Here is a 55,029-nt window from a genome sequence, read left to right as displayed (position 1 = left end):
AGTCCGCCGAGATCACCGCCCCGCCGTCCGCCGCCCCGCCGTCCGCCGCCACGGGGACGAGCGAGGCGAACGAGTTCGCCGCCCTGCTCAAGCAGAGCTTCAAGCCGCGCACCGAGCGCGCGGCGACCGAGGTCGAGAACGCGGTCGGCACCCTCGTGCGCGAGGCGCTCGCCGACGCGACCCTGATCCAGGACGACGTCCTCGACACGATCGAGGAGATGATCGCCCGGATCGACCGCAAGCTGACCGCCCAGGTCAACGAGATCATCCACGCGCCGGAATTCCAGCAGATCGAGAGCGCGTGGCGCGGCCTGAACTACCTCGTGATGAACTCCGAGACGGACACCACCCTGAAGATCCGGGTGATGAACATCTCGAAGCAGGAGCTGCACAAGAACCTGCGGCTGTTCCCGGGCGCGCGCTGGGACCAGAGCCCGTTCTTCAAGAAGGTCTACGAGGCGGAGTTCGGGCAGCTCGGCGGCGAGCCGTTCGGCTGCCTGATCGCCGACTACTACTTCAGCCACCTGTCCCAGGACGTGCAGTTGCTGCGCGAGATCGGCAAGACCGCCAACGCGGCGCACGCGCCGTTCTTCGCCGCGGCCGACCCGACGCTGCTCGGCATGGACGCGTTCACCGAACTGGCCAACCCGCGCGACCTCGCCAAGATCTTCGACACGCCCGACTACGTGCAGTGGAAGGGCCTGCGCGAGTCGCCGGACGCCCGCTACGTCGGTCTGTGCATGCCCCGGGTGCTGGCGCGCGTCCCCTACGGCGCCAAGACGGAGCCCGTCGAGGACTTCGCCTTCGAGGAGGAGACGGACGGCCACAAGGGCGGGAAGTACGCCTGGATGAACGCGGCCTACGCGATGGCGGTCAACATCAACCGCGCCTACAAGGAGTGCGGCTGGACGGTGCGCATCCGGGGCGTCGAGTCCGGCGGCGAGGTGATCAACCTCCCGAGCCACGCGTTCCCGACCGACGACGGCGGGATCGATCTCAAGTGCCCGACCGAGATCGCGATCAGCGACCGGCGCGAGGCGGAGCTGGCCAAGTCCGGCCTGATCCCGCTGATCCACCGGAAGAACACGGACAAGGCCGCCTTCATCGGCGCGCAGTCCGTCTACAAGCCGCGGCAGTTCTACGGGCCGGACGGCGTCGCGGCGACCGCCTCCGACAACCTGTCGTCCCGCCTGCCGTACATGTTCGCGGTGTCGCGGTTCGCCCACTACCTGAAATGCATGGTGCGCGACAAGATCGGCACCACCAAGGAGAAGGATCAGCTCACGCGCTGGTTGCAGGAGTGGATCAACGAATACGTCGACGGCGACCCGATCAACTCCAGTGAGCAGACCAAGGCGCGCAAGCCCCTGGCCGCCGCGCGCGTCGATATCTTCGAGAACGAGGAGAACCCGGGCTACTACTCGGCCAAGTTCTACCTCCGGCCCCACTATCAGCTCGAAGGCATGGATATCGGCATGAGCTTGGTCTCACGCCTGCCGGCGCCCAAGCAGTAGAGGTCGAAGCACTTCGGACGCGTATTCCACTGCGCGCGGGGCTCCGCCGCGTATCGGGGCCGCATCCTCGCGGATGCCCCGAGGCCGGGCGCGCGCCACCGATCAGGCGGTCCAAGCGAAGGGGGCATCATCATGGCGGTCGACATCTTCCTGAAGCTCGAAGGCATCAAGGGCGAGGCGCAGGATCACAAGTACAAGGACGAGATCGACGTCCTGGCCTGGTCCTGGGGCGCCTCCCAGTCCGGGACGACGCATGGCGGATCCGGCTCGGGCTCCGGCAAGGTCAGCGTCCAGGACCTCAGCATCACGAAGTACATCGACAAGTCGAGCGCGACGCTGTTCCAGCACTGCTGCAACGGCAAGCACATCTCCAAGGGCACGCTCATCGTCCGCAAGGCGGGCGAGAAGCCGCTGGAGTACCTGACGATCGATCTCCAGGACATCATCGTCACGCACGTCTCGCTCGGCGGGTCCGGCAGCGAGGACCGGCTGACGGAGAACGTGACGCTGAACTTCGGCACCTTCCACGTGAAGTACGCCATGCAGACCGAGAAGGGCTCGAAGGGCGCCGAAGTCGAGCACAAGTGGCACATCGCCAAGAACGCCGCCGGCTGACGGCGCGTCCGGGACCGGCAACGCCCGGCGGCGCCGCCGCCGGCCCGCGCCCGCCGGGCCGGCATCCACGTCGGCGGCGCGCGCTCGAGGAGCGAGGCATGGCTTCGAGGACCGACGCGAAGCGCGTCCGCATCCCGCTCATGGAAGCGTTCCGCGCGGCCCATCGCGCCCGGGACGCGCGCGCGCGCCTCGACGTGCGCGACGCGGACGGCGAGCGCGTCGTGGCCGGGCGCCGGGCGACGGCGCGCGCGGCGATGAGCGCGAGCGAGCTTCAGCGCAGCGTGGCCGGCGACGTCGAGCGGCTGATGAACACGATCCACTTCGCCGCCGACACTGACCTCGCGGGCCTGCCGCACGCGCGGCGCTCGGTCCTGAACCACGGCTTCGTCAATATCGGGCGGATGACGATCGACGAGATCGGCGTCGGCGCGATCGCGGCCGAGATCAAGGCCGCCCTGCAAACCTTCGAGCCGCGCCTGTTCCCGCCCTCGATCGCGGTCCACCGCGACGCCAGCGTCGACGCGGCGGAACTCAAGCTGCGCTTCGTCGTCCGCGCCGAGATCGAGGCCGACCCGCTCAACGTCCCCGTCGAGTTCGTGGCCGACCTCGAACGCGACACCGGCCGGATCCGGATCGGCCAGCCGTGACCGCCGGGAATCACACCATCGGTCACACCACCCGGGATCTGCCCCGGTGAACCGGGAATTCCTCGACCTCTACAACCGCGAGCTGGGCTACCTGCGCGAGCACGCGCGCGAGTTCGCCGACGAGTTTCCCGGCATCGCCGAGCGCCTCGGCGGGCTGATCGAGGGCCAGACCGACCCGATGATCGCCGGCCTGCTGGAGGGAGCCGCCTTCCTCGCGGCCCGCGTGCAGCTCAAGCTCAAGCACGAGTTCCCCGAGTTCACCCAGAACCTGCTCGAACAGCTCGTCCCGAACTACCTCGCGCCGACCCCGTCGGCCCTGCTCGCCCGCGTCGCGCCGGCCTTCGGCGACGCGGCCCTGAGGGACGGCCCGCGCATCGCGGCCGGCAGCCGGCTCGACGCGACCTACCGGGAGCGCGACCGGCAGATCGCCTGCCGCTTCACCACCACGCAGGACCTGCGGCTGTGGCCCTTCGAGATCGCCGCCGCGGAGTACTTCTCCCACGCCGCCCCGCTCTGCGCGCTGGGGGTGGACGAGCGCGACGTGGTCACGGGGATGCGCCTGAGCCTGACCCACCGCAAGGCCGCGGACCGGGCGGCCGAGCCGACCGAGGCCGCGGCTGCGCAGGATCCGGAGACGTGGTTCTCGGGTTGCGCCCTCGACGCGCTCCCGGTCCATCTCGTCGGGCCGGAAGCGGACGCGGTGGCGATCTACGAGCAGGTGTTCGCCGACTGCATCGGGCTCTACCTGCGCTACCTCGACGCCTACGGCGATCCGGTGGTGGTGCCGCTCGGGCGCGGGTGCATCGAGCCCGTCGGGTTCGGGCCGAACGAGGCGCTGATCCCCAAGGACGAGCGCCTGTTCGACGGGTTCGACCTCCTGCGCGAGTACTTCATGTTCCCGCGCAAGTTCCTCGGCTTCCGGCTGACCGGGCTCGCCGCATGGCTGCCGCAGGTCCGCACGCGCAACCTCGACATCCTGTTCACCTTCGACGCGGCGAGCCCGCAACTGGGCGCCGCCGTGCGGCCGGACGCCTTCGCGCTCTACGCGGTGCCGGCGGTGAACCTGTTCGAGATGCGGCTCGACCGGGTGCCCGTGGAGGCGAGCCGCCACGAGTACCACCTCGTGGCCGACCGGACCCACCACCTCGACTTCGAGCCCCACCGCGTCCGGCAGGTCTACGCCCACCGCTCCGGCGTGGACGGCAAGGTCCCGGTCCGCCCGCTCTACGCCCCCTCCGGCGACGCCCACGACGCCGGGCTTTACTACACCGTGCGGCGCATGCCCCGCCGCCGCACCAGCCGGGAGCGGCGCTACGGCACGGCGTCCGACTACACCGGCACCGACCTGTTCCTGTCGCTGATCGAGCCCGCGGGCGCGGCCGACGGCGCCATCGCCGAGCTGAGCGTGCGGGCGCTGTGCTCGAACCGCCACCTGCCGGAGCTGCTCCCGGTCGGCGAATCGGGGGCCGACTTCCGGTTCGCCGACGACGTCGCCCTCGACGTGACCTGCCTCGTCGGCCCGACGCGCCCGCGCGAGCCGGTCGTCGCCCACCTGCGCAGCCGCTCGGGCACCCTGTACACCGGCGCCATCTCCTGGCGCCTGATCAACGTGCTGAGCCTCAACCCGCTCGGCCTCGTCGCCCGCGGCGCCGGGCGCGGGGCGGAGGCGCTGCGCGAGGTGCTGATGCTGTTCGCCGACCTGTCCGACAGCGCCGCCGAGCGGCGCATCCGCGGGGTGCGCAGCATCGACAGCAGGCCGGTCGTGCGGCGCTTGCGCCAGCGCATCGGCACCGGCACCGCCCGGGGCACCGAGGTGACGGTCACCCTCGACGACAAGGCCTTCGAGGGGACCGGCATCTTCCTCCTCGGGGCGATCCTGGAGCGCTTCTTCGCCGAGTACGCCTCGCTCAACCACTTCACCCAGACCGTGATCCGCACGGTCGAGCGCGGCGAGATCGTGCGCTGGCCGCCGCGCGTCGGCGGGCGGAGGCTGCTGTGACCGACCTCGACGCCCTCCAGCGCGAACCCTGGGCGCACGACCTGCTGGCGACGCTGCGCTGGATCGAGCGGAGCCATCCCGACCGGCCGCGGATCGGCGACAGCGCCGCCCGCCGCGAGGACGCGGTGACCCTCGGCCAGGATCCGTTCCTCGAATTTCCGGCCTCCACCGTCGAGGCGGCGCAGGTCGACGAGGCCGGGCGGCTGCGCCTCGTCGCGCGGTTCCTCGGCCTGCTCGGGCCGCAGGGGCCGCTGCCGCTCGCCACCACCGACGAGGCCTACGGCTGGCTGCTGGAGCGCGACGAGGCGCTGCCGCGCTTCCTCGACATCGTCAACAACCGCTTCCTGCAACTGTTCTACCGGGCCTGGGCCGAGGCGCGGCCGATCGCCCAGCACGAGCACCCGGCGCGCGACCGCTTCGAGACCTATGTCGGCGCCGCGGCCGGCCTCGGATCGCCGGTGTTCCGCGATCTCGACGCGGTGCCCGATTCCGGCAAGATCGCCTTCGCCGGCCTGCTGGCCCCGGCCGCGCGCGCGGGCTCGCGCCTGCGCAACGCCGTGGCGGGCCTGCTCGGCGTCGCGGTCGAGGTCGAGGAGTTCGTCGGCACCTTCCTCGAACTCGATCCGGACGACCGCTCGCATCTCGGGCGGAGCCATGCCGGGCTCGGGCAGGGCGTGCTGCTCGGCCGGAGCGTGTTCTCGGTCGAGGATCGGATCCGGCTGCGCATCTACGCCGCCGACCTCGACGCGTATCTGCGGCTGCTGCCCGGCGGCGCGGACTGCCTGCCGCTGGCCGACCTCGTGTTCTTCTACCTGGGCGACGAGTTCGACTGGGAGGTCGAGCTGGCGCTGCCGGTCCCCTGCCTCGCGCCGGTCTGCCTCGGGCGCAGCGGCCGGCTCGGCTACACGGCCTGGATCGACCGCGGCGGCGATTCCGCGAGCGACGCCTACCGGCGCGACGCGCGCTTCCAGCCGGCGGAGCGGGTGCGGCGGACCGATTATCGAGAGGGGCGCGCGGCGTGAGCGAGATCAGCCTCGAGACCGTCACCGGCAAGCTCAACCGCGTCGGCTACGACGCCTTCATCCAGGCGCTCCGCCAAGCGCGGGGCGCCGGGAACCGCAACGTCGAGCTCGCCCACTGGCTCGCCTGCCTGCACGCGCAGCAATCCGGCGATCTCGCCCTGACCGCCGACCGGTACAAGCTCGACCGGGGGCGCCTGTCGGCCGACCTCGCGGGGGCGGTCGAGGCCCTGAAGCGCGGCGAGACCGAGATGCCCGGCATCTCGAACACGATCGTCGACCTGCTCGACCGCGGCTGGCACTACGCGACGCTCCTGTTCGGCGAGACGCAGATCCGCTCCGGCCACCTGCTCGTCGGCGCGCTCAAGTCGAACGGCCTGCGGCGCGCCCTGCTCGCCCTGTCGCCCGAGTTCGGCCGGATCCCGGTCGACACGCTGATGGGCGAGTACCGGACGGTCTGGGCCAAGTCCGACGAGGAGAACCTGCGGCCGATGGACGGCGCCGGGCCGATCGCCGCCGGCAGCCCGGGCGCGGCCGAGGCGCGGGGCCGCACCGCCCTCGACCGGTTCTCGCAGGATCTCACGGCCAGGGCCGAGGCCGGCGAGATAGACCCGGTGCGCGGCCGCGACGACGAGATCCGCCAGCTCGTCGACGTGCTGATGCGGCGGCGGCAGAACAACCCGATCCTCACCGGCGAGGCCGGCGTCGGCAAGACCGCCGTGGTCGAGGGCTTCGCGCAGGCGCTCGCGGACGGTGCCGTGCCGCCGGCGCTGAAGGGCGTGCGCCTGCACGCGCTGGACGTCGGGCTGATGCAGGCCGGCGCGTCGATGAAGGGCGAGTTCGAGCAGCGCCTGCGCTCGGTCATCGACGAGGTGCAGTCCTCGCCGGTGCCGATCATCCTGTTCATCGACGAGGCCCACACGCTGATCGGCGCGGGCGGCCCCGCCGGCACCGGGGACGCGGCCAACCTCCTCAAGCCGGCGCTGGCCCGCGGCACGCTCAAGACCATCGCGGCCACCACCTGGGCCGAGTACCGCCAGTATTTCGAGAAGGATCCGGCGCTCACCCGCCGCTTCCAGCCGATCCAGGTCGGCGAGCCCGGCGTGGTGCAGGCCTGCGACATGCTGCGCGGCCTGCTCGCGCCGATGGAGCGGCACCACGGGGTGCGCATCGCCAACGCGGCGGTCGTGGCGGCAGTGAACCTGTCGCACCGCTACATCCCGGCCCGCCAGCTCCCCGACAAGGCCGTGAGCCTGCTCGACACCGCCTGCGCGCGCGTCGCGATCAGTCAGACCGCCGTGCCCGCCGCGATCCAGGACGCGCGCGCGACGATCCGGGCCCGGGAGAGCGCGCGGGAGAGCCTGCGCGCCGACGCCGATCTCGGCTCCGACGAGTCCCGGCAGATCGCGGAGATCGACGCCGAGCTCGCGGACCTCCGGGACGGGCTCGGGCGTCTCGAAGCGGCGTGGCAGGCCGAGACGGCGCTCGTCGGGGAGATCCGGGCGCTGCGCGCCGAGGCCGCGGACGGGGGCCGCCGGGACGTGCAAGGCGTCGATGTCGGGCCGGGCGTCGAGGCCGGGCCGGGCGTCGAGGCTGAGACGACCGCGTCCGGCGACGAGCCCCCCGTGCCGGACGGGCCGGCGGACCCGGACGCGCGCGGCGCCGCGCTGCGGGAGAAGGCCGCGGCGCTCGCGGCGATCGAGCCCGCCGCGCGCATGATCTACGCCCATGTCGACGCGCAGGCGGTGGCCTCCGTCGTCTCGGACTGGACCGGCATCCCGGTCGGGCGGATGGTCCGGGACGAGATCGAGACGGTGATGCGCCTGCCCGAGATCCTGAACCGGCGCGTGGTCGGCCAGGCGCACGGGCTGTCAATGATCGCCAAGCGGATCGAGACCAACAAGGCCAAGCTCGACAACCCGAACAAGCCGATCGGCGTGTTCATGCTCTGCGGCCCCTCGGGCGTCGGCAAGACCGAGACGGCGCTGGCGCTGGCCGAAGCCCTCTACGGGGGCGAGCAGAACATGATCACCATCAACATGAGCGAGTTCCAGGAGGCGCACACCGTCTCGACGCTGAAGGGCGCGCCGCCGGGCTACGTCGGCTACGGCGAGGGCGGCCGCCTGACCGAGGCGGTCCGGAGGCGGCCCTACAGCGTCATCCTGCTCGACGAGGTCGAGAAGGCGCACCCGGACGTCCACGAGATCTTCTTCCAGGTGTTCGACAAGGGCGTCATGGAGGACGGCACCGGCCGCCGGATCGACTTCAAGAACACGCTCATCATCCTGACGTCGAATGTCGGCACCGAGCTGATCATGCAACGCGCCGCCGATCCCGGCTACCGCTCGGACGCCGAGGCGCTGGCGCAGGCCCTGCGGCCGGCCCTGCTCAAGGTCTTCCCGCCCGCGCTGCTCGGGCGCATCGTCACGATCCCCTACCTCCCGCTCTCGCCCGAGATGCTCGGGGGGATCGCGCGGCTCCAGCTCGACCGGATCGGCCGGCGCGTGCGCGAGAACCACGACGCCGCCTTCGCCTACGACGACGCGGTGGTCGCGCACATCGTCTCCCGCTGCGACGACCCGGATTCGGGCGGCCGGATGATCGACAACATCGTCACGAACACGCTCCTGCCGGAGCTGTCCCGCGAACTCCTGAACAGGATGCTGTCCGGCGAGACCGTGGAGACGGTGCGCGTCACGCACCGGGGCGACCGGTTCTCCTACGCCTTCGGGGAGGGCGCGGGGGCTGCGGAGGGCGCGGCGGGGCCGTGACGGGCGGCGGCCCGGGGATCGGTGTGCGGCAGTCTCGGAACGAGGGTCGGCCATGGCGAATTTTCAGAAGCACGGGAAGAACGTCCACGGCACGACGCTCCAGGTGCCGGCGGGTCAGCCCTACGAACTCGGGCTGTGGGGGCCCCTCGACGTCCGCAACAACGTCGAGCTCGACGTCTCGATCTCGCCCGCCAACCCGTCGGTGGGCATCGTGCGGGGCAGCATGCTGTCCGGCCAGCCCGTCCGGGTGTGGCGGTTCACGGGGCTCCCGGCCGGCCGCATCCTCGTCGAGGCGAAGGACCGCTCCGGCTCGACCTGGACCAGCGTCACCCTCTCCGTCGGCGCGGGGGCGGACGCGGGCGCGTCGAGCAGCGGGACGCCGGGCCGGCTCTACACGGACAATCCCAACGAGGTCGGCACCCAGCGCACCACGCCGACGGCGGCCCAGGTGATCGACATGATCCTGTCGTCGTGGCCGGACCTCAACCAGACCGGCGCCCGCAGCCTCGCCTCTCAGTTCATGACCGAGACGGGACGGGGCAAGTACTGCTTCAACTGGAACCTCGGCAACATCAAGGGCGGCGCCAAGGAGCCGCACATGTACCTGAAGAACGTGTGGGAATGCTACAATTCCTCGGCCGTCGACGGGGCGGTCTCGGCGGCGGGCGGGCTGGCGCGGGCGGTCGAGAACGAGTCCGAGGAGGCGCGCGCCCACGGCTGGCGCTGCAAGCAGGCGATCGTCGTCTTCAGCCCGCCGCACGCCCAGTGCCGCTTCCGCGCCTACAAGAACCTCGAGGACGGCGCCCAGCGCTGGGTCGGGCATCACAAGAAGATCGCCGCCGGGCACGCGGGCTACCTCGACGCCCTGAACGCGGGCGACATCGACAGCGTCGCCCACTTCCTCAAGATCGCGAAATACTACACCGCCAAGGAAGACACCTACGCCCACAACATGAAGGCCGAGAAGGCCCGGATCGACCAGCAGCTCGGCGCGGTGGCGCAGTGAGCCGCGTCCGGGCCGCGTCGGCTCCGGCCCTCGGCATCCTCGCGGCCCTGCTCGCCGTCAGCGGGAGCGGGCCCGGCGATGCCCGAGCCCGGGAGCGGCCGGCCGATCGCGTCGTGCTGCACCTCGGGGCGCCGCCGCAGCACCTGCGCTTCGTCGACGGCGCGCTGCACTTCTGCGAAGGCGGGCAGCCCCGGATCGCCGCGGGCGGCCACGTCCGGAGCGGCGGCGCGGCGGCCGCCTGCGCGGCGCCCGACGCGCCGAACGCCGCCTGCTCCGGCATCGCGCCGGAGGTGGCGGTGCGCTCGCCCCCGGGCGAGGCCGACGACGTCGTCGACTGGGACGCGTGGTCGCTGCCGGTGACGGGCCGCGTCCACGACTGCGCGGCGGCGGGCCGGGTCGCGCTCATCGCCACGGGCAGCCGCGTCGTGCTGGCGGATCTCGACAGGCAGGCCGCGACGGTCCTCGCGCGGCGGGGCGCGGACCGCGTCGCGATCACCGCCGACGCGCTCGCCTGGGCGCGCGGGCGCACGCTCGTGCTGATGTCGGGCTACCGATGAGCGTCGGGCTCCCGATGAGCGTGCCGGGGCCCCGGATCGTCTATGGTCGCGCCGCGCCCGGTCGCTGCGCCGGGGGAGGGAGGTCCCGTTGAACAAGAACCGTTTCGAGCGCGTCGACGAGCCGGTCGACGACGCCATGACGCTCTCGCTCAAGCGCGAGGGCGAGAAGTGCTACGGCGTGCTGAGTTGCCCGGCCTCGGCCGCGCCCGGCCACCTGCCCCGGGACTTCCGCTCCGACGAGATGCCGCTCGAACCGGCGATCCGCTCGGCGGTCCGGCTCGCCAACGAGTGGAAGGTGGCGCTGGTGGTCCAGGACCCGGACGACCTCTGGCAGCCGGACTGGGGCACGCTGTACCGGGAGGACGACGCGGATCCGAGCGACCCATGAGCGCCGCCGCCGGCTTCGACCAGGGCCGCCTCGCGGCCCTCGCGCAGGCCGTGTGGCGGCGTGGCGGCCTCGACACGCTCGTCAAGGTCGCCCCGTTCGGGACCGTGCCGGATCCGGCCCGGCCGATCGGGTACTGCACGACGCTCAAGTACGTCGTCGGCCGCACGCCCGCGCAGATGGAGGGGATCGTCGGCCTCGCCGACGACAGCAAGCTCCGCGCCGGCGCGGAGATCTTCACGGTCGCGCCCCTGCCGGCGCCCGGGGAATTCGACCTGCGGGGCTACACGCAGTGCCCCGGCGGGGTCCCCACCGACGCGCCGGGCTACGTCGCCCATCCGATCTACCCGCCGGGCCTGGGGGCGCCGCAATGGGATCTCGCGCGCGTCCCGCAGTCGCAACTGGTCTGGCTCGCCAGCGTCCCGCGCGGCCAGACCTTCCGCTACGAGGCCCGGCGGCTTCCGCCGATCCCGTGATACCCCGTCGAGGATCCCCATGCCCACCGGCCCCGCGGCCCGCATCACCGATCCGGTCGCCCACCCGCTCCCCCCGGTCCTGCAACCGGGGCCCGGCAGCCCCAACGTGCTGATCGGCAACCTGCCCGCGTGGCGCGGCGTGTCCGCCGCCGCCGCCGCCGCGATCCAGGCGGCGAAGGCGGTCTCCGACGCCGCGATCCAAGTGGCCGAGGCGGCGACGCTGGCGGCGGCCGGCACGCCCGGCGCCCCGGCCGCCCTCGCCGCCGAGGAGACCGTCAAGTCCACCGCGGCCACGTCAATGGGCTCGATGATCTCCGGCGGGGCCGGCGGCGCCGACATCCACCTCTGCGCCACCCCCCTGCCGATCCCGCCGCACGGCCCCGGCGTCGTCGTCAACGGGTCCCAGACGGTGCTGATCAACAACCTCGCCGCCTGCCGCGCGAGCGACACGATCGTGGAGGCGGTCGGACCGCCCAACGTCATCGTCATGGGCCTGCCGACGGTGATGATCGGCGGCTGAGGCCCCCGGAGCACAGCAGCACGCACGCTCATCACCGGCCGGATCGCGTCGGTCAGTCGGCGGCTTCCTCGTCGGCCGTCGCGGCGGGCCGCGGCGCGTCCGGGGCGGGACCGCCGTCGTAGAGCCTGTGCCCGGCGGCGAGGAAGCGGGCCGGATCGACGGCGCCGCCGGACAGGCGGGTCTCGTAGTGCAGGTGCGGGCCCGTCGAGCGCCCGGTCGAGCCGACGAGGCCGACGACCGAGCCGGCCTCGACCACCTGGGCGACGCTCACCTGGATCATGGACAGGTGCGCGTAGCGCGTGACGAGGTGGCGGCCGTGGTCGATCTCGACGAGGTTGCCGTAGCCGCCGCTCGGCCCGGCGCTCGTCACGCGGCCGCTCGCGGCGGTGCGCACCGGCGTCCCGACCGGGGAGCGGAAATCCATCCCCGCATGCAGGCGCTGGCCGCCGGTGAAGGGGTCCTTGCGCAGGCCGAAATTGCTGGTGGCGTGGCCCTCGCCGGCGATCGGGGGCCGCAGCGGCACCCACTCGGCCAGCGCCCGCCAGCGCCGCGCCTCCGCCAGCGCGGCCTCGGTCGCGGCGACGGAGCGCGCGAAGGTCCCGGCCGGGCCGGGGGGCACCGGCGGCGGCGCGGGTGCCGGGGGCGGAGCCAGGGCGAGGTTCAGGTCGGCGAAGACCGCGCGCACCTGCGCCCCGGCCGCGCGGGCGAGGCTCGCGAGCCGGGCGACGAAGCGGTCCTGGTCGCCCTCCGCGCGCCCGAGGGAGCCCTCGATGCGCGCGAACTGCTCGCGCACCGGCAGGGCCGCCACGGCCGTGCCCGCGTCGAGCGCACCGTTGCGGCCGGGAATGCGGCGCGGCCCGTCGGGTTGCGGCGGATCCTCCTGCGGGCCGGCCGGCGCGGCCGCGCCCCGGTCGGTGGTCGCGCGATCGGTGGTCGTGCGCTCGGTCGTGATCCGGTCGGTCAAGGTGCGGTCGCTCATGGCGGAGAGCGCGGCCGCGCGGTTCTCCAGCTCGACCTGACGGGCGACGATATCGGCGAGCCGCTCCGCGAGCCCGTCCTGCTCCAGCATCTGGTGGCTCGCCACCCCCACGAGGCGCCGGGTCAGCGCGCGCACCTTGTCGTCCGCGAGCGCCTGCCGCACCGCCGCCTCCTCGCGCAGCCGGGCGATCTCACCCCGGCCGACGATGGCGTAGGCGCTGGCCGCCGCCGCCCAGGCCAGACAGATCCCGAACAGGATCCAGCGCGGGCCGCTCCTGCGCCGCGGGGCCGGGCCCGCAGGTTTCGGCATCCCCGCGCGTCTGCGCCGGCTGAGCGTCACAGGCGTCCCTCGACGTGATCGGAAACACGCGCCCCGAGGCCGAAGACCCGGCGCGGGTGGTCCGTCGCCGCCGGGATCAGGCCTGAAGCTTGAGATGATAGCGGTACATGTCGCCGCGGAACAGTCCTTCGACGTACTCGATCATCACGCCGCTCTGCGTAAAGCTGTGTCGTTTGATCAGCAGGCAGGGGATCGGCGCATCGAACGAGAAGACGCGGCACTCCTCGACCGTCGGCAGCGTCGCCTCCACGGTCTGCTGGCAGGACACGAGCCGCGCGTCGCAGTTCTCGGCCAGGAAGGCGTAGACCGAGCCGGACAGGTCGCCCGTCTCCAGGGCCGGCGCCGCCTTGAGATTGTACCACGCGACCTCGCGCGACATCGCAACCTCGTCGCCGTAGCGCACGCGGGTGAGCTTCAGGAACGGCGCGGTGGAGGGCAGGCCGAAGATCGAGGAGATCGAGCGATCCTGCACCGTGGCGCGCTCGACGATGCGCGTCGACGGCACCTTCCCGAGCTCGCGCATCTCCTCGGTGAAGCCCTTCAGGCGGTCCATGCCGGGCCGCACCTCCTCGGGCTGCGGGCGCACCAGGAAGCCGCGCCGCCCCTGGGAGGCCACGAGGTCGCGCTGCCTCAGGGCGGCGTAGGCGCGCTGGATCGTGACGCGGCTGACCTGGAGGCTCTCGGCGAGCTGGCGCTCGGCCGGCAGGATTGCGCCTGCCGGTAGCATGCCGCTGACGATCAACTCGTGGAGTTGTTCAACCAGTTGCTGATAGAGTGGCATTGCGGTGTCGTCGCGCAGCCGCAGCAGCGACGGCAGCGATGGACGCTCAAGATGAGAGGCATGAGCGGCTGCCGGATCGGTCCCGCTGAGCACGCGAAGAGATGGCCGGCCGGCCGCGGTTGTATCAGCCACTCTCTGAAACCAGGATTAGATCTGTGCGGATCTTTGTCGTCGGTAGTTTCGTCGTTGCTTGCTCGGTCGTTGTAGCACGGTTGCCGCGCGCAGGTGAATCACTTGATGCCGCAGCCTTTCTCTCGGAACCGGGGGGCAAGGGATTCAATCTGGCGGTCGCGGCCCACCGCCTCGGGGCGCAGGTGGACGGCCTGTTCGCGATCGGCGACGACCCGTTCGCGGCGGTGGCCGAGAAGGCGTTCCGCGACGCTGGACTGTCCACAGGTATGTTGGTCCGCCGGCCGGGCTCGACCGGCGCGGGCGTCGGCTTCATCGACGGCGCGGGCGAGAACTGCATCGCGGTCAGCCTCGGGGCCAACCGGCTTCTGGACGCGTCCGATGTCGACCGGGTCCGGTCGACGGTGGCCAATGCCGACCTCGTGATGGCGACCTTCGAATCGCCCGACGCGCCGATCCGCGCCGCCTTCGCGCGGGCGCGCGCCCGCGGCGCGCGGACCCTGCTGAACCCCTCGCCGTGCCGGCCGATCGATCCCGCGCTTCTCGCCGAGACCTCGATCCTCGTGATCAACCGCGTCGAGGCCGACGATCTCGGCCTCGACGGTGCCGCGCTCGCCGGGTCCGAGGGTGCCGACGCACCCGCGATGGCCGCGCTGATGCGGGACGGTCCCTCCACCGTGGTCGTGACCCTGGGCGAGGACGGCGCCGTGGCGTTCCGGAGAGACCAGCCGCCGTGCCGGCAGCGGGCGTTCCCCGTGGCGGTGCGCGACACGATCGGCGCGGGCGACGCCTTCGCCGCCGGGCTCGCGGTGTCCCTCATGGAGGACCGGCCGATCCAGGACGCCCTGCGGCGGGCCGCCGGGTGCGGGGCGCTGACGGCCCTGCGCGTCGGCGCCTTCGACGCGTTCCCCTCGGCGGACGCGCTCGACCGCTTCCTCGGGTCCGCGGCACCGGACGCGCGCGCCGGAGCGTGACGACGCGCGTCCGCCTACGCGCGCGGCCCGCCGGCGCAGGCGGCCTCAGCCGGCACGATCGATGCGGCCAGGGTCCGGCGCGCCGCCTCGACGCAGTCGCGCAGGATCGACACCGCATCCTCGGCGGCCACCATCGTGGCGAGTTCGGCGCCCGCGGGCGACGGCAGCGTCCGCAACCCGCGATCGAAGGCACGCTCGAACTGCCGCAGCGTCTCGTCGGCCCGGGACCCCGACAGTTCGCCCATCCGCACCAGCGTCGTCCGCAGCGCGACCCGCAGGAACGCCTCCGTCGTCCGACGCTTGAATGCCGCCCGCTCCTCACCGGTCATGGCCCGCCGCTCCTTCAACCATTGGTTGTATTAAGCGGCGCACAGGGTTAACGGACGGTAACCGCGACCGAGGGTCTTGACGGCGAAGTATCGCCGGCGGGGCCAGGGCCCGCTGGGCGCCGGCCCCGGACTCAGGGCGCCCGCCAGGGTGCCGCCTCCCCCGGGGACCGCTCCAGATGCTCCAGCGCGGCCATGACGATCGCCACGGCGGCGTGCGGCCCGACGATCCACGGGCCCTCGTACCCGTCCCGCTCCAGCCTGACCGCGTGGTCCTGTGCCCGGCAGCGCAACGTGAACCCGTATCCGGGCAGCAGGCTCCCGAGCAGCGCCACGGCCGCATCGTATGAGCGGATGAACGGGCGGACCGTCACGCTGCACGCGGTGACGTAGTAGCGCACCCTGTACTCCGGCAGAGCGCAGGCGGCGGTATTCGCGCGCCCCTGCGCGTCCGCGTAGATCGGCGGGCTGTTGCCGTCGTCGTCCAGGGCCAGCCTGTCGACGCACAAGCCCCATCGCCGCCCGGAACGCTCCGCGATCGTGTGATACAGGGCGTCGACGAGTTCGGCGTCGGCCTCCCGCTCCCGCCAGCGGTAGGCGTAGGGATTGGCCAGCCGCTCGCGCAGGGCGCGCAGCCGCGCGACATCGAGCGTCCGGGGATCCGGCGGCACTTGGTCGAACCGCTTCCCGCGGAAATCGCCGATCAGCGCGTCGATCGCGTCCTCGTCGTGGTCCGATCCCACAGCCACGTCCCCCATCCCCGACTTGGGCCCCGAGCCGGTGCCTCGAGTCCGGCACCGCCGCGACCCGTGTTGCGGAACGGTCACGGTCGCGCGCGCCTGTCGATCCGGTGTATTCGTTCCTTAAGCCCTGCATCCTAACTTAACGATCGGCCGCTCGGTCGCGGCCCGGACACCGTCAGCCCCATGCGTAGTCACTCGCGACGGTCCTTCGCCGTCGAGGTCAAGTCTGGCGGGCGCCGCCACACGACGATCATCCCCACCCGCATCGTCCCGCCCGCCGCGCCGCCGGTCCGCCCCCTCCCGTCCCCGCCCGCCGGCCCGGCCCCCGCCGCCGCCGAGAAGCGCAGGATCCTCCCGAGCCTGAAGCAGCCGGAGCCCGCCGCGGTCGAGCCCGCTGCGGTCGAGCCCGAAATCGCCGTGGAACGGCCGCCGCTGCGGCGGCGCGGACGGCCGCGCAAGATCCTCCCGGCCCCGGCCGAGCCGGCTAGACCGATCACCCCCGCGCCGATCACCCCCGCGCCGATCGCCCCCGTCGTAGACACCGTCCCGCCGCCGGTTCCCGCGGCCGCCGAGTCCGCCGCGGAGTCCGCCCCCAAGCGCGCCGCGAAGCCGGTCCCGAAATCCACCCTGAAGTCCGCTGCCAAGCCCGCCGGCCTCGCCCCCGGCGAGCGGTGGAAGCGGCGCCTCGGACGCTGGAGCCGGTAGGCCCGGCCGCCGCCCCGGGCCTTACGAAAAAGCCCGCCGCGGCGAACCGGGCGGGCTCAGTCGAGTTTGGGGCCCGCGGGAACCCATTCCCGCCGGCTCCGCGAGCGTAGCAGGCCGGAGCGCCGGATTCCCTGATCCATGTGAGCGCTCGAAGTGAGCGCTCGAACCGGGTGCTCGAACCGGGCGCCCGCTCCGCCGGTGCGGCGTCCACGAGCGCAGGCCTCGGCCCGCGGCCGCGCCGCCCTAGATCGGCGGCATGCAGCGCAGAATCAAGAACTGGATCATCGTCGGCACCGTGGCCGCCCTCGGGGCGGGCATCCTGATGATCGGCCTCACGTGGTCCTACGTCACCCCCGTCGTCGCCCCGGCGGAGACGGCCGCCCCGACCTCGCGGTGACGGTCGTGAGCGGAGATCGGGCCTCGGAAGGAACGCGATGATCGATCTGAACACGGCCACGGCCGAGGAGCTGGACGCGGTGCCGGCGCTCAAGGGCCACGGGCCCGAGATCGTCCGCTACCGGGAGGAGCGCGGGCGCTTCACCGACCTGCGGCAGCTCGACGAGGTGCCGGGGCTGTCCGGCAAGACGGACGGGGTCGCGGAGTCGGTGCGGGTCGCCTCCGACTGAGCACCCGCCCGCGCCCTCAGGCGGGCAGGCTCAGCGCGGCGCACAGCCCGCCCAGCTCGGAGCGCCCGAGCCGCAGGGATCCGCCGTAGAGTTCCGCCAGCTCCAGGGTGATCGGCAGGCCGAAGCCGTGGCCCGGCACGCCCTCGTCGAGGCGCCGGCCGCGGGCCATCACCGCCGCGGCGGCCTCCGGGTCGAGGCCCGGCCCGTCGTCCTCGACCCGCACCCGCACGCCGTCCTCCGCCCGCTCGACGGAGACCCGGACCGCGCCCCGGCACCAGCGGCAGGCGTTGTCGAGGAGGTTGCCGAGCATCTCGTCGAGATCCTGCGCCTCGCAGGCCGCCGCCAGATCGGCCGGCACGGCGAGGTCGATCCGCACGCCCCGGTCGGCGTGGAGCTTGGCCAGCGCGTCGCGCAGGTCGGCGAGGCGGGGCTCCAGCGGTGTGCGGGCCTGGGCGGAACCCGCGAGCGCCGCGGCGCGGGCCCGGCGCAGGTGGTGGCGCACCCGCCGGTCCATGGCGCCGACCGCGGCGCGCAGGTCGCCGCCGGGATCGCGGCCCGGCTCGGACAGCACCATGGCGAGGGTGGCGAGCGGCGTCTTGAGCGCGTGGGCGAGGTTGGCGACGTGGCCGCGCGCGCGCTCCAGGTTGCGCGCGTTCTGGTCGAGCAGCGCGTTGAGTTCGGCCACGACGGGGGCGATCTCGGCGGGCTGCTCGGCGGGCACCCGCGCCCGGCGGCCCGCGCGCACCGCGGCGAGGTCGGCCCCGAGGCGCTTCAGCGGCCCGAGGCCGAGGCGCACCTGCACGAGCACGCCGCCGACGAGGCACAGGCCGAGGATCCCGAGCGCCAGGGCGAGGCTCGTCAGCGCCTCGCGCAGCGGGCCGCGCAGGGCCGCCCGCGGCGCGGCGGCGAGGATGGTGGTCGGCGGATCGCCCGGCAGGTCGAGGACGCGCAGGATCAGCGGCTCGCCGCGGGGTCCACGCCCCTCCGCCGGGCGGGGCCGGCCGGGCTCGTCGTCGGGCGGGTCCGGGGCGACGATCCCGCCGCCGTCGAGGGAGGCGGAGCGGGCGAGCACCGTCCCGCGCCGCACCTCCCAGGCCCAGCCCGAGCCCGGCCGGTCGAAGGGCGGGGCGTCGAGGGCGCCGGGCAGGGCGCCGGCCTCCACCCCGGCGCGCAGGGCGGTGATCTGCGCGTCGAGCCGCCCGTCGATCTGCCCGCGCACGAAGCGGTGCAGGATCAGGCCGATGGCGAGCCCGGCCACCACGAGCGCGACCGTCACGAGGCCGAGGGCGGCGACGAGCAGCCGGGTGCGCAGGGAGCCGGCGTGCATCAGCCCGGCCCCGCCCCGAGCCGGTAGCCGTGGCCGCGCACGCTCTCGATCCGGGCCGGCGCGATCTTCCGGCGCAGCCGGGTGATGATCACCTCCACCGAGTTCGAATCGACCTCGGCGTCGCCCTCGTAGACCCGCTCGATCAGGTGCGGCCGCGGCACCACCGCGTCGCGGTTGAGCATGAGGCAGGACAGCACCCGCCATTCCAGGCCCGTCAGCTTCAGCGGCAGCCCGTCGCGCTCGAACGCGCCGAGCCCGGGGTCGAAGCTCAGGGGCCCGCACAGGATGCGGCTCGCGCCCCCGCCCTGCGCCCGGCGGACCAGGGCGCGCAGGCGGATCACCAGCTCCTCCACCCGGAACGGCTTGACGAGGTAGTCGTCCGCCCCCGCCTTGAACGCGGCGACCTTGTCGCTCCAGCCGTCGCGGGCGGTGAGCACCAGCACCGGCAGCGTGCGCCCGGCCGCGCGCCACGCGGCGAGCACCGAGATCCCGTCGCCGCGCGGGAGCCCGAGGTCGAGCACGCAGGCGTCGTAGCCCTCGGTCTCGCCGAGGTGGCGGGCATCCTCGCCGGTGCCGGCCTGATCGACGGCGCAGTTCTCGGCGCGCAGGGCCCTGGCGACCGCGCCGGCCAGGGCCGCGTCGTCCTCGACCAGAAGAATCTTCACCGCGCGTCTCCCCCACCCCGCACCGCGGGCGCGCCCGTCGTCCGGCGGCGAAGCCCGGTCCGGTTGCGAAAGCGCGCGGCGCGCCAGGGACTTGGCGCCGTGCCCGCTCGCGTCCCGGCTCTAAGCAGGTTCGCGTCGGCACGCCAACGCTTCACCCGCTTAGATCCTTGGGGGATCGCAGGTTTTCGACGCCGAACCGGCGACCACTTCGGCGAAACCTGCTTAGGCCCGGAGGCTTAACCGGGACTGAACCGGGCGGTTCAGGCCCGATTGGCGGGGCTGCCGTAGGACGGCGCCACGGGCCGAACGGGCCCCGAAGCGAAGGCAGACGAGACATGAGCGACGACACGATCATCGACGGGACCGCGCGCGAGATCCCGCAGGCCGCCCCGTCCCGCCCCCGGCGGGTGCCGCGGCGGACCTGGGCGGTGGGGCTGGTCGCGGTCCCCCTGGCGCTGGGTGCGGCGGGCCTCTCGCTGGCGCAGGGCGAGGTGCGGCCGACGCCGGTCGCGCCGGTGGCGATCCAGGCGCTCGCCCCCTCGGGCGCCACGGCGGTGAAGGGCGAGGTCGCCGAGATCTTCGGCAACAAGTTCGTGGTCCAGGACGGCACCGGCCGGGCGCTGGTCGAGACCGGCCGCGACGGCGAGGGCGGCGGGCTGGTCGTCAAGGGCGAGACCGTGACGGTCCAGGGGCGCTTCGAGAAGGGCTTCCTGCACGCCCGGATCCTCACCCGCGGCGACGGGCGGCAGGTCCTGCTCGGGTCTGCGGGCGGTCCGCCGGCCGGCAGCCTCGACTGGGCCAAGGACAAGGTCGGGCTGGGGCCCAAGGTCGACGTGCCGGCCCTGACCGCGGCGGTGGAGGCGGCGGGCTACGGCGACGTGCGCGTGACGGGGCGGGGCCCGCGCCACCTCGAGGTCGCGGCCCGCAAGGACGGCCAGGAGCGCCAGCTCCACGTCGGGTTCGACGGGCGCATCCGCGAGAAACCGACGCTGTGACCGGAGCCCGGGGCGCCGGCCGAAGGGTCACAGGCCGAAAAGTGGCAGGCCGAAGAGCGGCAGGCCGAAGGGTCGCAGGCCGGCGCCCCGGATCCGCGAGAACGATCGCCGCCGCGGCGCGGTTGACCTCGGGGCGGCTCGCACGGGCCGGCCCGGAGGGACAACAGCCATGACGATCAGGACACTCGGCCTCGCCGCCGCCTTCACGCTCGCGGTCACCGGAGCGGCGTTCGCCCAGACCACCGGCGGCGGGAGCGCGGAGCGCAACATGAACAACCCCGGCAGCGTGAAGAGCAACGCGGAGAAGGCCATGGAGCGGCCGGGCGCGGCGGGGACCGGCATGGCGCCCGGGACCAGCGGCGGGCCGCCGGTCAGCACGCCCGGCGCGGCCGCCGGCAGCGGCATGGGCAACGGCGCCACCGGCAGCGGCGCGGCGCCGAGCGGCAGCCGGTAGCGGAGGGCGCGCCGGGACCGAGCGCCCCGGCGCATCTTGTCGCGGCCACGGGCGCCGCGGAAACTTGACCGCGTGCCCGGCGGCTTGGCCGGGCATGTGGTTTCTCTACGGTCTCACCATCCTGGCTGGCATCTCCAACGCGATCCAGCCCGGGCAGAACGCGACCCTGTCGAAGGCGCTGGGCCTGCCCGTCACCGCCGCCCTGATCATCCTGCTCGTCAGCACGGCGGCGCTGCTCGTCGGCGGGGTCGCGGTCGGCAAGCTGGAGCTGCCGAGCGGGCCGCAGCTCGCCGCCGTGCCGTGGTGGGCGTGGCTCGGCGGCCTGTTCAGCGTCCTGCTGATCCTCGCGCAGCTCTACGCCTCGCCCGCCATCGGCGCGGCCTCGTTCCTCGGCATCATCGTGACGGTCGGCGTCGTCGCCTCGCTCGTGCTCGACCATTTCGGCTGGGTCGGCTTTCCGGTGCACCCGGCGAGCCTGTGGCGGATCGTCGGCGCGGCCCTGATGATCGGCGGCGTGGCGCTGGTCGCGCTGTTCTGACCGGGCCCCTGACCCGCCCTCAGCCGACGCCGGTGGGGCCGTCGAGGACGCGCCGGACGCGGCGGGCCAGCTCCATGCGCTTGTAGGGCTTGTTGATGATCTCGAACTCGGTGCCGCCCGCGTCCGTGCGCTCCAGCGACGCCTCGGCGTAGCCCGTGGTCAGCAGCACCCGGATCTTGGGCTGGCGCTCGCGGGCGGCGCGGGCCAGCATCACCCCGTTCATGCCGCCCGGCATGATCAGGTCGGTGAACAGCAGGTCGATGCGCGGCTCGCCGTCGAGGATCTCCAGCGCCGCCCGCGGGCCGTCGACGACGGTGACCTTGTAGCCGAAATCCTCCAGGATCGTGCCGGCGGTGGCCGCCACGTCGGGCCGGTCGTCCACCACCAGCACCGTCTCGGTTCCGTGCCGGTCGGCGGCCCGGATGGTCGGCCGGTGCTCCTCCTCCGCCTTCTGGTCCGAGGCCGGGAACAGCAGCCGCACCGTGGTGCCGTGGCCGACCTCCGAGTAGATCTTGACCGAGCCGCCCGACTGCTTGGCGAAGCCGTAGACCATCGCGAGCCCCAGCCCGGTGCCCTTGCCGTCGGGCTTGGTGGTGAAGAACGGCTCCATCACCCGCGCCACGATCTCGGGCGGCATGCCGCTGCCGGTATCGGTCACCGAGACGACGACGTAGGCACCGGGTCCGACCGTCTTGTAGAGGGCGGTGTCCTCGTCCTCGATCAGCAGGTTCTCGGTCTTCACCGTCACCGTGCCGCCGTTCGGCATGGCGTCGCGGGCGTTGATCAGCACGTTGAGCAGCGCGACCTCGGCCTGGGTCGGGTCGATCCGCGTCGTCCACAGGTCGGGGTCCGGCACGAGCCGCATCACGACCGCCTCGCCGAGCGTGCGCTCGGCCATCTCGCTCATGTTCTGGACGAGGCCGTTGATGTTGAGCAGCCGCCCCTCCAGGCGCTGCTTGCGCGAGAAGGCGAGGAGCTGGTGGGTCAGCTTGGCGGCGCGGTCCGAGGCGTCGCGCACCGCCTCGCCCGCCCGGCGCAGGCGCGCGACGTCGATGTCGGGGTGGTCGATCAGCGCCAGCATCACCTCGTTGTGGCCGGAGATGACCTGGAGCAGGTTGTTGAAGTCGTGCGCGATGCCGCCGGTGAGCTGGCCGAGGCTCTCCATCTTCTGGGCCTGGTGCAGGCTCTCCTCCGCGTCGCGGCGGCGCGAGACGTCGAGCTGCGAGCCGAAGAAGTAGACGAGGTCGCCCTGGCGGTTGAACACCGGCGAGACGAACAGCGCGTTCCAGAAGGACGAGCCGTCCTTGCGGTAGTTCAGGATCTCGGTGGCGAACTCGCGGTGGTCGGCGATCGCAGAACGCACCTCGCTCACCGTGTCCCGGTCGGTGTCGGGCCCTTGCAGGAAGCGGCAATTGGTGCCGATCAGCTCGTCCCGGGTGTAGCCGGTCATGCGCTCGAAGGCGCGGTTCACGAAGATGATCGGGTTGTCGGGCTGGTGCGGGTCGGTGACGATCATCGGCATGCGCGTCGTCTCGACGGCCGCGAAGAAGATGTCGTGATGCTGATCGATGACGCCGGACGGCCCGCTGCCGGTCACGGGCGTGCGCGGCCCGTTGTTCTTCGGCTTCTCAGGCGATGAGGGCATGGGCCGGGGCCTCGCTGCTGGGACGGGCGCCGCAGAGCCTCGAACCGAGGGACGAAAGGTTGTGCACGGCCACGTTGTAGGAAGCATCTGCATCAACCGGTGTCCACCGGGCCAAGAGGTCGCACCGTGGCCGGAGGCCGCCGGGGGCGGTCAATCGGGCCGCGCCGCGCGCAGGTGCCCGAGGAAGTTCGCGATCTCCCGGCGCCGGAGGCCGGCGTCGAGCACCTCCGGTCCGATCCCGTGGCGCCACGCGATCCGCTCCGCCGCGGCATCGCCGCGGGGCAGGGCGGCGACCTCGTCGGCGTAGGCGCGCACCTCGGCCGGATCCTCGGCCAGGCCCGCCTCGACGATCGCCGCCGCGCACAGGCGCAGCATCGCGGCGAGTTCGTCGAGGTCGAGTTCCGGGTGGTACTGCGTGCCCCAGAACCAGCCGGCCCCGCACCGGATCTCGATCGCCTGGACGCCGAGCAGCCGGTTGCCGGCCAGAACCCGGGCGCCGGGGGGCGGCTCCAGCACCGCGTCCGAGTGGACGGCGGGGGCCTCCCAGGTCTCCGGGCGGCCGGCGAGGAGCGGGTGGGAGCGGCCTTCCCGGGTGGGCACGATCCCCCGGGCGAAGCCGTATTCCGGGCCGTGCGGGTTCTCCGCCGCGTGCCCGCCCGCCACGACGGCGGCGAGCTGCACGCCCCAGCACGAGCCGAACACCGGCAGCCCCGCCGCGAACGCGGCGCGCATCAGCCCGACCTGACGCTCGACCTCCGCGCCGCCCTGCGAGACCTTGAGGGTCGAGCCCGTGACGATCATCCCGTCGAGGCCGCCGAGATCCGGCGCATCCGCGTCGGCGTCGGCGGGGTAGGCGAGCCGGCAGACGGCGTCGGGGGCGAGGGCGCGGGCGACGGCGGCGTAGGACTCGGCCGAGGTCCGGCCGGTGGCCGCGACGTGGCGGCTGCGGGCCGCGCGGCCGTTGCCGTCGGCGATGAGGAGACGCATCTCGTGGGCTCTGGGATCGGGGAAGCCGCCTCTACCTCGGCCTTTCGCGGGCCGAATCCGCCCCGGCAGGTTGTCGCGCGGCGCGGGCGCCGCAGCGGCCCGCCCGGGTCGGGATCAGGCCATCACCTCGGCGAGGATGCCCGGGACCTGCCCCGGGATCTCCCGGGCGAGGAAGCCGATCCCGCCGTAGCGGCGGGCCAGCCGGCGCCCGGCCTCGCCGTGGGCGTAGACGCTCCACAGGGCCGCCGCCTCGGGGGCGGCGCCGCGGGCGAGCAGGCCGACGATCAGCCCGGCCAGCGTGTCGCCGGAGCCGGAGGTCGCCAGCCCGACATGGCCGACCTCGTAGCACCACGCTTGCCCGTCGGGGGCGACGACGTGGGTCCGGCCGCCCTTCATCACCGTCACCGTGCCGAACCGGTCCGTGGCGGCCCGGGCGGCGGCCAGGGGATCGGCCTCGATCGCCTCGCGGGATTGGCCGAGGAGCTTGGCCATCTCGCCCGCGTGCGGGGTGATCACGGCGGGCCGGGCGAGCCCGCCCGTCAGGCCGGGCGCGTCGGACAGGGCGGCGAGCGCGCCGGCGTCGAGCACCACCCCCGCGTCGCCGTCCGCGGCCCCGCGCACCAGCGCGGCGGCTAGGGCCGCGCCGTCCGCGTCCTCGTTCATGCCGGGGCCGGCCAGCACCGCGTCGCTGCGCCCGGCGCGGCCGGCGAGGTCGTCGGCGCAGGCGCTGGCGATCCCGCCGTCGGGCGTCTGGGGCAGGCCCACCACCAGCGCCTCGGGGACCGCGATGCCGATCGGCACCGCGAGGTCCCGGCAGACCGCGATCTGAAGCTTGCCGGCCCCGGCGCGCATCGCCGCCTCGGCCGCCAGCAGCACGGCGCCGGGCAATTGCGTGCAGCCCGCGACCACGAGGACGCGCCCGCGCCCGTCCTTGCTGTCGCCCTCGGCCTCGGGCAGCCCCAGGGCGCGCAGCAGGTGTTCGGTGACCGGTGTGACGGTGGCCATCGCGCTTCCCCTTCGCGGGCCGCCCGTCACTGCGCGGCGGCCTCGGCGTCGGGTTCGGAGGTAACGGGGGCGCCCTGCGCCTCAAGAGGTGCGACGAAGTTGTAGCGCACCAGCGCCAGCCCGCCGCCGGGCCGCGCGTCGGGCGCGAAGACGTACTCGGTCACCCCGCAATTGGCGACGTCGCCCTCGGCGTCGACCCCGAGGATCTCGGCCTCGCTCATGTCCTCCAGGAGGTAGCGCAGGCACAGCACCACCACCTGGTGTGCGACGACGAGGACGCGCTTGCCGCCGTGGTGCAGGGCGATGGTGTCGAGGGCGCTGCGCAGGCGCAGGATCACGTCGCACCAGCTCTCGCCGCCGGGCGGGCGGTGATAGAACTTGCCGAGATCGGCGCGCAGGGCCGCCTGCTCGGGGTGCAGGCTCTCGATCCCGGCGCGGGTCAGCCGGTCGAGGATGCCGAACTCCTTCTCGCGCAGCCGCTCGTCCACGAGCAGCCCCGGGGTCCCCGGCGCGAGGCCGCCGGCCGCGCGGATCGCCTCGGCGGTGCCGACCGCCCGCCGGTAGGGCGAGGCGAGCACGAGGTCCGGGCGCTCGGCCTCGGGCAGGCTCGCGAACCAGCGTCCGAGCGCGCGCGCTTGGCGCTCGCCCAGCGCGCTGAGCGGCACGTCCACGTCGCGCTCGGCGATGTCGATGCGCGCGGCCCCGGAGGCCTGGGCGGCGTCCCGGGCGACGTTGCCGGCGCTCTCGCCGTGCCGGACGATCCAGAGATAGGCCGGATGCCGCTGCTGTTCCTCCAAAGGTTCCTCCCCGCTCGACGGGACGGAACGCACCGCCGCAGGGGCCGTTCCGGCGCGCTCAGGCCGGCCACGCCCCGAGGCGCCGGTAGGCCAGGGCCGCCAGCGCCAGGGCGGCGGCCAGGAGGCAGGCGGCGCCGAGGAGCGCCTGCCGCGCCGCCGCCTCCGCCGGGAGGACGGCGGGGAAGGCCGGCACGGCGTCGTAGGCGTCGAAGTCGAGGCGCGCCTGGCAGCCGGCGCAGACCGGGGCCGGGCGCAGCGCCTGCGCCAGGATCCGCGGCTCGAAGAACGCGCGCAGCCGCCGCCGGTGCTCGGAGACGGCAGCGAGGAAGGCCGCGTGCCGGCCGGCATCGGTCCCCGCCGCGGTCTCCAGGGCCAGCGCCAGGGCGGTCGCCGGCGAGAGCGGTGCCAGCCGGGCGCTCCAGGCCGCCGCCGCGTCCGCGCGGGCCTGGAGCGCGTCCCGGTGCCCGGCCAGAGCGGCGTCGTAGAACGCGTCGCGCGCCAGCCGCTTGATCTCGGGCGCGTCGCGCAGCGCGGGGGGGTCCTTCGCCTCCGCCTCCGGCGCCCGCGCGGCGAGCCACGCCGCGACGATCCGCGGGCCGGCCTCGCCGGTGTAGAAGCGGTCCTGCGCCTCCCGGCTCGCGTCGATCGCCGCGATCCGCGACGGGACCGGGGCGAGACCGTCGACGACGAGGCCGAGCGCCGCCGGCAGGGCGACCACGAGGCAGGCCCAGGCCAGGACGAGGAGCGTCAGCGCCGCCACCGCCCCCCGCCACAGGCTCGCGGCCAGCGCGCAGGCCGCCACCCAGAACAGGGTGTAGGCGGCGAGCGCCGCCGCGAGCCCGGCCCCGGTCGTCCCCCAGCCGGCGAGCGGACCGAGCGCCCCGGTGACGGCGAGGGCGAGCGCCGTCCCCCCCAGCACCGCCCCGACGGCGACCAGCGCGGCCGCGCCGAACTTCGCCCCCGCCACCGCGCGCGGGCTCACCGGCTGGGCCGCGATCAGCCGGAGGATGCCCGCATCCGCCTCGGCGGAGAGCCGCGTGCCGGCGAGCGCGATCACCGCCAGCGGCACGAGGTGGACGAGCACGAAGGCGAGGTCGAACGGCCCGAGCCGGAGCGTGGCGGCGGAGCCCGGCTCGTAGGCGGTGTCGTCGAACACGGTGCTGAAGCCGAAGCTCACCCGGGTCAGCGCCGGCTGCACGTCCGCCTGCCCGACCGCCAGCGCGGCGAGCGGGGTCGGCGGCTTCACCGCGTAGGCGGCCAGGAAGTAGTGCATGTAGCCGAAGGCGTGGGTCGGATCCTGCCAGTAGGCCACCCGCAGCGGGCCGGGCTGCGCGTAGCGCGCGCGGGCCGCCTTGGCCGCGTCCACGGCGCGGGTGGAATCCCCTGCGGCCGCGGCGATCGCCGCCCGCTCGGCCGCGACCCGCTCGGCCCCGATGCGGGCGCCGAGGCAGAGGGCGGCGGCGAGCATGGCGAGGATCGCCCAGGTCAGGGGCTCGCGCAGGAGCAGACGCAGCTCGGCGCGCAGCAGCCGGTGGAAGCGGGGGGCGCTCACGGGCGGAGCCTCCGGACCAGGGGGACGCTCAGGGCCGCGAGCGCGGCGAGCCACAGGGCCAGCGCCAGGGCCGGCCCCGCGGCGTCGGCGAGCCCCCGGGCGAGGGGCAGCGGCGCGGGGGTGAAGGGCGGGATCGCCCGCCACAGCTCCGGCCCCGCCACGAGCTGCCGCCCGCCCCGCTGCGGGTTGTCGCGGATCTCGGCGTTCATGCGCTCGGAGATGCCCCGGCGGTAGGCCTCCGCCGCCCAGACGAAGTGGGCGTGCTGCGCGAAGTCGGTGCCGGCCAGCGTCTGCGACAGGGCCTGGAGGGCGACCCGGGGCGAGAGCAGGCCGGCCCAGCCGAACGCCCGCTCGCGGCCGGCGAGGCCGGCGAAGAAGGTGCCGAGCTCGCGGTCGTAGACGGCGTAGGCGTGGTGCTCGTTCTCGATCATCGTCAGGCCGCGCAGGTCGACGGGCAGTTCGTCGGGGTCGGAGGCCCCGTAACGGGCGAGCGCCGCCCGCACCTGCGCGTCGCTCGCCTCGGCGGTGCGGTGGTCGCGCAGGTCCGCGTCGATCCGGGCGCGGGCCTCCCGGTAGGAGGGCGCGGGCGCCACGACCTCGACCCCCGCGGTCGCGAGCCGCGGGGCGACGACGCAGAGCCCGACCCAGACCGCGAGCGCGGCGGCGAGCGCGCCGCGGGCCGTGCGGGCGGACAGCGAGATCAGCAGGGCGATCAGCAGGAACACGGCGGCGTAGGCGAGCTGGGCCAGGGTCCAGACCGCCAGCCGCGGGCCGACCTCCCAGCCCTCGGCTCCGACGCTCGCGGCGGCGAAGCCGCCGAGCGCCAGGAGCGGCAGGCCGACCAGCGCGGCGAGGGCGAGGAGCAGCGCGGCGAAGCGCCCGGCGAACAGCCGGCCCGGCCGCGCCCCGTTGCCGAGCGCCAGCCGCAGGGTGCCGCGCTCGCGGTCGGCGGCGAAGGCGGAGAAGCCGAGCAGGATCGCGGCGAGCGGCACCACCAGCCCGACGATGTCGGCGACGCTGCCGAACCCCGAGCGGGTGAGCGGCCCGGCATCCTGCACGGCGCGGTAGACGGCGTCGTTGAACAGGTGCGCCTCCACCCGCACCATCCGGCCCGTGTAGGGGCCGGTGCCGGGATCGAGCACGGCGAGCGGCGCCACGGGGCGGAACACCCACAGCCCGTAATGGTCGGCCGAGTGCGGGTTCTTGGCGTCCTGCCCGAGCCAGCGCGCCCGCTCGGCGGCGGTGATCCGCTCGACCTCGGCGGCGTAGCGCGCGGCGCCCTGCCACGCGCCGAGGCCCGCCACCCCCAGCAGCAGCAGGAGCACGGCGCCGATCCAGCGCGGGCGCGCGTCGCGCCACGCCAGCGCGAGTTCGGCCGCCACGCGCCTCACGCCGCCGCCCCCGCTGCCCCGGTCGTCGCCGCACCGGTCGTCGCCGCCCCGGTCGTCGCCGCACCGGTCGCCCCCGCCAGCCGCTCGATGTAGAGCCGCTCCAGGGCGACGTGGTCGAGGCGGGCCGGATCGATCTCCTCGACGACGCGGCCGGCGGCGAGCACGCCGACCCGGTCGGCCATCTCGCGCACCCGGTAGAGGTCGTGGGTGGCCATCAGGACGGCGGTGCCCCGCGCCGCCGCGGCCCGCACCGTCCCGGAGAACTCGGCCGCCGCGGCCGGGTCGAGGCCCGAGGTCGGCTCGTCGAGGAGCAGCAGCCGGGCGCGCCGCGCCAGCGCCACGGCGATGCCGACCTTCTGGCGCATGCCCTTCGAGTAGGTGCCGGCCGGCCGCCCCCGCGCCTCCTCCGCCAGCCCAGCCTGGCCGAGCAGCCGGCCCGCCTCGGCGCGGCCGAGGTCGAGGCCGGCGAGCGTCGCGAAGTAGCGCAGGTTCTCCAGGCCCGAGAGCCCGGGATAGAGGGCGACCTGCTCGGGGATGTAGGCGATCCGCGCCCGGGCGGCGACCGGCTCGGCCCCGGCATCGATCCCGCAGACGCGGACCGCGCCGGCATCCGCCCGGAGGAAGCCGAGGACGAGGTTGATCGTCGTGGTCTTGCCGGCCCCGTTCGGCCCGAGCAGGGCGTAGACGCCGCCGGCGGGCAGGGTCAGGTCGAGACCCTCCAGGGCGACCCGGACGCCGAACCGCTTGGCGACGCCCCGCAGCGCCAGCACCGGCGCGTCGCCCGTCTCATCACCCGTGTCGTCGTGCATCCCGCCCGCCATCAGAACCGCACCGTGAACGAGCCGGTGAAGCGCCGCGGCGAGCCGGGGAACACCCGGAAGACGTTGAGCGAGCTCTCGTAATAGGCGACGTTGCCGATGTTCTCGATGTTCAGGGCGAAGCGCATGTTGTCGTAGCGGTAGTAGGCCAGCGCGTCGAAGGCGACGTAGGCCGGCAGGACGAAGCCGGAACCCGCCGCGTCGCCCGCCCGCTCGCCGACGCCGCGCACCCCGCCGCCGATGCCGAACCCCTTCCACGCGCCCCCCGGCTCGTAGACGGCGAGCAGGCTGCCGGAATGGCGCGGCACGTTGATCAGCGGCGCGCCCACCGGCAGGACGTTGTCCTTCGTCACGACCGCGTCGGCGTAGACGTAGCCGGCCAGCACCTTCAGCTCCGGCCCGAGCTGGCCCTGCGCCGTCAGCTCGAAGCCCTGGCTGCGCACGCCGCCCGCGGCGAGGGAGAAGCCGCTGTTGTTGGGGTCGGGGGTGAGCACGTTCTGCCGCTCGATGCGGAAGGCCGCCGCGGTCAGGAGCAGGTTGCCGCCGAACAGTTCGGACTTGGCGCCGATCTCGTAGCCGAGCCCGGTCTCGGGCGGCAGCGGCGTGCCGCGGGTGACGGCCGCGGCGTCCGGCCCGATATTGGGCCGGAAGCTGGTGCCGACGTTGGTGTAGAACGACAGTTCGGGGATCGGCCGGTAGAGCAGGCCCGCCCGCGGCGAGGCCGCGAGCCGCGACTGCTCGGTCTGGCTGCGCACCACCCGCTCGCGGAAGGACTGCTCGAAGATGTCGAGCCGGACGCCGACGAGCGCCCGCCACTCGGGCGTGAGGACGATCTCGTCCTGCGCGTACAGGCCGGTGTTGGTGATCCGCTCCAGGTTGTTGCGCGGAATGGTGATCGGCGGCAGCGCCTGCCCGTAGACCGGCGCGTAGATGTCGAGCGCGTAGGGGTTCGCGCGAAAATTCGAGCGGAAGTACTGGGTCCGGCTGTCGGTCGCCTCGCGGTCGACGCCGAGCAGCACGGTGTGGCCGATGCCGCCCGTGTCGAAGCGCCCGATCAGGTCGGCCTGACCGATCGCCACGTCCCAGCGGTAGTCGCGCACGTTGCGGTCGCGGGCCACCGTGCGGTTGTCGGCGGCGAGCGAGCGCACCTCGGCCGACTCGCCCTCCAGGTCGCCGGTGTTGAGGTAGGTGGCGAGCCGCATCTGCCACGCGTCGTCGAAGCGGTGATCGACGCGCACCTGCATCGTGTTGTTGTTCTGGTAGGTGCTCTGGCCGGGCTCGCCGAGGAAGCGCGACAGCGGCAGGAAGCCGAGCTGCCGGTTGATGGCGATGACGCCGCGGTCGAAGACGATGCGGTTCTTCACGAACTCGGTCTCGACCGTGATCCGGGTGTCGGGCGTGACCTGCCAGCTCACCACGGGGGCGACGAGCAGGCGGTCGCTGTTGACGAAATCGCGGAAGCTGCCCGCGCCCTGGGCCGCGAGGTTGAACCGGTAGAGGACGGTGCCGTCGGCGCTGAGCGCGCCGCCCGCGTCGATCGTGCCGCGGGTCAGCCCGAACGAGTCGACCTGGTTGCCGAACTCGACGAAGCGCTCGGCGGTGGGCTGCTTGGTGATGATGTTGATCAGGCCGCCAGGGTCGCTGCGCCCGAACAGGCCGGCGCCCGGCCCCTTCAGCACCTCGATGCGCTCGACGTTCTGCGCGTCGGGCGGGGGCGGGGTGCCGCGGTTGAGCGGGAAGCCGTTCTTGTAGATCTCCGAGGTGGTCACCCCGCGGATGGCGTAGCTGAAGATGCTCAGGCCGCCGAAATTGTTCTGCTGGGCGACGCCGGGGAGGTAATTGAACACCCGGTCGACGCGGGTGGCGGCGAGGTCGGTGATCACCTCGCGCGGGGCGACGTTGACCACCTGCGGCACGTCCATCTGCGGGGTGGCGGTGCGCGTGGCGCTGACCGCCCGGGCGGCGCTGAAGCCCGGGGTCGGGCCGATCAGGCCGATCGTGCCCGAGGCCGTGGTCGTGCCCGGCGCCGCGCCCTCGCCGACGTGCTCGACCGACACCTCCTCCAGCGCGACATCCTCCGCACGCGCGTCGGGGGCGGGCATCGCGGCCGAGAGCACGGCCGAGAGCGCGGCGGCGGGCGCGAGGCGCGTCGGGCGTCGCGTCGGGCCGCGCGCGGCCCTAAGCGCTGCCTTGGGCGCGGCCCCGGACGCGGACGCCCGCTCGGCGGGGGAGAGACTCGGACGGGCGTTCACCGGAGCACTCGCGGTTGCCGGGCGGCGGCCGGACGGATGCGAGGGCGCCCACCGGACCGTCGCGGCCCGCAGCGCACGCGCTCCGCCCGGGGCACCCCGCCCGAGGGATGACGTCGTGCCGGGGCAGGTCTCCTGGCTCGCGGGTCGTCACCCCTGCCTGGCCTTCCCGGTACGCGCACCGGTGACCGTCGTCGGCAGCGGCTCACCGCTCACAGTTGCGGGGGCAGCTTCGGCCTCGCTCCGGAGAGCTCACCGAATTCCCGTCTTAGCCCGCGGGCCGGAACCCGCGAGAACCTCGGCAGGCGGGATACTCGGCGCGGCCGGACCGCGGGTCAACGGCCCGGAAACGATTTGTAACAGTGTTGCACGCGGCGTGGCCGATCGGCCACAGCGGGCGGGGCGGACGCGCACCCTGCCGCACGCTCGGCCGGATGCGGGGCATCGCGCGGCGCGCGAGCCGGTTCCAGCGGGGCGGACGGACCTGCCGCGTCCGGTGATTGTGATTTACATTTATAAAAACTCCAAAGTAAGTAGCTGTTGTATTGTGTTAAATTTGCCATATCACGATCACGCACCCGTGATAGACGCGTATCCGATGGATTTTTCGCGCGCAGAATCGCGCCCAAGGCTGGGAAAATGTCGGATCATCATCACGCACGTGTTCCCGTCGGCGCTCCTCAGGTCCGCAAGAGCGCCATCCTCGGGGTTCTTCTGTCGACGACCTGCGGCATTCTGCTGACGGGCGGCGCCCAGGCCCAGCCGGCGCCGGTCACGGACATCGAGCTGTCCGAGCTGAGCGTCACGGGCGAGGGCGGCGGGCGGAGCCTGAACACCGACCTCTACGGCGCGGGCGGCGCCGTCGGGCCGGTGCCGGGCTACGTCGCCAGCCGCAGCACGGTCGCCACCAAGACCGACACGCCGATCCTGGAGACGGCGCAGTCGATCTCGGTGGTGGGCCGCAAGCAGATCGAGGATACCAACGCGCTCACCGTCAACCAGGCGCTGCGCTACACGCCCGGCGTCACCACCGAGCAGCGCGGCGGCGCCGGCTCGACGCGCCTGGAGCAGTTCTACATCCGCGGCTTCCTCGCCCCGATCTTCCTCGACGGGCTCGTCCTGCCGGGCAACCGCGACGCGTTCCCGTCCGTCGATCCCTTCCGCATCGAGCGCATCGACATCATCAAGGGCCCGAGTTCCGTGCTCTACGGACAGGCGGGTGCGGGCGGCATCGTCAACATCGTCTCCAAGGTGCCGCGCTTCGTCCAGCACGGCGAGATCTTCGTGCAGGGCGGCGGCTTCAACGAGGTCCGCGGCGGCTTCGACGTCGGCGGGCCGATCGCCTCCGACGTGCCGGGGCTCGCCGACCAGTTCGCCTACCGGCTGATCGGCTCGGGCTGGAACGGGGACGGCCCGGTGGTGACGACCCGGGTCGAGCGCGCCTTCATCAGCCCGATGCTCACGTGGCGGCCCTCGACCGACACCTCGCTGACCCTCATCGGCAACTACCAGCGCGATCCGTTCTCCGGCTTCTACGGCGGCTTCCCGGCGGTCGGCACCGTGTTCGCCCGCAACTTCGGCAGCGGCGTCTTCGGCCGCCTGCCGGTGAACTTCTACGACGGCGACCGCAACTTCGAGCGCTCGGACCGCACGCAGGGCTCGATCGAGTACCTGTTCGACCATCGCTTCGGCGAGGGCCTGCGCTTCCACTCCGCCGCGCGCTACCTGCACTCGGAGGGCGACTACCGCAGCGTCTTCTCCGCCTTCAACGAAGCCAACGGCCCGTTCACCTCGGGGCCGCTGATCGCCCGCTCGCGCGGCGGCACGAAGGTGCAGATCGACGCCTACACCATCGACAACAACTTCATCGCCAACTTCGACACCGGCCCGCTCAGCCACACCGCGCTGCTCGGCGTCGACCACCGCACCATCCGCACCAGCACCTATGCCGGGCCGTTCCCGACGGCCCCCAGCCTGAACGCGCTGGCGCCGAACTACTTCACGAACATCCCGTTCCCGGACTTCACCTCGCAGCAGCGCATCTCCGCCGAGCAGACCGGCGTGTACTTCCAGGACCAGATCAAGTTCGACCGCTACGTCCTCACCCTCGGCGGCCGCTACGACGTCGCCCGCCAGGCCGGCCCGACGCGGACGCTGGCCACGGGGGCGCTGGCGTTCCAGGACGTGCCCGCCGACGCCCTGACCTACCGGGCGAGCCTGCTCTACCTGTTCGACAGCGGCGTCGCCCCCTACGTCTCCTACAGCCAGGCGTTCGAGCCGATCGTCGCGGGCCGCGTGTTCGATCCGGCGCTCGGGGCGACCGGCCGCATCCCGATCCCGATCGCGAGCGACCAGTACGAGGCGGGCATCAAGTACCAGCCGCCGGGCACCGACATCCTGCTCACCACGGCGTTCTTCGACATCCGGCGCTCGAACTCGACGTCGACCGACCCGGTCAATCCGGGCTTCGTGGTCCAGACCGGCGAGGTCGGCGTGCAGGGCGTCGAGTTCGAGGCGCGGGTCAACATCACCGAGAACTTCAACCTCGTCGGCGGGTTCTCGCTCCTCGACATCCGCAACGTCCGCGATCAGGGCACCACGCTGAACGACCTGACCCGGCAGCAGGTGCCCCTCCAGGGCCTGCGCCCGGTGCTCGTGCCCGACACGACCGCCTCGGTGTTCGCCGACTACCGCTTCACCGACGGCCCGCTCGCCGGCCTCGGCCTCGGCGGCGGCGTGCGCTACCTCGGCCCGTCCTGGGGCGACCCGGCCAACACCTTCCAGGTGCCCGAGAGCGTGCTCGTCGACGCGGTCGCCTCCTACGACATGAAGTACCTCGACCCGCGGCTCGCCGGGCTCAGCGCGCAGCTCAACGTCCAGAACCTGCTCGACGAGCGCTACGTGACGGGCTGCTTCTCCTACTCGGGCTGCTATTACGGGCTGCCGCGGACGGTCTACGCCACCCTGCGCTACCGCTGGTAGGCGCCGGGTCCGGGCGGCGGGCGCTCAGGCCCGCGCGCCGCCCTCCGGATCGTCCGGGCCGGCCTCCTGCGGGGGCGCCGGGTCGAAGAAGCTCTCGACCGGCACGCCGAGGGCGGCCGCCACGCGCCCCAGGACCTCCAGCTTGCGGGCGCGCTCCGCCGCCGCCGCGGCCCGCTCGGCCGCGAGCCGCTCGAAGTCGCGGCCCTCGCTCTTGTCCCGCTCACCCATCCCGGACCTGCCGTCTCCGGATCTCGCGCACAGCACGATATCCCAGTTGCGAAACGACGGGAAATTGTGATCCTGCCCCGCAACACATTTGTGAGGGCCCGGGATCGCATGCCGCGCAGGTCTTCGGGCGGCGCCCTGTGGGCGTCGCCCCCGCCGCTGACCGCCCTCAGGATCGGCGTGTGGGAGGACGACGTCGGGGCCGACCGGACGCGCGGCGACGCGGTGATGGCCCGGCTGTTCGGCCTGAGCGAGGCCGAGGCCGCCGAGGGGATCGCGTGGTCGCGCCTCGCCGCCCGCTTCCACCCGGAGGATCTCGCCCGGGACACGGAGCACCGCCGCCGGGTGCGCCAGGCGGGCGGCCTGTTCGCGTGGGAGCACCGGATCGTGCCCGCCCCCGGCATCGTGCGCTGGGTGCTGGCGCGCGGGCACTTCAAGCGGGACGCGAACGGCCGGATGCGCGGACGCGGCATCGTCATCGACATCACCGACAGCCGGACCGACGCGCAGCTCGAAGGCCCGGCCCGCTTCCTCGCGGCGCGGGAGACCGCGGGCTCGATCACGGAACAGATGGCCGAGCGCGCCCTCGATCTGTGGGAGTTGCTGCGCGACCTCGACGCGGCCTCCGCCAGACGCCTGCGCCCCAAGGTCGAGGCCGTCCTGCGCGAACTCGGCTGCCAGATCGCCGCCTCGCTGACGGACGAGGCCGCGAGCGCGCCGGCGCCGGAGCGCGATCCGCGGATGCACTGAGCGCGCCCGGGCGCTCCGGGCTCGCCGGACCCTGCGAGCGCCGCGCGGTCCGGGCCGGCCGGATCCGGCGGCGCGGCGAACGGAGGCGGGCGTCGGCCGTTGATGCCCGGCGACCGATGCCGGGCGTACCGCCCACGCTTTCCCGAGAGTGCCGCCGTGAGTGCTGACCTGACGCCTGCCGCATCCGAGACCGGGGCCGCGCCATCGGACGGCCGCCACACCTTCCCGCCCCACGTCGTCGCGGCGCTCGACGAGCATTGCCGCGTCGAGAAGCTGTCCCGCGAGGCGGCCATCTGCGCCCTCGTGACGGAATCCCTGCGCTTCAAGGGCTACCTGCCCCGCAGGCCCGCGGATGCGGGCCCTTGATCCGGGGACGCCGGAGCGGGCAGGCTCGGGCGACGGCCCCGGCGCGACCCGTGGGGGGCGGGACCGCCGCCGGGGAGGTGACCATGGCAGGCAGGCACGTCTCGCCGACCCTCGGGTTGGCTCACGGGCCGGTTCTCGGGCCGGTTCTCGGGCCGGCTCTCGCGCTGGCGCTGTGCGTCGCGCCGGCGGCGGCCGCGCCGGTGAACGACTGGGCCGCCTTCCGCGGCGCGGTGGCGGCCTGCTGGAGCGTGCCGCCGGACACCGAGGGCTCGCTGATCGCCTACCGGTTCGGTCTCGACAAGGCGGGAGCCATCCGGGGGACGCCCCTGGTCACCGCGCGCCGCTTCACCGGCGACCGCGCGGCGCACCGGCGCTACGAGGACGCCGCGTCCGAGGCCCTGGCCCGGTGCTTCCCGATCGCGGTGACGCCGGCCTTCGGCGCCATCCTCGGCGAGAGCCCGATCAACCTCCGCTTCGTCAACACGCCCCCGACGGCCGCCTACCAGTTGAACAACAACATCACGATCTTCGCGCCCCGCTAGAGCGCTCTACGCCGAAGGGGATGCCGGTTCGGCGGAGCGCGTCGAAACGAAGACTTGGAGCCGCAGCGTCGTCGAGGGGCCACGGTCCACGACAGTTCGGAGTTTGCGTCGGCCGCTCCCACCAACCTCCCTCATCCTGAGGTGCCGGAGCGCAGCGGAGGCCTCGAAGGAGCCCTCCAGCCGGCCGCGCGATCCCTGGAGCCCTCCTTCGAGGCCCGCTGTCGCGGGCACCTCAGGATGAGGTCGAGGGTCGTAAACGCCCCCTCGGCTCGCCGCGTCGTGTACCGTGGTCGAGGATCGCCGGAAGCTCCGGACTTTCGCATGGCCCGGCACAGTCGAATCGAATACGCTCCGCGCGCTCCCGTCCGGCCCGGAGATACAGATGTCGCTGCACAAGATGTACTTCTGGAAGCCGGTCTCGGGTGCCCAGGGCGGGGTCGGCCACGCGTCGCTGGACATCGATTTCGGGGCGGGGCCCGGAAAGGCCGAGTACGTCAGTTGGTGGCCGGGCGGGACCGGCAGCAAGGGCAGTCCGGGCGCGTCCGCGGGGACGCTGTGGGAGCTCTTCCCCGCCGGCGCCATGAGCTACGACACGGACACCGGCCCGAACGGCGAAGGCCGTCAGCCGGACGACGCGGTGGAACTCGACAACATCCTCGACGCCGACCTGATGCGCGAGAGCTATGCCAGAATCAAGACCGACATGACCTACAACATCCTGAACAGGAGCTGCGCGACGATGGTCGCCAAGGTCATGCTGGCCGGAGGGGGCATCCTGAGCGTGCGGTACGCGATGGCGCCGATCGCCGAGTACGCGTGGACGCCCGCCAGCGCGCACAGGCTCGCGAAGATGATCAAGGCGGATGCGGCCGTGATCCGGGCCCGGCTGAAATACGGGATCTGAGCAGGTTTCGCCGAAGCGGTCGCCGGCCCGGCGTCGAAAATCCGCGCGTCTTCGAAGATCGAGAGCCTCGTTCCGACGCGCCCTGAGCGGGAGCCCGACCCGTCGGGGCGGCCCGCGCCGCGGTGCCGCGCCTCACCGCTCCCGGGTTCCCTCCGCCGCTCCCGTCGCGGCAGCGGCCGGACCCGGCGCGTTCCCGTCCGGCAGCGGCGCCGCGAGGAGCGCGCGCGTGCAGTCGAGATTGTCCAGCAGCCGCGCGTGCTCCTGCCGCACGGCCTCGATCAGTTGTCGGACGGTCTCCGGCTCCGGCGGCCGGGGACGCGCCCCGTCCCGGGGCCGGCGCGCCGGGCGCGGTCCCCGCAGGCGCTCGCGGAACGGCATTTCCAGGAGGGGCCGGTCCTGCGCATCCGCGATCACGAAGGCGCAGACCAGCGGATCGCGCCCGGCCCTCAGGAATTCCGCCGACAGGGCCGGCACGGCCGCGCAGGCGTCGAGATAGGCGGCGTCGAGATCCGGGAATTCCAGGCCGTGCGGGTCGTATTCCAGGCCGCTCGGCGTGCGCAGGTGAAAACGAAACAGCGGCATCGTTCTCGGGATCGGACGGCGTCGTGGGGTCTCGCGCGGCCGGCGCGCACGGGTCGACGGCCGTTACACGGGATCGCGTGCGGGCCCGCGCCAACATAGGTAGGGCGCCACAGGGTCGGAGGCCCCGTGCCGGTCGCGGCACGGGGCCTCCGCGCGACCGGGGCGCCCGCTTTTTTCGCTCGGGCGCGGCGGGCCGGCATCCCCTTCGCGGCGCGGCGCCCTAGCTCGACCACGCCGGCCCGGAATCAGAGGGGCGACGACGGCGGGAGCGGTGGCGCGCTCTCGACCGCGGCGGAGGGCGCGGCAGAGGGCGCGATGGCCGAACTGACCCAGTCCGAGATCCACCCGTTCATCCGCAAGATCGAGACGATCGCGCTCTTCGCGCTGTCGGAGGCGGAGCGGGCGGCGCTGGCCGCCCTGCCGATGCAGGTGGCGGTTCTGGAGCCCTACCAGGACATCGTGCGCGAGCACGAGCGGCCCGCCCGGTCCTTCGCGATGCTGGAGGGCCTGACCTGCACCTACAAGACGACCCGGGCGGGCAAGCGGCAGGTCATGGCCTACCACGTCCCCGGCGACGTGCCGGACTTCCAGAGCCTGCACCTGGAAGTGCTCGACATCAGCATCGGCACGGTGACCCCGTGCCGGGTCGGCTTCGTCCGGCACGAGACGCTCCGGGCCCTGTTCCGCGCGCATCCGCGCCTCGTGGACGCGTTCTGGCGCGCGACGCTGATCGACGCCGGGCTCTGCCGGGAGTGGATGCTGAACAACGGCCGGCGCGAATCCTACGCCCGGATGGCGCACCTGTTCTGCGAGCTGCTCATGCGCCTGGAGGCGGTCGGGCTCGCGCAGGGGAACGCGTGCGAGCTGGGCCTGACCCAGCCCGAGCTCGGGGACGCGCTTGGGATCTCCACGGTCCATGTCAGCCGCACCCTGAAGGAGCTGCGCGAGGCCGGACTGATCACCCTGAGCGGCGGGCGGCTCGCCGTGCACGACCGGGCGCGGCTGGCCGCGGCGGCCGAGTTCGACCCGACCTACCTGCACCTGCGCGATCCGAAGACCCACTGAGCCGCACGCGCCCGCCCGATTTCCGCGCGGAGGTTAACCAGGGTTGGCGGCCGGCCCCGCGCGTCACCCTAGAGTCGGGCTTGGCCGTGAGGTGGCCGATTCCCTGCTACGGGGGCGCCCGGTGTACGACAGGCAGCGCGATCTCGCCGCCGAGAACGAACGGCTCCGGCTCCACGTGGCGGAGGCCGGGGAGAACGCCGAGCGCGCCTTCGCCCTGATGGCCGCCTGCGACGCGGACTGCGCCGAGGCGCTCCGGCGCGGCCGGGCCGGATCCGCGGGCCGGGTCGCGGCCCTGGAGCGGGAACTCGCCGCCGTCCGCGACCGCCTGCACGCGGCCGAGCACGCCGCCGCCCGCCTCCAGGCCCGCTACGAGCACCAGCGCGGGCTGATGCGGGAGCTGTCGCACCGTCTGCGCAACGCGCTGACGCTGGTGCAGGCGATGGTCGGCCAGACCCTGCGCGAGCCGACCACGCTCAGCGACGGGCGCGCGACGCTGCTGGCGCGGATCGTGGCGCTGGGCCAGGCGCACGCCGTGCTGATCGACGAGCGCTGGCTCGGCACCACCGTGCGCCGCACCGTGGAGACCGCGCTGGCCACCCATGCCGGCCCGGACACGGCCGGGCGGTTCGCGGTGGCGGGGCCGCGGGTGCGCCTCGGCTCCCGACAGACCGTGGCGCTGTCCATGGCGCTGCACGAGCTGGCGACGAACTCCGCGAAGTACGGCTCGCTCTCCTGCGAGGCCGGCCGGGTGCGGATCGCGTGGCACACCGCGCGCGAGGCCGACGGGCGGCGGCTGCACCTCGCCTGGAGCGAGCACGACGGGCCGCCGGTGCGCCCGCCCGGCCGCCGCGGCTTCGGCTCGCGGCTGATCGAGCGCACGGTCACCGACACGCTCGGCGGCACGGTGGATCTGCGCTTCGACCCCGCCGGAGTGGTCTGCACGCTCTCGGCCCCCGTCGCGCCGGCCGGGCGGGGCTGAGCCCGGGGTCGCGACAGATCCCGGATCCCGTCGCGGCGCACCGGCCAAGCTTCGGCGCGCCCTATGAGGCGACGGCGATACCGGTGCTATAGCTCGGCGGTCGAGAGCGGCCGGACCGGGCCGGCCGCTCTCGCCGACGCCGCGGAGTCCGAGCCGACACGTGCCCACCTTCCCCTTCTCGGCCATCGTCGCGCAGGACGAGATGCGCCAGGCGCTGCTGATCGCGGCGATCGATCCCGCGGTCGGCGGCGTGCTGGTGTTCGGCGACCGCGGCACCGGCAAGTCCACGGCGATCCGGGCGCTCGCCGCGCTGCTGCCGCCGATGCGGGCGGTCTCCGGCTGCCCCTACCAGTGCGACCCGGAGGCCCCCGCCGCCCTGTGCCCGCATTGCGCGAGCGTCCCGGGGGCGCGGAAGAAGTCCGAGAGGAAACCGGTGCCGGTGGTCGACCTGCCGCTGGGGGCGACCGAGGACCGGGTGGTCGGCACCCTCGACCTGGAGCGGGCGCTGGGCGCCGGGATCAAGGCGTTCGAGCCGGGGCTGCTGGCCCGGGCCAACCGCGGCTTCCTCTACATCGACGAGGTCAACCTGCTGGAGGACCACCTCGTCGACCTGCTGCTCGACGTGGCGGCCTCGGGCGTCAACACCGTCGAGCGCGAAGGGCTGTCGCTGCGCCACCCGGCACGGTTCGTCCTCGTCGGCTCCGGCAACCCGGAGGAGGGGGAGTTGCGCCCGCAGCTCCTCGACCGCTTCGGTCTGGCCTGCGAGGTCGCCACCCCCCGGGACATCCCGACCCGGATCGCCGTGGTGCGCGCCCGCGACGCCTACGAGCGCGACCCCGAGGGCTTCTGCGCCGCCCATGCCCGGGAAGAGGGAAAAGTCCGAAAAAAAATCGTGGCGGCGCGGGAGCGGCTGGCGGAGGTCGCGGTGCCGGACGCGGCGCTGGAGCGTGCGGCGGCGCTCTGCCTCGCGCTCGGCACCGACGGCCTGCGCGGCGAGCTGACCCTGATGCGCACCGCCCGGGCGCTCGCCGCCCTCGACGGCGACGCGGCGGTGACCGACGACCACCTCCGCCGGATCGCCCCCGCCGCCCTCCGCCACCGCCTGCGCCGCAACCCGCTGGACGAATCGGGCTCCACCGCCCGGGTCGAGCGGGCGCTGGCCGAGGTTTTCGCGTGAGGCGCGACGCCGCTCTCCCGCTCCCCTCCGCGGGGAGCGGGGACGACGCGGCCGCCCGCGTCTGGGCCGACGCCCTCCTCGCCGCCGACCTTCTCGCGAACGACCCGCACGGCCTCGGCGGCGCGGTGGTGCGGGCGGCGCCCGGGCCGGTCCGCGACGCGTGGCTCGCCGCCCTGCGCGCCGCCTTGCCCGCGGACACGCCGTGGCGGCGGATGCCGCCGGGGATCGGCGACGACGGCCTGCTCGGCGGCCTCGACCTCGCCGCCACCCTCGCGGCCGGGCGCCCGGTGACGCGGCCGGGCCTGCTGGCGGAGGCGGAGGGCGGCGTGCTCGTCGCGCCGATGGCCGAGCGCCTGCCCCCCGGGACCGCCGGCCGCCTCGCCGCCGCCCTCGACACCGGCCGCGCGGGGGACACCCCGGCCCGGTTCGGGCTCGTGCTGCTCGACGAGGGGCTCGACGACGAGACCGTCCCCGAGGCGCTGGCCGACCGGCTCGCCTTTCGGATCGACCTCGGCGGGATCGGGCCGGGGGTGATCGGCGCGCCGGGTGCGCAACGCGCCTCTCCGGGCGCCGAGCCGTGGCAATCGCACATCGTCCCGCGGACGGTGACCGCGGGCCTCTCCTCCCCCTTGTGGGGAGGAGTTGGAGGTGGGGGTGGTGCAGGAGGCACCGCCACGCTCGATCCTGAACCACACCCACCCCTGACCCCTCCCCACACGGGGGAGGGGAAAGGCGGTGTGTTTCAACGCCCCATCCCGGATCCGACATGTGAGGCCCATAGGGCGGTCGAGGCAGGGGAGGCGGCCGATCCCCTCGCCACCCTCTGCGCGGTGGCCGAGGCGTTCGGCGTCGCCTCCCTGCGCGGGCCGGTCCTCGCCGCGCGGGTGGCGCGGGCGCTGGCGGCCGGCGCTCCGGTGGGCGAGGCGGACGCGGTCGCCGCCGCCCGCCTCGTCCTGGCGCCGCGGGCGACGCGGCTGCCCGCGGCCGATGCCGAACCCGAGGCGAGCCCGCCCGAGGATCAGCGCGCCGAGGATCGGCCCCCCCAGGACGATCCGCCCGAGCAGGACGCCGAGGCCGGCGCGGCCGAGGAGGTCGTGCTGGAGGCGGTGCGCGCGGCGATCCCGCAGAACCTGCTCGCGGCGCTGATCGCGGGCGCCCCGCGGCTCGCGGGCAGCGCCGGCCGGTCGGGCGCCCCGGCGCAGGGCGCGCGCACCGGGCGGCCGGTCGGCAGCCGGCGGGGCGATCCGCGGCGCGGGCGGCTCGACCTGCTGGCGACGTTGCGCGCGGCCGCCCCCTGGCAGGCCCTGCGGCGCGGCCCGGAGACGGGGCGGATCGTCGTCCGCCGGGACGACCTGCGGATCAAGACCCTGCGGCAGCGGACCGAGACCACGACGGTGTTCTGCGTCGACGCCTCGGGCTCGTCGGCCCTGGAGCGGCTGGCCGAGGCCAAGGGCGCGGTCGAGCTCCTGCTCGCCGAATCCTACGTCCGGCGCGACCGGGTGGCGCTGGTCGCCTTCCGGGGCGCGGGGGCGGAGCTGGTTCTGCCGCCGACCCGCTCGCTCACCCGGGCGAAGCGCAACCTCGCCGGACTGCCGGGCGGGGGCGGAACGCCGCTCGCCGCCGGGATCGACGCCGCGCTGACGGTGGCGCTCGGCGTGCGCCGGGGCGGCGGCCGGCCGGTTGTGGTGGTGCTGACCGACGGGCGCGCCAACGTCGCCCGCTCGGGCGAAGGCGGCCGGGCCCGGGCCGGAGCGGAGGCGCTGGCGGCGGCCCGGGCGCTGCGCGCCGCCGGCCTGCCGGCCCTGGTGATCGACACCGGCGCCCGCGGCGAGGGCGCCCGGGGTGTCGCCGAGGCGATGGGCGCCCGCTACCTGCCGCTGCCCCGGGCCGATGCCGGCGGTCTCAGCGCGGCGATGCGGGCGGCGCGATGAGGCTCAGATGTCGGCGCCGATGCCGAGGTCGGCCAAGCGCTGGTGGTGGGCGATCCAGGCCCGGACCATGTCCTGGACCAGCGCCGCGAGGTTCCAGCCGCCGGCGAGCGGGGCGGTCTGTGCGGACGTCGGCGAGGACGTGGGCGAGGACGTGGGAACGAGAGGTATCATGACCTGCTCCTCAGTTGGGGACGAGATGGTGTTCTTGTGCCCCCGCAACCTGAGCCCTGCGCTGCACTGCAACAACCGTCCCGGCGACAGCGGAGCCATGCGGCAGCCGCATGGTTTTCTTCAAGAATACGAAATACTTCCACCTCGGAAGGATAGCGCAGGATCGACGAAAGGCGGGCTGGCACGGCCGCGCCCGGATGGCCAATTCCGTGTATTTATTGCACTGCAAAAGACCGTGAGACATCGGTTCGGGGATCACCGCCCATGCTGAGCCCGTTCGATCCCGACCGGCCGGACTGGGAGCGCGAGGGCCGCGACTGGCCGCACCGGGAGGCCAGCCGGTTCATCGAGGCGGCGGGCCTGCGCTGGCAGGTGCAGGAATTCGGTGCCCCCGACAGCCCGGCGCTGCTGCTGCTGCACGGCACCGGCGCCGCCAACCATTCCTGGCGGGGGCTCGCGCCCCTGCTCGCCGAGCATTTCCGCGTGGTGGCCCCGGACCTGCCGGGCCACGGCTTCACCGACCCGCTGCGCGACGCCGACCTGTCGCTGCCGGGCATGGCCCGGGCGGTGGCGGGCCTGACGGAGGCGCTCGGGATCGCGCCGGTCGTCGTCGTCGGGCACTCGGCCGGCGCGGCGGTGCTGGCGCGGATGTGCCTCGACGGCTCCATCGCCCCCCGGCTGCTCGCGGCGGTGAACGGCGCCCTGGCGCCGCTGCCGGGGGCGGCGGCCCTGCTGTTCCCCGGCATGGCGCGGATGCTGTTCCTCAACCCGATCACCCCGAAGGTGTTCGCCTGGACCGCCGACCGGGCGGCGGTGCGGCGGCTGATCGAGGGCACCGGCTCCGGCCTCGACGCGACGGGGCTCGACCTCTACCGGCGGCTGTTCGCCCGCGCCGGCCACGTGCGCGGTGCACTCGGCATGATGGCCAACTGGGACCTCGCCGGCCTGCACCGCGACCTGCCGCGGCTCTCGGTGCGGACCCTGCTGGTCGTCGGCGGCGCCGACCGGGCGATCCTGCCGGACACCGCGTTCACGCTGCGCGACCGCCTGCCCGACGCCCGGGTGGCGCTGATCCGCGGCCTGGGCCATCTCGCCCACGAGGAGGCGCCGGAGCGCGTGGCCGAGGTCTTGCTGGAGGAGGCGCGGGCGGTCGGGGCGCTCTGAACCGGGACTGGCGCCGGACAGGCCGGGGTCGTAAGGGCTCGTCCGAACGGAGGGAGCGGAACGCGCGATGGCCAAGCCCGTGATCGGCGTGATCGCCAACGCGCGCCTGCTCGACAACCGGTTCCCCGCGCAGATCGTCGGCGAGAACAACCTGCGGGCGGTGGCCGCGGTGGCCGGGGCCCTGCCGCTGGTCTTCGCGGGCACGCCCGGCGTCACCGACATCGGCGACCTGCTCGACGTGGCGGACGGGGTGCTGCTCACCGGGGGCCGGGCCAACGTCCACCCGCGCCGCTTCCGCACCGCCGCCGACAAGGCGCACGAGCCCTACGACGAGGGCCGCGACGACCTCGCCCTGCCGCTGATCGAGGCCTGCGTCGCCCGCGGCGTGCCGGTGTTCGGCATCTGCCGCGGCTTCCAGGAGATGAACGTCGCCTTCGGCGGCAGCCTCCACCCGGAGATCCGCACCCTGCCGGGACGCATCAACCACCGCATGCCCCGCCTGCCGAACGGCGAGATCCACCCGGATCTCGAACTCATCTTCGCCGAGCGCCACGCCGTGCGCCTGACCCCGGGGGGCACCTTCGCGCGCCTCCTGGGTTGCGAGACGATCCGGGTGAACTCGCTGCACGGCCAGGGCATCCTGGAGCCCGGCGGGCGCGTGGTGATCGAGGGCGTGGCCGAGGACGGGACGATCGAGGCGATCCGCATCGCCGACGCCCCGGGCTTCGCGCTCGGCGTCCAGTGGCACGCCGAGCACGACCCCGCGACCAATCCGGTCAACCGCGCGCTGTTCGAGGCGTTCGGCGCGGCGGTGGCGGCGCGGGCGGGGTAACGCGTAGTCGATACAGCATCATTTCGGGGCCGCGCAGGACGGAATCGGCCACCCGCGCGCTCTCCCTCCCCCCTCTGCGGGGGAGGGTGGGCCAATGGGCGCCCTTGGCGTCAGCGGAGGTCGGGAGAGGGGAGCCCGGCTTCAGAAGATGTCCGAGTGGTGGATGCCGTGCGGCCTCTCCGGCACCGTCGCTCCCCTCTCCCGACCCGCTTCGCGGGCCACCCTCCTCCGCAGAGGGGGGAGGGGGAGCCGCTGCGATCGGTATGCTTTCCGAGACGCGCCACCGTCATCCCCGGCCTGCGGCCACCTGTCCGCACGGCCGCGCTTGCCCGGGGACCTTTCCGCCCGATGTCGGGTTCCCCGACAGGACCGGCGGGCCGCACGGACCGGATGCAGATCCATCTCGACGCCCTCGGGGGCGTGGCCGGCGACATGTTCGTCGCCGCCCTCCTCGACGCCTTCCCCGAGCACGAGGCCGGGACGCTGGCGAGCGTGCGCGCCGCCCTGCGCCCGTCCGGTCAGGCGATCGGCTGCGAACTCCTCGCGCACAACGACGGCATCCTGAGCGGGCGCCGCTTCGCGGTGTCGGCGGGCGGCGCGGCGGAGGGCCGCGAGCAAGGGCACGGCGGCGGGCACGCCCACCGCCACGACCCTCACGGGCACCACGACCACGGTCACGGGCATCACGGGCACCACGACCACGGCCACGGGCATCACGGCGCCGGGCATCACGGCCACCGGCCCTGGGCGCGGATCCGCGACGACCTGCACCGGGCCGACCTCGCGCCGGCGGTGCGGGACCACGCGCTCGCGATCTTCGGGCATCTCGCGCAGGCCGAGGCCCGGGTGCACGGCATCGCCGTCGAGCGGGTCGCGTTCCACGAGGTCGGCGCCTGGGACTCGATCGCCGACATCGCCGCCGCGGCCCACCTGATCGCGGCCGTCGGGGCGAGCGCCTGGAGCGTGTCGGCGCTGCCGCTGGGCGGCGGCCGGGTGCGCACCCAGCACGGGCCGCTGCCGGTGCCGGCGCCCGCCACCACCCTGCTGCTCGCCGGCTTCGCCACCCTCGACGACGGCGTGCCGGGCGAGCGCGTCACGCCCACCGGCGCCGCGATCCTGCGCCACCTCTGCGGCGGGGCGCCGCCGGCGCGGGCGCCGCGGGTGCTGGTCCGCTCGGGCACCGGCTTCGGCACGCGCCGGCTGCCCGGGATCAGCAACTGCCTGCGGGTGCTGGCCTTCGACGAAGCGGCGCCGGAGCGGGCGGCGCCCGGCGGCCACCGCGAGATCGGGGTGATCGAGTTCGAGGTGGACGACCAGTCCGGCGAGGATCTCGCCATGGGGCTCGACGCCCTGCGCGCCCACGCAGGGGTGCTCGACGCGGTGCAGATGCCGGTCTTCGGCAAGAAGGGGCGGATGATGACCCACGTGCGGGTGCTGGCCCGCGCCGCGTCCCTGGAGGCGGTTCTGGAGGCGTGCTTCCGCGAGACCACCACCATCGGCCTGCGCCACCGGATCGTCGCGGGCGTCGCGCTGCCGCGGGCCGAGACGGTCGTGACGACGGGCGACCGCAGCGTGCGGGTCAAGACCGTGGAGCGCCCCGGCGGGCGCACCGCCAAGGCCGAGGCCGACGACGCGTTGGCCGGCGCCGACCACGCCGCCCGCGCCCGGCTGCGCCGCGAGGCCGAGGCGCTGGCCCTGGAGGGGGACGCGTGAGCCCGCGCGCGCGCCTGGAGGCCGGCCTCGCGGGGCTCGGGCCGGTGGCGGTGGCGGTGAGCGGCGGCGTCGACAGCCTGACGCTCGCGGCGCTCGCCCACCGCGTCCTCGGCCCGGAGGCCCTGATGGTCCACGCCGTCTCCCCCGCGGTGCCGGGCGAGGCCACCGCGCGGGTGCGGGACGAGGCCGCGCGCGGGGGCTGGGACCTGCGGGTGATCGAGGCCGGCGAGTTCGCCGACCCGCGCTACCGCGCCAACCCGGTCAACCGCTGCTTCTTCTGCAAGACCAACCTCTACGGCGCGATTCGGCACGTCACCGACCGCCAGATCCTGTCGGGCGCCAACACGGACGACCTCGGCGAGTACCGCCCCGGCCTCGACGCGGCCCGGGAGCACGGGGTGCGCCACCCCTACGTCGAGGCCGGGTTCGACAAGGGGATGGTGCGGGCGCTCAGCCGCGACCTCGGCCTCGGCGCCGTGGCCGAACTGCCGGCCGCGCCCTGCCTGTCGAGCCGGATCGAGACCGGCATCGCGGTCGAGCCCGAGACCCTGGCCTTCGTCCACGCCGCCGAGGGGCTGGTGGGTGCGGCCCTCGGCGGGGGCGCGGGCCCCGGCCGGGCGGTGCGCTGCCGGGTGCGGGCCGGGGGCACCGTGATCGAGCTGGACCCCGCGAGCCTCGACGCCCTGACCGAGGCGGAGCGCGGCGCCCTCGGCGCGGGCATCCTGGCGCGGGCGCCCGCGCGCCTCGCCGGGCAGCGCGTGCGCTTCCTGCCCTACCGCGTCGGCAGCGCCTTCCTCACCGGGAGAACGCCGCCGCACGGCACGGCCGTGGCCGGCAGCGATGGACGTGATCCCGCGCGCGCTCCTTCTCCCGAGGGGGGCGTGGGACGCCCGCAACGTCCCGCCGACGGTGACCGCCGGGCCTCTCCTCCCCACGGATCTCGGGCTTGCCCGAGATCCGCCTCTCCGCCCCCTTGTGGGGAGGAGCCGCGTCGCGGTTCGACGATCCGTCCCGGAGGCGGTGTGCGAATGTCCATGCCCGAACGGGAGAAGGGACCTGAGCCTCAGGCGTCGCCGGACCTTCCGGACACCGTCCGGGGGCGGCCGTGAGCGTCGCGGAGGAATTCACCCTCGATTTCGGCCGGGCCGAGCGGATCGGGCTGGAGGAGGCGATCTTCTGCGCCGGCAAGTCCGTCGCGCAGATCGACGCGATCCTCGACGCGGCCGCGGAACGGGACGCCCGCTTCCTGCTCACCCGCCTGGATCCGGAAACGTTCGCGGCCCTCGATCCCGTACACCGGCGGCGGCTCGACCATTGCCCGGTCTCGCGCACCGCCGTGTTCGGCGAAGCCCGACCGGTGACGGGGGAGCCCCGCGTCGCGGTGGTGGCGGCCGGCACCTCCGACGTGCCGGTGGCGCGCGAGGCCCTGCGCACGCTGGCCTACGCGGGCGTACCCGCGACCCTGATCGCCGATGTCGGCGTCGCCGGCCTGTGGCGGCTGACCCGGCGGATCGAGGAGATCCGCGCGCACCCGGTGACGATCGTCGCCGCCGGCATGGACGCGGCGCTGCCGAGCGTGGTCGGCGGCCTCGTCGCCGGCCCGGTGATCGCGGTGCCGACCTCGGTGGGCTACGGGGTCGCGGCGGGGGGCCGGGCGGCGCTGGACGCCGTGCTCGCGAGCTGCGCGCCGGGGATCACGGTCGTCAACATCGACAACGGCTACGGCGCGGCCTGCGCGGCCCTGCGCCTGCTCGAAGCCGCCCGCCGCCTCGCGGCGGGCGCATCCCCGGGGGGAACCGGAGGATCGGACCGATGACGCAGATCCGCCCAGGCAACCGCCACAGGCCGGCGGCGCCCGCAGCCCAGCACGGAGACGAACCATGGAACGCCGCAGCTTCCTGCAAGGCGCCGCCCTCGGCGCCGGTCTCGCGGCCTCGGGCGGCGCGGGGGCGGCCGTGAGCGGCCCCGGGAACGGTGCTTCCGGGAACGGCACCGCACTGCCGAGCACCCGGCCGCAGGACCCCGCCGCCCTGCCGCTGATCACGGATCCCGGCGAGCGCCGTGGGGAGATGCTCTACCGCCCCTTCGGGCGAACCTCCGAAAAAATCTCGGCGATCGGGATGGGCGGGTTCCACCTCGGCAAGAACGCCGTCTCCGACGACGAGGCCACGCGCCTGATCCACGCCGGGATCGAGCGCGGCATCACCTTCATGGACAATTGCTGGGACTACAACCACGGCCGCTCAGAGCTGCGGATGGGCGTGGCGCTCGCCCAGGGCGGCTACCGGGACAAGGTCTTCCTGATGTCCAAGATGGACGGGCGGACCAAGGCGGAAGCGCTCAAGCAGATCGACACCTCGCTCAAGCGCCTGCGCACCGACCGGATCGACCTCGTCCAGCACCACGAGATCCTGCGCTTCGACGACCCCGACCGCGTCTTCGCGGAGGGCGGCGCCATGGAGGGATTCCTGGAGGCCAAGAGACAGGGCAAGCTGCGCTACATCGGCTTCACCGGCCACAAGGACCCGCGCATCCATCTCCAGATGCTGGAGGTGGCCGGGGAGCGCGGCTTCCCCTTCGACGCCTGCCAGATGCCGCTCAACGTGATGGACGCGCATTTCCGCTCGTTCGGCCACCTCGTGCTGCCGCACCTCGTGCAGGCGGGCATCGCGCCGCTCGCCATGAAGACCTTCGGCGACGGGGTGATCCTGAAGTCGGACGCGCCGATCCGGCCGATCGAGTACCTGCACTTCTCCCTGAACCTGCCGGTCTCGACCGTGATCACCGGCATCCAGAACCAGTGCGACCTCGACCAGGCGTTCGAGGCGGTGAAGACGTTCAAGCCGATGGACAGGGCGGCGGTCGCCGAGCTGCTGGCGCGCGCCAAGCCCTACGCGCTGGAGGGCAAGTACGAGCTGTTCAAGACGAGCGCGACCTTCGACGGCACCGCCAAGAACGCGGCGTGGCTCGGGGAGGACGTGGACAGCGTCCAGAAGCTCGCGCCGGTGATGGAGTGAGGGGTCAGGCGATCCCGTCGATCGCCACCCGCAGGTGCTCGGGGCCGCGGAGCGCCGCCCCGGGCCGGTAGGGGGGCGGGTCCGCGACGAGCCGGGGGTTCTTCAGGCGGCGGGCGAGCGCGGTCAGCGCCGCCTCCGCCTCGAACCGGGCGAGCGGCGCGCCGACGCAGTAGTGCAGCGAGCCGCCGAAGCCGAGGTGGCGGGTACCGGTGCGGTCGGGGTCGAACCGGTCGGGATCGGGGAAGACGGCAGCGTCGCGGTTGCCGGCGGCCAGCAGCAGCACGAGGTCGGCGCCCTCCGGGATCGTCACGCCCGCGATCGGGATCGGGCTCAGCGTCGTGCGGGTCCGGAACTGCACCGGCGGCTCGTAGCGCAGCAGTTCCTCGACGAGGCGCGGGGCCCGGGCCGGGTCGGCGCGCAGCCGCTCCAGCTCGTCCGGGTGGCGCAGCAGGGTGAGGAGGCCGTTGGTGATCAGGTTCACGGTGGTCTCGTGGCCGGCCACCAGCATCAGGATCGCGGTGGCGATCAGGTCGTAGTCGCCCACCCGGGTGCCGTCCGGGGCCGCGTCGTTGGCGAGCCCCGAGAGCATGTCGTCCTGCGGGTGCTTGCGCTTCTCCTTGATGAGATCGGCCATGTAGGCGGCGATCGCGTCGAAGGTCCGGCTGTTCTCGGCGCGGATCTCCGTGTCGGAGAGGCTGTCGGGTTCGAGCGCGGTGGCGAGCTGCGTCGCCCAGTCGTGGAACTTCGGCTCGTCCTCCCGGGGCACGCCGAACAGCTCGCAGATCACCGTGACCGGCAGCGGGTAGGCGAGGTCGTCGACCGCGTCGATCTCCCGGGCGCCGCGCTTCCTGTCGAGCAGGTCGGCGACCAGCCGGTCCGAGCGGTCGCGCATGCCCTGGACGCGCTCCCGAGTGAACTGGTTCATCACCGCGGCGCGCAGGCGGTCGTGGTCGGGGGGATCGCGGAAGATGAACGGCCGGTGGGCGTCGGTGATCCGGTCGCGGATCGGCTTGACGATCAGGTCGGTGAGCGGGTTGCCGGTGCGCGGCCGGTCGGCGGGGGGCAGGGTGTCGGAGCTGACCCGCGGGTCGGCGAGCAGGCTCGCGATCGTGCCGTGGGTGGCCGCCACCCAGGTGCCGGCCTCGCTGCCGTCGTCCTGGCGGGAGACCGGCGTGCGCCGCAGCCGCGCGTAGAGCGGGTAGGGGTCGGCGCGGTTGGACGGATCCTTGATCCGGTCGAGCAGGGTGGCGTCGGCCATGGAGGGGTCCCGTGGGCGGTCTGTGGGGGCGGTCCGTGTGGCGGTCTTCGGGATGGCGTCAGGGCAGGCCCGGCGCGAGGATGTCGAGGGAGCGCGCGTTGCGGTCGACGGCCGCGCCGTCGGGCGGGAACGGGGCGCGGGCGGCGATCAGCTCCGCGCAGGCGGGCAGCCAGCGGGCGCAGTCGACCGAGACGGCGGCGATGCAGCGGCCGGCCCGGCCGTAGAGGGCGACGAACCGGCGCGCGGCGAGATCGCCGTAGGCGATCGCCACCGCGTCCGCCCCGTCGGTCAGGCCGACCGACTTGACCATCACGTCGCCCTGCATCGACCAGAAGGTCGGCATCGCGGAATAGGGCGCGTCCGGCCGGTCCCCGGCGAGCAGGCGGCCGGCATGGACGGCTTGCGCCTCCGCGTGGCCCCAGTGCTCCAGCGCGACGCGGCGGCCGTCGTAGAGCGGGTGGGGGAAGCGGGCCACGTCGCCCGCCGCGGCGATCCGCGGATCCGGCCGGCCGTCGGCGTCGAGGACGTGGCCGTCCGCGTCGCAGTCGACGCCACCGGGATCCGCCGACAGGCCGGAGCCGGTGAGCCACGCGGTGTTGCGCACGGCGCCGAGCGCCACCACCGCCACCTCCGCCTCGATCCGCGTGCCGTCGGTCAGGTGGGCCCGGACGAGGCGGCCGCCTTCGTCCTCCAGCCACTCGACCTGGGCGCCGAAGCGCAGGTCGACGCCGTCCTCGCGCAGGAGCGCGCCGACCACGCCGCCGACGGTGCTGCCCAGCACGCGGGCCAGCGGCGTCGGGCCGGGATCGACCAGGGTGGCGGGCAGGCCGAGCGACCGGCACACGCGCGCCACCTCGCAGCCGATGAAGCCCGCGCCGATCACCACCACCCGCCGCGGGCCGGCGGCGAGCGCCGCCCGCAGGGCGGCGGCATCGTCGCGGCCGCGCAGGGTGAACACGCCGGGCATCCGCCCCTCGTGCGGGTTCGGCCAGGGCCGGGCGCGGGTGCCGGTGGCGATCAGCAGGCGGTCGTAGGGCAGCGCGCGCCCGTCGGCGAGGTGGACCTCCTGCGCCGTCCGGTCGAGGCGCGCGGCCGGCACGCCCAGATGCCAGTCGAGCGCGAGGCCCGGGCGGCCCGGCAGCGCCGTGGCGTCGGGCGGGGTCTCGCCGGTCAGCACGTGCTTGGAGAGCGGCGGCCGGTCGTAGGGCCGGTACGGCTCGTCGCCGACCACCGCCAGGGGGCCGGAGAAGCCCGCCGCGCGCATCGCCTCAGCGGCGCGCAGGGCCGCGAGGCCGGCGCCGACGATCACGGCGCGCTCGGTCCGGGACGGCGCCATCTCAGGCGTCCGGATCCTCGACCCGGATCGCCTGGACCGGGCAGGCGACGCGCGCCCGCTCGATGGCGACGCGGGCGTCCGCGCCCGGGGCGGGGTCGTAGAACAGCGCTTCCCGGCCGTCGATCCGGAAGTGACGCGGGGCGGCGTAGCAGCACTGGCCGTAGGCCTGGCACAGGTTGAGATCGACGCTCACCCGCAGGGGCGATCCGGCACTGGGGGGGGACATGGCCGACCAACCGCGGCCGGGCGGGCGCGGTTCCGCGGGGAACCCGCAACCTTAACGCGCAAATCGTTTCCACGGCGGCCGAATTGGCGCTATGGTCACGCTCAGGGACCGCCCGGCGATGCGGAGAGCGATTCGCCGTGAGGCGGCCCGACGCGGCGCGGGTCCGGAGCGTTGCCGCCCGTCACGCCGCCATCGCAGGAGGGCACCATGCCGCACGGTGCGCGAACGGGTCTCGCCGCCCTGGCCCTGTGCCTCGCCCTCGGGATCCTGGCGGTGCCGGCGCAGGACGCCGCCCCCGCGTGGTCGGACCCGCCGGCCCGCAAGGCCGACACGCCCAAGGTCGATGCCCGCAAGGTCGACGCCCCCAAGGCCGATGCTGCCAGAAGCGATACCGCCAGAACCGAAGCCTCCAAGGCCGACGCGCCCGTGAAGTCCAATCCCGTGAAGTCCGGCCCCGGCAGACCGGACGCCGTCCGGGCCGCCGAGGCGCCCCCCGCGGCCACCCCCGCCGCCGCGTCGCGGAGTGCGGACCGGGCCGCGCGGAAGGCGGACGCCCGGCGCGAGCGCCCGCGGGTCGCGGCCCGGGCCGAGCCGCGCCAGCGCCACGCCCGGGAGGCGCCGCGCCGTCCCGCCCCGCGGGTCGCGCAGGCGCGGCCGCCGCGGATGGCCGCGGCCCACCCGCCCGGCGGGGGGCGGTTCTACGGCCGGCCATACGGGTACGGCTACGGCTACGGGCCCGGCTACGCCGACGACCGCCTGGACCGCTTGAACAGCGCGGTCGCCGCCGGCTACCTGGTGGTGCACCGCCGCGCCGTCGAGTTCCCCGACGGCCGCACCCTGCGGGTCTACCGGCCGGTCGAGGACGACGGACTATTCTGATCCCGTTTCGGGCCGAACCGCCCGGTCGTCCGCGCCATCATCGCGCGGCAGCGGAGCGATCCGGGCCGCGCGCGTTCGCCGGAGGAACGCGGTCGTCGGCTCACCATCCGGATGCCGACATTGAGGGCTGTTCCCGACCGCGTCGCGCACAGGATACGACGCGGCGAGTCGAGGGGCGTTTCCGACCCTCCACCTCATTCTGAGGTGCCGCGTAAGCGGCCTCGAAGGAGGGCTCCAGGGATCGCGCGGCCGGCTGGAGGGCTCCTTCGAGGCCTCCGCTTCGCTCCGGCGCCTCAGCGACTGTGTTGGCTGTCAAGCGGGTTGCCATGGTTTCTGGTCCCGGATCATGGCGTTGAGGATGGAGAGGAGCTTGTGGGCGACGGCGACGACGGCGACGATCTTGGGCTTGCCGGCGGCCACGAGCCGGTCGCGGAACCGCTTGAGCACGGGGTTGTGCCGGCAGGCGGTGAGGGCTGCCAGGAACAGGGCCGTGCGCACGCTCTTGCGCCCGCCCGACACCATGGCGCGGCCCTTCCCCTTGCCGGACTCGCGCACGAACGGGGCGAGGCCGGCCAGCGCGGCGATCTGCTTGGTCTTGAGCCGGCCGAGTTCGGGCAGCTCGGCCAGGAGCGTGCGCGCCGTGACCGGCCCGACCCCCGGCACCGAGGCGAGCAGGTCCTCGGTGGCGCGCCAGGCCGGCGAGCCGCGCACGCCCGTGTCGATCTCGGCGTCGATCGCGGCGAGTTCCTTCTCCAGCGCCTTGATCAGCCGGGCGATGCTCCTGGCGATCCGCGCCGCCTCGGTGCGCGGGGCCCGGTTCTTCTCGGACGCCAGCATCTCGACGATCTGACGGCGCCGGGCGACCAGATCCGCCAGCATCCGCGTGGCCGCATCCGGCAGCGGCCGCACCGCCGGCTGCGTGGCGGCCGCGAACCGGGCGATCACGGCCGCGTCGATCGGATCCGACTTGGCCCGCTGGCCCAACGCCTTGGCGAAGTGCCGGACCTGGGCCGGATTGACCACCACCAGCGGCAGACCCGCGCCCGCCAGGGCTGCCGCCGCCACCTGCTCGAAGCCGCCGGTCGCCTCGATCGCCACCAGATCCGGCCCCAGCGCCTGCAGGCGCGTCACCAGATCGTTCAGGCCCGTGCCGTCGCGGGCAACCGCGAAGGCCTGACCCTGCGGCAGGACATGCACGTCCAGCCGCGCCTTGCACACGTCGATGCCGACACACACCAGCGCCATTCCGCCCCACCCTTGCGCAACCGGGCTCTTGCGGCCCGAGCGACTGTCCGGGGTCGTGGAATGGGCGGGCAGGCTCCCAAGCTGAGGTGCGGGCTTCAATGCCCCAGGATGAGCCGGGGTCCTGCCCGCCGCCGCAGATCCGACCTTACCA

54 protein-coding genes, 1 pseudogene and 1 riboswitch (1 of these 56 only partly in view) are annotated in these 55,029 nt (G+C 74.2%); of the genes and pseudogenes, 34 read left to right on the top strand and 21 right to left on the bottom strand.

Annotated features, from left to right (window positions below; genetic code table 11):
* The 11 genes from tssC to Q8W71_RS19995 all read left to right on the top strand — a co-directional run.
* Positions 1-1,514, top strand: the 3' portion of a protein-coding gene (gene tssC, locus Q8W71_RS20045) for a type VI secretion system contractile sheath large subunit (protein ID WP_305527171.1). It extends 10 nt beyond the left edge of the window; the window shows 1,514 of its 1,524 coding nt (coding positions 11-1,524); the start codon falls outside the window, past its left edge; it ends in the stop codon at positions 1,512-1,514.
* A gap of 132 nt (positions 1,515-1,646) precedes the next feature.
* On the top strand, positions 1,647-2,129 hold the full coding sequence (locus Q8W71_RS20040) for an Hcp family type VI secretion system effector (RefSeq protein WP_305527170.1): 483 nt from the start codon (positions 1,647-1,649) through the stop codon (positions 2,127-2,129).
* Positions 2,130-2,227: 98 nt separating this feature from the next.
* Positions 2,228-2,776: a type VI secretion system baseplate subunit TssE gene (tssE, locus tag Q8W71_RS20035; RefSeq protein ID WP_305527169.1), complete on the top strand. Its 549-nt coding sequence runs from the start codon at positions 2,228-2,230 to the stop codon at positions 2,774-2,776.
* 46 nt (positions 2,777-2,822) lie between these two features.
* Positions 2,823-4,775, top strand: a complete 1,953-nt coding sequence (gene tssF / locus Q8W71_RS20030) for a type VI secretion system baseplate subunit TssF (RefSeq protein ID WP_305527168.1) — start codon at positions 2,823-2,825, stop codon at positions 4,773-4,775.
* Positions 4,772-5,797, top strand: coding sequence for a type VI secretion system baseplate subunit TssG (gene tssG, locus Q8W71_RS20025; protein WP_305527167.1), 1,026 nt, complete (start codon positions 4,772-4,774; stop codon positions 5,795-5,797). Before tssF ends, tssG begins: the two co-directional genes overlap by 4 nt.
* Entirely contained in the window at positions 5,794-8,565 is a 2,772-nt protein-coding gene (gene tssH / locus Q8W71_RS20020; RefSeq protein WP_305527166.1) for a type VI secretion system ATPase TssH, read from the top strand. Before tssG ends, tssH begins: the two co-directional genes overlap by 4 nt.
* A 52-nt stretch (positions 8,566-8,617) precedes the next feature.
* Positions 8,618-9,571, top strand: a complete 954-nt coding sequence (locus Q8W71_RS20015) for a hypothetical protein (protein WP_305527165.1) — start codon at positions 8,618-8,620, stop codon at positions 9,569-9,571.
* The gene (locus Q8W71_RS20010) at positions 9,568-10,128 is read left to right on the top strand and encodes a hypothetical protein (protein WP_305527164.1); all 561 of its coding nucleotides are present in this window, start codon (positions 9,568-9,570) and stop codon (positions 10,126-10,128) included. Before Q8W71_RS20015 ends, Q8W71_RS20010 begins: the two co-directional genes overlap by 4 nt.
* An 88-nt stretch (positions 10,129-10,216) precedes the next feature.
* Positions 10,217-10,516, top strand: a complete 300-nt coding sequence (locus Q8W71_RS20005; RefSeq protein ID WP_305527163.1) for a hypothetical protein — start codon at positions 10,217-10,219, stop codon at positions 10,514-10,516.
* A complete protein-coding gene (locus Q8W71_RS20000; protein WP_305527162.1) occupies positions 10,513-10,989 on the top strand; it encodes a hypothetical protein in 477 nt (158 codons plus the stop codon). The genes Q8W71_RS20005 and Q8W71_RS20000 overlap by 4 nt, the downstream gene beginning before the upstream one ends.
* Before the next feature lie 19 nt (positions 10,990-11,008).
* On the top strand, positions 11,009-11,509 hold the full coding sequence (locus Q8W71_RS19995; RefSeq protein ID WP_305527161.1) for a PAAR domain-containing protein: 501 nt from the start codon (positions 11,009-11,011) through the stop codon (positions 11,507-11,509).
* Positions 11,510-11,561: 52 nt separating this feature from the next.
* Here the strand turns inward: Q8W71_RS19995 and Q8W71_RS19990 are convergent, their stop codons facing one another.
* A complete protein-coding gene (locus Q8W71_RS19990; protein ID WP_305527160.1) occupies positions 11,562-12,797 on the bottom strand; it encodes a M23 family metallopeptidase in 1,236 nt (411 codons plus the stop codon).
* Positions 12,798-12,903: 106 nt separating this feature from the next.
* Entirely contained in the window at positions 12,904-13,608 is a 705-nt protein-coding gene (locus Q8W71_RS19985; RefSeq protein WP_305527159.1) for a GntR family transcriptional regulator, read from the bottom strand.
* A gap of 101 nt (positions 13,609-13,709) precedes the next feature.
* Between Q8W71_RS19985 and Q8W71_RS19980 the strand changes: the two genes are divergently transcribed.
* Positions 13,710-14,711 carry a ribokinase gene (locus tag Q8W71_RS19980; RefSeq protein WP_305527158.1) on the top strand — a complete coding sequence of 334 codons (1,002 nt, stop codon included), beginning with the start codon at positions 13,710-13,712 and terminating at the stop codon, positions 14,709-14,711.
* Positions 14,712-14,725: 14 nt separating this feature from the next.
* Here Q8W71_RS19980 and Q8W71_RS19975 read toward each other — a convergent pair whose 3' ends face one another.
* The gene (locus Q8W71_RS19975) at positions 14,726-15,040 is read right to left on the bottom strand and encodes a hypothetical protein (RefSeq protein ID WP_305527157.1); all 315 of its coding nucleotides are present in this window, start codon (positions 15,038-15,040) and stop codon (positions 14,726-14,728) included.
* Between the two features lie 131 nt (positions 15,041-15,171).
* On the bottom strand, positions 15,172-15,786 hold the full coding sequence (locus tag Q8W71_RS19970) for a hypothetical protein (RefSeq protein WP_305527156.1): 615 nt from the start codon (positions 15,784-15,786) through the stop codon (positions 15,172-15,174).
* 177 nt (positions 15,787-15,963) lie between these two features.
* Here Q8W71_RS19970 and Q8W71_RS19965 point away from each other — a divergent pair, with 177 nt between their 5' ends.
* From Q8W71_RS19965 to Q8W71_RS19955, 3 genes are all read left to right on the top strand, one after another.
* Positions 15,964-16,485, top strand: coding sequence for a hypothetical protein (locus Q8W71_RS19965; protein ID WP_305527155.1), 522 nt, complete (start codon positions 15,964-15,966; stop codon positions 16,483-16,485).
* Between the two features lie 256 nt (positions 16,486-16,741).
* The gene (locus Q8W71_RS19960) at positions 16,742-16,882 is read left to right on the top strand and encodes a hypothetical protein (protein WP_305527154.1); all 141 of its coding nucleotides are present in this window, start codon (positions 16,742-16,744) and stop codon (positions 16,880-16,882) included.
* Between the two features lie 37 nt (positions 16,883-16,919).
* On the top strand, positions 16,920-17,111 hold the full coding sequence (locus Q8W71_RS19955) for a ComEA family DNA-binding protein (RefSeq protein WP_305527153.1): 192 nt from the start codon (positions 16,920-16,922) through the stop codon (positions 17,109-17,111).
* Between the two features lie 16 nt (positions 17,112-17,127).
* Here the strand turns inward: Q8W71_RS19955 and Q8W71_RS19950 are convergent, their stop codons facing one another.
* Both Q8W71_RS19950 and Q8W71_RS19945 read right to left on the bottom strand, forming a co-directional pair.
* Positions 17,128-18,438 (bottom strand): sensor histidine kinase, encoded by a 1,311-nt coding sequence (locus Q8W71_RS19950; RefSeq protein WP_305527152.1) that lies wholly within the window; start codon positions 18,436-18,438, stop codon positions 17,128-17,130.
* Complete coding sequence (locus Q8W71_RS19945) at positions 18,438-19,103, bottom strand: response regulator transcription factor (protein WP_305527151.1); 666 nt, start codon at positions 19,101-19,103, stop codon at positions 18,438-18,440. Before Q8W71_RS19945 ends, Q8W71_RS19950 begins: the two co-directional genes overlap by 1 nt.
* A 335-nt stretch (positions 19,104-19,438) precedes the next feature.
* Here Q8W71_RS19945 and Q8W71_RS19940 point away from each other — a divergent pair, with 335 nt between their 5' ends.
* The 3 genes from Q8W71_RS19940 (at position 19,439) to Q8W71_RS19930 (ending at position 21,090) form a co-directional block, all read left to right on the top strand.
* Entirely contained in the window at positions 19,439-20,098 is a 660-nt protein-coding gene (locus Q8W71_RS19940; RefSeq protein WP_305527150.1) for a DNA-binding protein, read from the top strand.
* Positions 20,099-20,267: 169 nt separating this feature from the next.
* Positions 20,268-20,552, top strand: coding sequence for a hypothetical protein (locus Q8W71_RS19935; RefSeq protein ID WP_305527149.1), 285 nt, complete (start codon positions 20,268-20,270; stop codon positions 20,550-20,552).
* Between the two features lie 94 nt (positions 20,553-20,646).
* Positions 20,647-21,090 carry a DMT family transporter gene (locus tag Q8W71_RS19930; protein ID WP_305527148.1) on the top strand — a complete coding sequence of 148 codons (444 nt, stop codon included), beginning with the start codon at positions 20,647-20,649 and terminating at the stop codon, positions 21,088-21,090.
* A 19-nt stretch (positions 21,091-21,109) separates the two neighbouring features.
* Here the strand turns inward: Q8W71_RS19930 and Q8W71_RS19925 are convergent, their stop codons facing one another.
* From Q8W71_RS19925 to Q8W71_RS19890, 8 genes are all read right to left on the bottom strand, one after another.
* Positions 21,110-22,735, bottom strand: a complete 1,626-nt coding sequence (locus tag Q8W71_RS19925) for a hybrid sensor histidine kinase/response regulator (RefSeq protein WP_305527147.1) — start codon at positions 22,733-22,735, stop codon at positions 21,110-21,112.
* Between the two features lie 150 nt (positions 22,736-22,885).
* Positions 22,886-23,722 carry a glutamine amidotransferase-related protein gene (locus tag Q8W71_RS19920; RefSeq protein WP_305527146.1) on the bottom strand — a complete coding sequence of 279 codons (837 nt, stop codon included), beginning with the start codon at positions 23,720-23,722 and terminating at the stop codon, positions 22,886-22,888.
* Between the two features lie 114 nt (positions 23,723-23,836).
* Positions 23,837-24,727, bottom strand: a complete 891-nt coding sequence (locus Q8W71_RS19915; protein WP_305527145.1) for an NAD(P)H-hydrate dehydratase — start codon at positions 24,725-24,727, stop codon at positions 23,837-23,839.
* A gap of 26 nt (positions 24,728-24,753) precedes the next feature.
* A complete protein-coding gene (locus Q8W71_RS19910; RefSeq protein ID WP_305527144.1) occupies positions 24,754-25,524 on the bottom strand; it encodes a histidine phosphatase family protein in 771 nt (256 codons plus the stop codon).
* A gap of 58 nt (positions 25,525-25,582) precedes the next feature.
* Positions 25,583-27,076 (bottom strand): DUF3526 domain-containing protein, encoded by a 1,494-nt coding sequence (locus Q8W71_RS19905; protein ID WP_305527143.1) that lies wholly within the window; start codon positions 27,074-27,076, stop codon positions 25,583-25,585.
* Entirely contained in the window at positions 27,073-28,467 is a 1,395-nt protein-coding gene (locus Q8W71_RS19900; protein WP_305527142.1) for a DUF3526 domain-containing protein, read from the bottom strand. The genes Q8W71_RS19905 and Q8W71_RS19900 overlap by 4 nt, the downstream gene beginning before the upstream one ends.
* Positions 28,464-29,276, bottom strand: a complete 813-nt coding sequence (locus Q8W71_RS19895; RefSeq protein WP_305527141.1) for an ABC transporter ATP-binding protein — start codon at positions 29,274-29,276, stop codon at positions 28,464-28,466. The genes Q8W71_RS19900 and Q8W71_RS19895 overlap by 4 nt, the downstream gene beginning before the upstream one ends.
* An 11-nt stretch (positions 29,277-29,287) precedes the next feature.
* Positions 29,288-31,387 (bottom strand): TonB-dependent siderophore receptor, encoded by a 2,100-nt coding sequence (locus Q8W71_RS19890; RefSeq protein ID WP_305527193.1) that lies wholly within the window; start codon positions 31,385-31,387, stop codon positions 29,288-29,290.
* 255 nt (positions 31,388-31,642) lie between these two features.
* A riboswitch (cobalamin riboswitch) is annotated at positions 31,643-31,850 on the bottom strand.
* 323 nt (positions 31,851-32,173) lie between these two features.
* Here Q8W71_RS19890 and Q8W71_RS19885 point away from each other — a divergent pair.
* Positions 32,174-34,516 carry a TonB-dependent siderophore receptor gene (locus Q8W71_RS19885; protein ID WP_305527140.1) on the top strand — a complete coding sequence of 781 codons (2,343 nt, stop codon included), beginning with the start codon at positions 32,174-32,176 and terminating at the stop codon, positions 34,514-34,516.
* 24 nt (positions 34,517-34,540) lie between these two features.
* On the opposite strand, the gene Q8W71_RS19880 is transcribed toward Q8W71_RS19885, so the two are convergent.
* Entirely contained in the window at positions 34,541-34,744 is a 204-nt protein-coding gene (locus Q8W71_RS19880; RefSeq protein ID WP_305527139.1) for a hypothetical protein, read from the bottom strand.
* A gap of 108 nt (positions 34,745-34,852) precedes the next feature.
* Between Q8W71_RS19880 and Q8W71_RS19875 the strand changes: the two genes are divergently transcribed.
* The 4 genes from Q8W71_RS19875 (at position 34,853) to Q8W71_RS19860 (ending at position 37,303) form a co-directional block, all read left to right on the top strand.
* Positions 34,853-35,491: a PAS domain-containing protein gene (locus Q8W71_RS19875; protein ID WP_305527138.1), complete on the top strand. Its 639-nt coding sequence runs from the start codon at positions 34,853-34,855 to the stop codon at positions 35,489-35,491.
* A 156-nt stretch (positions 35,492-35,647) separates the two neighbouring features.
* Positions 35,648-35,857: a hypothetical protein gene (locus tag Q8W71_RS19870; protein WP_370875481.1), complete on the top strand. Its 210-nt coding sequence runs from the start codon at positions 35,648-35,650 to the stop codon at positions 35,855-35,857.
* An 83-nt stretch (positions 35,858-35,940) separates the two neighbouring features.
* Positions 35,941-36,399: a hypothetical protein gene (locus Q8W71_RS19865; RefSeq protein WP_305527137.1), complete on the top strand. Its 459-nt coding sequence runs from the start codon at positions 35,941-35,943 to the stop codon at positions 36,397-36,399.
* 382 nt (positions 36,400-36,781) lie between these two features.
* Positions 36,782-37,303 carry a hypothetical protein gene (locus Q8W71_RS19860; RefSeq protein ID WP_305527136.1) on the top strand — a complete coding sequence of 174 codons (522 nt, stop codon included), beginning with the start codon at positions 36,782-36,784 and terminating at the stop codon, positions 37,301-37,303.
* Between the two features lie 132 nt (positions 37,304-37,435).
* Here Q8W71_RS19860 and Q8W71_RS19855 read toward each other — a convergent pair whose 3' ends face one another.
* On the bottom strand, positions 37,436-37,885 hold the full coding sequence (locus Q8W71_RS19855) for a DUF6894 family protein (protein WP_305527135.1): 450 nt from the start codon (positions 37,883-37,885) through the stop codon (positions 37,436-37,438).
* A gap of 315 nt (positions 37,886-38,200) precedes the next feature.
* On the opposite strand from Q8W71_RS19855, the gene Q8W71_RS19850 reads away from it, so the two are divergent.
* The 4 genes from Q8W71_RS19850 to Q8W71_RS19835 all read left to right on the top strand — a co-directional run bounded on the left by Q8W71_RS19850 (position 38,201) and on the right by Q8W71_RS19835 (position 43,037).
* Positions 38,201-38,950, top strand: coding sequence for a Crp/Fnr family transcriptional regulator (locus Q8W71_RS19850; protein ID WP_305527134.1), 750 nt, complete (start codon positions 38,201-38,203; stop codon positions 38,948-38,950).
* 121 nt (positions 38,951-39,071) lie between these two features.
* Complete coding sequence (locus Q8W71_RS19845; protein ID WP_305527133.1) at positions 39,072-39,929, top strand: sensor histidine kinase; 858 nt, start codon at positions 39,072-39,074, stop codon at positions 39,927-39,929.
* 160 nt (positions 39,930-40,089) lie between these two features.
* Positions 40,090-41,106 carry a magnesium chelatase ATPase subunit I gene (gene bchI, locus Q8W71_RS19840; protein WP_305527132.1) on the top strand — a complete coding sequence of 339 codons (1,017 nt, stop codon included), beginning with the start codon at positions 40,090-40,092 and terminating at the stop codon, positions 41,104-41,106.
* A complete protein-coding gene (locus Q8W71_RS19835) occupies positions 41,103-43,037 on the top strand; it encodes a VWA domain-containing protein (protein ID WP_305527131.1) in 1,935 nt (644 codons plus the stop codon). The genes bchI and Q8W71_RS19835 overlap by 4 nt, the downstream gene beginning before the upstream one ends.
* Before the next feature lie 3 nt (positions 43,038-43,040).
* Here the strand turns inward: Q8W71_RS19835 and Q8W71_RS19830 are convergent, their stop codons facing one another.
* Positions 43,041-43,208, bottom strand: a complete 168-nt coding sequence (locus tag Q8W71_RS19830) for a hypothetical protein (RefSeq protein WP_305527130.1) — start codon at positions 43,206-43,208, stop codon at positions 43,041-43,043.
* Positions 43,209-43,472: 264 nt separating this feature from the next.
* Here Q8W71_RS19830 and bchO point away from each other — a divergent pair, with 264 nt between their 5' ends.
* From bchO to Q8W71_RS19800, 6 genes and pseudogenes are all read left to right on the top strand, one after another.
* Positions 43,473-44,372, top strand: coding sequence for an alpha/beta fold hydrolase BchO (bchO, locus tag Q8W71_RS19825; RefSeq protein ID WP_305527129.1), 900 nt, complete (start codon positions 43,473-43,475; stop codon positions 44,370-44,372).
* A 67-nt stretch (positions 44,373-44,439) separates the two neighbouring features.
* Positions 44,440-45,204, top strand: coding sequence for a gamma-glutamyl-gamma-aminobutyrate hydrolase family protein (locus Q8W71_RS19820; RefSeq protein WP_305527128.1), 765 nt, complete (start codon positions 44,440-44,442; stop codon positions 45,202-45,204).
* A gap of 390 nt (positions 45,205-45,594) precedes the next feature.
* On the top strand, positions 45,595-46,917 hold the full coding sequence (larC, locus tag Q8W71_RS19815; protein ID WP_305527127.1) for a nickel pincer cofactor biosynthesis protein LarC: 1,323 nt from the start codon (positions 45,595-45,597) through the stop codon (positions 46,915-46,917).
* Positions 46,914-47,714 (top strand): annotated as a pseudogene (gene larE, locus Q8W71_RS19810) (ATP-dependent sacrificial sulfur transferase LarE); the annotation flags it as partial. The gene larC and the pseudogene larE, both read left to right, overlap by 4 nt.
* 308 nt (positions 47,715-48,022) lie before the next feature.
* Complete coding sequence (gene larB, locus Q8W71_RS19805; RefSeq protein ID WP_305527126.1) at positions 48,023-48,733, top strand: nickel pincer cofactor biosynthesis protein LarB; 711 nt, start codon at positions 48,023-48,025, stop codon at positions 48,731-48,733.
* A 64-nt stretch (positions 48,734-48,797) separates the two neighbouring features.
* Positions 48,798-49,934 carry an aldo/keto reductase gene (locus Q8W71_RS19800; RefSeq protein WP_305527125.1) on the top strand — a complete coding sequence of 379 codons (1,137 nt, stop codon included), beginning with the start codon at positions 48,798-48,800 and terminating at the stop codon, positions 49,932-49,934.
* Between the two features lie 4 nt (positions 49,935-49,938).
* Here Q8W71_RS19800 and Q8W71_RS19795 read toward each other — a convergent pair whose 3' ends face one another.
* The 3 genes from Q8W71_RS19795 to Q8W71_RS19785 are packed head-to-tail and all read right to left on the bottom strand — an operon-like array spanning position 49,939 to position 52,754.
* Positions 49,939-51,192: a cytochrome P450 gene (locus Q8W71_RS19795; RefSeq protein WP_305527124.1), complete on the bottom strand. Its 1,254-nt coding sequence runs from the start codon at positions 51,190-51,192 to the stop codon at positions 49,939-49,941.
* 58 nt (positions 51,193-51,250) lie between these two features.
* Positions 51,251-52,528, bottom strand: coding sequence for an NAD(P)/FAD-dependent oxidoreductase (locus Q8W71_RS19790; RefSeq protein WP_305527123.1), 1,278 nt, complete (start codon positions 52,526-52,528; stop codon positions 51,251-51,253).
* 1 nt (position 52,529) lies between these two features.
* Positions 52,530-52,754 (bottom strand): ferredoxin, encoded by a 225-nt coding sequence (locus Q8W71_RS19785; RefSeq protein ID WP_305527122.1) that lies wholly within the window; start codon positions 52,752-52,754, stop codon positions 52,530-52,532.
* Between the two features lie 207 nt (positions 52,755-52,961).
* Between Q8W71_RS19785 and Q8W71_RS19780 the strand changes: the two genes are divergently transcribed.
* Positions 52,962-53,633, top strand: a complete 672-nt coding sequence (locus Q8W71_RS19780; RefSeq protein WP_305527121.1) for a hypothetical protein — start codon at positions 52,962-52,964, stop codon at positions 53,631-53,633.
* A 312-nt stretch (positions 53,634-53,945) separates the two neighbouring features.
* Here the strand turns inward: Q8W71_RS19780 and Q8W71_RS19775 are convergent, their stop codons facing one another.
* Positions 53,946-54,878 carry a transposase gene (locus Q8W71_RS19775; RefSeq protein WP_305526449.1) on the bottom strand — a complete coding sequence of 311 codons (933 nt, stop codon included), beginning with the start codon at positions 54,876-54,878 and terminating at the stop codon, positions 53,946-53,948.
* Positions 54,879-55,029: the final 151 nt, after the last annotated feature.

Origin of the sequence: Methylobacterium amylolyticum (assembly GCF_030700245.1) — a bacterium.
In the GTDB taxonomy this organism is placed as follows: domain Bacteria; phylum Pseudomonadota; class Alphaproteobacteria; order Rhizobiales; family Beijerinckiaceae; genus Methylobacterium.
Note: the sequence above shows the minus strand (reverse complement) of the source record. Positions and strands in the feature narration are given on the sequence as shown.

Excerpts from the sequence above, each read along its gene's own strand:
- Q8W71_RS20040 (WP_305527170.1), top strand. The coding sequence starts at position 1,647 with ATGGCGGTCGACATCTTCCTGAAGCTCGAAGGCATCAAGGGCGAGGCG.
- tssE (WP_305527169.1), top strand. The coding sequence starts at position 2,228 with ATGGCTTCGAGGACCGACGCGAAGCGCGTCCGCATCCCGCTCATGGAA.
- Q8W71_RS20015 (WP_305527165.1), top strand. The coding sequence starts at position 8,618 with ATGGCGAATTTTCAGAAGCACGGGAAGAACGTCCACGGCACGACGCTC.
- Q8W71_RS20000 (WP_305527162.1), top strand. The coding sequence starts at position 10,513 with ATGAGCGCCGCCGCCGGCTTCGACCAGGGCCGCCTCGCGGCCCTCGCG.
- Q8W71_RS19995 (WP_305527161.1), top strand. The coding sequence starts at position 11,009 with ATGCCCACCGGCCCCGCGGCCCGCATCACCGATCCGGTCGCCCACCCG.
- Q8W71_RS19990 (WP_305527160.1), bottom strand. The coding sequence starts at position 12,797 with ATGCCGAAACCTGCGGGCCCGGCCCCGCGGCGCAGGAGCGGCCCGCGC.
- Q8W71_RS19985 (WP_305527159.1), bottom strand. The coding sequence starts at position 13,608 with ATGCCACTCTATCAGCAACTGGTTGAACAACTCCACGAGTTGATCGTC.
- Q8W71_RS19980 (WP_305527158.1), top strand. The coding sequence starts at position 13,710 with ATGGCCGGCCGGCCGCGGTTGTATCAGCCACTCTCTGAAACCAGGATT.
- Q8W71_RS19975 (WP_305527157.1), bottom strand. The coding sequence starts at position 15,040 with ATGACCGGTGAGGAGCGGGCGGCATTCAAGCGTCGGACGACGGAGGCG.
- Q8W71_RS19965 (WP_305527155.1), top strand. The coding sequence starts at position 15,964 with ATGCGTAGTCACTCGCGACGGTCCTTCGCCGTCGAGGTCAAGTCTGGC.
- Q8W71_RS19960 (WP_305527154.1), top strand. The coding sequence starts at position 16,742 with ATGCAGCGCAGAATCAAGAACTGGATCATCGTCGGCACCGTGGCCGCC.
- Q8W71_RS19955 (WP_305527153.1), top strand. The coding sequence starts at position 16,920 with ATGATCGATCTGAACACGGCCACGGCCGAGGAGCTGGACGCGGTGCCG.
- Q8W71_RS19950 (WP_305527152.1), bottom strand. The coding sequence starts at position 18,438 with ATGCACGCCGGCTCCCTGCGCACCCGGCTGCTCGTCGCCGCCCTCGGC.
- Q8W71_RS19940 (WP_305527150.1), top strand. The coding sequence starts at position 19,439 with ATGAGCGACGACACGATCATCGACGGGACCGCGCGCGAGATCCCGCAG.
- Q8W71_RS19935 (WP_305527149.1), top strand. The coding sequence starts at position 20,268 with ATGACGATCAGGACACTCGGCCTCGCCGCCGCCTTCACGCTCGCGGTC.
- Q8W71_RS19930 (WP_305527148.1), top strand. The coding sequence starts at position 20,647 with ATGTGGTTTCTCTACGGTCTCACCATCCTGGCTGGCATCTCCAACGCG.
- Q8W71_RS19925 (WP_305527147.1), bottom strand. The coding sequence starts at position 22,735 with ATGCCCTCATCGCCTGAGAAGCCGAAGAACAACGGGCCGCGCACGCCC.
- Q8W71_RS19920 (WP_305527146.1), bottom strand. The coding sequence starts at position 23,722 with ATGCGTCTCCTCATCGCCGACGGCAACGGCCGCGCGGCCCGCAGCCGC.
- Q8W71_RS19915 (WP_305527145.1), bottom strand. The coding sequence starts at position 24,727 with ATGGCCACCGTCACACCGGTCACCGAACACCTGCTGCGCGCCCTGGGG.
- Q8W71_RS19895 (WP_305527141.1), bottom strand. The coding sequence starts at position 29,276 with ATGCACGACGACACGGGTGATGAGACGGGCGACGCGCCGGTGCTGGCG.
- Q8W71_RS19890 (WP_305527193.1), bottom strand. The coding sequence starts at position 31,387 with ATGCCCGCCCCCGACGCGCGTGCGGAGGATGTCGCGCTGGAGGAGGTG.
- Q8W71_RS19885 (WP_305527140.1), top strand. The coding sequence starts at position 32,174 with ATGTCGGATCATCATCACGCACGTGTTCCCGTCGGCGCTCCTCAGGTC.
- Q8W71_RS19880 (WP_305527139.1), bottom strand. The coding sequence starts at position 34,744 with ATGGGTGAGCGGGACAAGAGCGAGGGCCGCGACTTCGAGCGGCTCGCG.
- Q8W71_RS19875 (WP_305527138.1), top strand. The coding sequence starts at position 34,853 with ATGCCGCGCAGGTCTTCGGGCGGCGCCCTGTGGGCGTCGCCCCCGCCG.
- Q8W71_RS19865 (WP_305527137.1), top strand. The coding sequence starts at position 35,941 with ATGGCAGGCAGGCACGTCTCGCCGACCCTCGGGTTGGCTCACGGGCCG.
- Q8W71_RS19860 (WP_305527136.1), top strand. The coding sequence starts at position 36,782 with ATGTCGCTGCACAAGATGTACTTCTGGAAGCCGGTCTCGGGTGCCCAG.
- Q8W71_RS19855 (WP_305527135.1), bottom strand. The coding sequence starts at position 37,885 with ATGCCGCTGTTTCGTTTTCACCTGCGCACGCCGAGCGGCCTGGAATAC.
- Q8W71_RS19850 (WP_305527134.1), top strand. The coding sequence starts at position 38,201 with ATGGCCGAACTGACCCAGTCCGAGATCCACCCGTTCATCCGCAAGATC.
- Q8W71_RS19830 (WP_305527130.1), bottom strand. The coding sequence starts at position 43,208 with ATGATACCTCTCGTTCCCACGTCCTCGCCCACGTCCTCGCCGACGTCC.
- bchO (WP_305527129.1), top strand. The coding sequence starts at position 43,473 with ATGCTGAGCCCGTTCGATCCCGACCGGCCGGACTGGGAGCGCGAGGGC.
- Q8W71_RS19820 (WP_305527128.1), top strand. The coding sequence starts at position 44,440 with ATGGCCAAGCCCGTGATCGGCGTGATCGCCAACGCGCGCCTGCTCGAC.
- larC (WP_305527127.1), top strand. The coding sequence starts at position 45,595 with ATGCAGATCCATCTCGACGCCCTCGGGGGCGTGGCCGGCGACATGTTC.
- Q8W71_RS19800 (WP_305527125.1), top strand. The coding sequence starts at position 48,798 with ATGGAACGCCGCAGCTTCCTGCAAGGCGCCGCCCTCGGCGCCGGTCTC.
- Q8W71_RS19795 (WP_305527124.1), bottom strand. The coding sequence starts at position 51,192 with ATGGCCGACGCCACCCTGCTCGACCGGATCAAGGATCCGTCCAACCGC.
- Q8W71_RS19790 (WP_305527123.1), bottom strand. The coding sequence starts at position 52,528 with ATGGCGCCGTCCCGGACCGAGCGCGCCGTGATCGTCGGCGCCGGCCTC.
- Q8W71_RS19785 (WP_305527122.1), bottom strand. The coding sequence starts at position 52,754 with ATGTCCCCCCCCAGTGCCGGATCGCCCCTGCGGGTGAGCGTCGATCTC.
- Q8W71_RS19780 (WP_305527121.1), top strand. The coding sequence starts at position 52,962 with ATGCCGCACGGTGCGCGAACGGGTCTCGCCGCCCTGGCCCTGTGCCTC.
- Q8W71_RS19775 (WP_305526449.1), bottom strand. The coding sequence starts at position 54,878 with ATGGCGCTGGTGTGTGTCGGCATCGACGTGTGCAAGGCGCGGCTGGAC.